Genomic DNA, 56,538 nt, shown 5'->3' with positions numbered 1-56,538 from the left:
GGCGAGCTCGCCCCGGTCGCGGGCACCCCGTTCGACTTCACCGCGCCGCACCGGATCGGCGAGCGGATCGACGACCCGGCGCTGGGCAACGGCTACGACCACTGCTACGTGCTGCGGAGCGGCGAAGGCGGCGAAGGCGGCGGCGCCGGTGCTGTCATCGAGGTCAGCGAGCCGACCGGCGGGCTGGTCATGACGGTCACCACCACCGAGCCCGGCGTGCAGTTCTACACCGGCAACATGCTGGACGGCGTCGCCACCGCCTACGACAAGTACGCGGGGCTGTGCCTGGAGACCCAGCACTTCCCCGACTCGCCCAACCGGCCGGACTTCCCCTCGGTGGTGCTGCGCCCGGGGGAGGAGTACACCTCCTCCACCGTCTACCGGTTCTCCTGACCCTGCCGAAGGGCCGGTGTCCCGGCCGTCACGGCCCTCCGGCCCGGCCGTGGGCCGAAGGGCCTCGTCAGGCCTTGGCGGCCGCGCTCTCGCCGCTGAGGGCCGCGACGGCGCCCATGCCCAGGTAGACGACGCCGCTGGTGACGTCGAGGCGGCGGCGGGCGCGGGCCGAACGGCGCAGGCGGCCTGCCATGGCCGAGGCGAGCAGGGCGTAGGCGCCGTCGCTGACCAGGCCGAGCAGGGTCCAGACCAGGCCGAGCAGCACGATCTGCGGGGCGATCGGCCCGGCGGCCGGATCGGTGAACTGCGGCAGGAAGGCCAGGAAGAAGATCGCGGTCTTCGGGTTGAGCACGTTGACCACGAAGCCCTCCCAGAACAGCCGGGACCTTCCGGCGACCGGGGCCTCGGCGGTCTCGTCCGCGTCCGGCCGCGCGGTCAGCCTGCGCACGCCCAGCCAGATCAGGTAGGCCGCGCCCAGGTACTTGACGATCGTGAACCCGGTCGCCGAGGTGGCGAGCAGGGCACCGATGCCGAACGCGGCGGCGGCCACGTGGACCAGCGAGCCGAGGTGGATGCCCAGCACCGACACCAGACCGGCCGAGCGGCCCTGGGTGACGCTGCGGGTCACGATGTAGACGACCGCGGGCCCCGGGACGAGCAGCAGGGCGAGGGTGGCGGCGACGAAGAGCGCGAGGGCTGTCGGATCCGGCATACCCGGATCGTAGGGTCGCCGCCTCTCCCGGCGCCTCGCATTTTCCGCCCGGGGCGGGCGGGTCGCTAGGGGCGCGTCACCGAGGTCAGCGCGGTCAGCAGGGCCGTGGTGGCCGGAGGGTCGGGGGGCTCGCCGTAGGTGGCCGCGTAGACGTGGCGGGTCGAGCCGGGCAGCTCGATCGCGGTGACGTCCGGGTTCCGGTGGGCCCGCAGGGCCAGACCGGGCAGGGCGGTCACCCCGACCCCGGCGGCGACCAGGGCCTGCACGGCGACGCCGTCGTCGGTCGTGAAGGCGATCTCCGGTTCGAAGCCCGCCCTGTCGCACAGCTCCAGCAGGTGCGTACGGCACCGGTCGCACCCCCCGATCCAGCGGGAGTCCCGGTAGGAGGCGAGACCGTCGGCGGCCCCGGGGACCGGAGCGCTCGCGGCCTCCGGGACGGGGTGCTCCCTGCGGCCGAGGGCGTCCGCCGCGTCCGGGAGGCCCGCCATGCCCGGGACGTCCGCCATGTTCGGGACGTCCGCCACGCCCCGGGCCTTCTCCGGATCCGGGATGACCAGGTAGCTGGGGTCGTCCAGCAGGTGGAGCAGGCGGATCCCGTCGGCCTCGGGGGCGGTGCCGTCGTAACGGAAGATCACGGCCACGTCCACGTACCCCGCCCGGAGCATGCGCAGCGCGTCCGGGGGCTCGGTCTCGGTCAGCCGGAGCTCCAGGCCGGGGTGCTCACCGGCGAGGGCGGCGGCGGCCCTCGGCACGAACGTCCCCAGCGCCGAGGGGAAGGCGGCCAGCCTGACCCGTCCGGCGCGCAGGCCCACGTGGGCCGAGAGCTCGGCGGACGCGGAGTCGAGGCGGCCGATGATCTCGACGGCGCGCTCGGCCAGCAGGCGGCCCGCCTCGGTCAGCCTGATGCCCCGCCCGGCCCGCTGGATCAGCTTGGCGCCGGTCTCGGCCTCCAGCTTGGCCAGGTGGTGGCTGACCGAGGGTTGCGAGTAGTGCAGTTCCCTGGCCGCGGCGGTCACCGACCCGTGCCGGGACACGGCCGCGAGAACACGGAGACGCACGATATCAAGCATGTATTAACTTTATCGATGAATCGGGGGGTAAATGCGCATTAGACGTTATGGGTCGTCCGGAGCATCCTGGATCCATGACGACGTTGACGCTCACCCGCCCGGGCCTGGCCGAGTTGGTCGAGGGAGTCCGGGAGCTCACCGCCTCCTCCGCCGGACCCCGGGCCACCGCCTTCGCCGTGGCCGGTCTGCTGCGTGAACGGCTCCCGTCCCCGGAGATCCTCACCGAGACCGAGCGCCTCGGCGACCCCGACCACTACGCCGCGCACACCCTGCACACCGAGGAGACCTTCTCGGTCGTGGCCGTGGTCTGGCGGCCCGGTCAGAAGACGGTGATCCACGACCACATCGCCTGGTGCGTGTTCGGGGTCCTGCAGGGGGTCGAGTACGAGACCCTCTACCGCGACCACGGCGACCACCTGACCGAGATCGGCCGCGCGGCCAACCTGACCGGGGAGGTCAGCGGCTTCGCCCCTCCCGGGGACATCCACCGGGTGCACAACACGGGCGACGAGACCGCGATCTCGCTGCACATCTACGGCGCCGACCTGAGCGCCGCCCCCACCAGCGTCCGCCGGACCTACGACCTGCCCGTCCGCTGAGGGACGTGTCCCCGTCCCCCGCGAGGCCGCACGGTCCCCTCTGAAGGGCCGTCCGCCGGTGGCGTGCGAGACGCGACGCCCCCGGCGGACGGGTCCGACGGCCGTCAGGCGGTCGCGGAGCCGTACTCGTGCAGGAAGAGCGCCTCGGCGGTGGCGGTGCGGCGGAACTCCTCGATGTCGACCCGCTCGTTCGGGGCGTGGATCGCCGCGTCGTCGTCCTCGGCGCCGAAGAGCAGGACCGTGGCGGCCGGGAACTGCCGGACGAGGGTGGAGACGAGCGGAATCGAGCCGCCGGCGCCGATGTCGCGCGGGGGGCGGCCGAAGGCGCGTTCCATGGCCCGGTTCAGCGCGGAGCGGGCGGCCCCACCGGTGTCGGCGAGGTAGCCCGAGCCCATGTTGTACTCGCCGATCTCGACCTGGACGCCCCAGGGGGCGACCTGCCGCAGGAAGTCGACCACGGCCTCGACGGTCGTCTTGGGGTCGCCCGCGGGGGGCACCCGCACGGTCACCCTGGCCCTGGCGACGGCCTGGACCGCGTTGATGGCGCCGGAGACCGACGGCACGTCCAGGCCGGTGACCGTGATCGCGTACGAGGCCCACAGCCGGTCGGCCAGCGAACCCGAGCCGACCAGCGAGACGCCGTCCAGCACGCCCGCGGTGGCCCGGAAGTCCTCCTCCGACGGGCCTGCGCCGAGGAAGCTGCCGCGCGGCAGGCCCGGCACCCGGATGTCGCCGTGGTCGTCGTGCAGGGCGGCCAGCATCCGGATCAGCGCGGCCAGCGCGTCCGGGGCGGCGCCGCCGAACGAGCCGCTGTGCAGCGACTCCCGCAGGGTGCGCACCTCGATCGTGAAGGCGCCCATGCCGCGCAGCGAGGTCGTCACCGACGGGTCGCCCACCCTGGGGTTGCCGGTGTCGGCGACCACGATCGCGTCGGCGCGGAACAGCTCGGGGTTCTGCTCGACGAAGGACTCCAGCCGCTCGCCCGCGTACTCCTCCTGGCCCTCGATGACGACCCGGACGCCGACCGGGAAGCGGCCCTGGAAGGCGCGGAGCGCCGCGACGTGCGAGAGGACCCCGGACTTGTCGTCGGCCGCGCCGCGGCCGTAGATCGCGCCGTCGATCTCGGTCGGCTCGAAGGGCGAGGTGCGCCAGAGCGCCGGGTCGCCGGCGGGCTGCACGTCGTAGTGCGCGTACAGCAGCACGGTCGGCGCGCCGGGCGGGGCCGGGGCCTCGGCGTAGACGGCCGGGAAGCTGCCCTCGACGGGGATCTGCCGGACGTGCGGCAGTCCGGCGCTGCGCAGCAGCTCCTCGGTCAGCGCGGCGGCCGCGTGGACCGGCTCCTCCGGATGACCGGGGAAGGCGACCGAAGGGATGGCGACGAGCCGCTTGAGGTCCGCGATCGCCTGAGGCATGCCGGCGGTGACGGCGTTCTCGATCTCGTCAGGAGTCACGACGTTCCCTCGAATCTCTATATCTGGTGCGTCCCATTGCACCACAACGGCCGGGACGGCCGTGTCCGCGCACGATTCCAGCACACCCCGGTTCCGCCCGGTGGAACCGGGGCCGGGCGGACCCGGCGCGCCCCGCCGTACCATCGCGGATTTCGTCGTTGTTACATGACGGTTTTGCGGATTCCGGGGTTCTCGCACTCCAATGCCACGCTTTCACTTGGCAAGAACCTTTCTGGAGTGCAGACTGTGGGAAGCCCGGCCCGACAAGGAAAGATCGCCATGACGCACCCTGAGAACACCGACGTGGCCTCCCTCATGAAGGCCGCCCAGGACAACCTGTGGATGCACTTCACCCGGCACGGCGCGTACGAGGGCGCCGAGGTGCCGATGATCGTCCGGGGTGAGGGCTCCTCCATCTACGACGTGCGCGGCAAGCGCTACCTCGACGGGCTCGCCGGCCTGTTCGTGGTCCAGGCCGGGCACGGCCGCAGCGAGCTGGCCGAGGCCGCCGCCAAGCAGGCCCAGGAGCTGGCGTTCTTCCCGCTGTGGTCCTACGCCCACCCCAAGGCCGTCGAGCTGGCGCAGCGCCTGGCCGCGGAGACCCCCGGCGACCTCAACCGGGTCTTCTTCACCACCGGCGGCGGCGAGGCCGTCGAGAGCGCCTGGAAGCTCGCCAAGCAGTACTTCAAGATGACCGGCAGGCCGCTCAAGCACAAGGTCATCAGCCGTCAGGTGGCCTACCACGGCACCCCGCAGGGCGCCCTGTCGATCACCGGCATCCCGGCCTTCAAGCAGATGTTCGAGCCGCTGGTCCCGGGGTCGGTCCGGGTGCCCAACACCAACCACTACCGGGCCGACGAGATCACCGGCGTGCCCGGCATGACGCCCGAGCAGTACGGTTTCTGGGCCGCCGAGCGCGTCGCCCGCGCCATCGAGATGGAGGGCCCCGACACCGTGGCCGCCGTCTTCGTCGAGCCGGTGCAGAACGCCGGCGGGTGCTTCCCGCCGCCTCCCGGCTACTTCAAGCGGCTGCGGGAGATCTGCGACGAGTACGACGTGCTGCTCGTCTCGGACGAGGTCATCTGCGCCTTCGGCCGGCTCGGCACCATGTTCGGCGGGCAGAAGTTCGACTACGTCCCCGACATCATCACCTGCGCCAAGGGCATGACCAGCGGCTACTCGCCGATCGGCGCCATGATCGTCTCCGACCGGCTGTTCGAGCCGTTCAAGAGCGGCAGCGAGATGTTCGCCCACGGCTACACCTTCGGCGGGCACCCGGTCTCCTCGGCCGTCGCGCTGGCCAACCTCGACCTGTTCGAGCGCGAGGACCTGCTCGGCCACGTCACCCGCAACGAGCCGGTCTTCCGCTCCACCCTGGAGCGCCTGCTCGACCTGCCGATCGTCGGCGACGTGCGCGGCTCGGGCTACTTCTGGGGCGTCGAGCTGGTCAAGGACAAGGCCACCAAGGAGACCTTCACCGCCGAGGAGTCCGAGCGCCTCATCCGGGGCTTCCTGTCCGGTGCCCTCTACGAGGCGGGGCTGTACTGCCGCGCCGACGACCGCGGCGACCCGGTCGTCCAGCTCGCGCCGCCGCTGATCTGCGGCCCGGCGGAGTTCGACGAGATCGAGTCCATCCTCCGCTCGGTGCTGACGGAGGCGTGGAGCCGTCTGTGAACGCGGGGCCGGTGCCCCCGGCCGGGGCCGTCGGGTCACCGCCGACGCCCCGGGAGTCCCACCGTACCGAAGCCAGGAAAGGGAAGATCAATGAAGATCGGCGTCCCCACCGAGGTCAAGAACCACGAGTACCGCGTCGCGGCCACCCCGGCAGGGGTGCACGAGCTCGTCCGCCACGGTCACGAGGTCTACGTCCAGCGTGACGCGGGCCTCGGCTCGCACCTGCCCGACGAGGAGTACCTCGGCGCCGGGGCCAAGATCCTCGACTCCGCCGACGAGGTGTGGGGTCAGGCCGAGATGATCCTCAAGGTGAAGGAGCCCATCGCGGAGGAGTACCACCGCATGCGCCCCGGCCAGGTGCTCTTCACCTACCTGCACCTCGCCGCCGGTCGCGAGTGCACCGCCGCCCTGCTGGAGCGGCAGGTCACCGCCATCGCGTACGAGACCGTCCAGGTCGGCAACACCCTGCCGCTGCTCGCGCCGATGTCGGAGGTCGCGGGCCGGCTGGCCCCGCAGGTGGGGGCGTACAACCTGATGCGCTTCAACGGCGGGCGCGGGGTGCTGCCCGGCGGCGTGCCCGGGGTGGCCCCCGCCAAGGTGGTCGTCATCGGGGGCGGCGTGTCCGGGCTCAACGCCGCCCAGATCGCGGTGGGCATGGGCGCGGACGTCACCGTCCTGGACCTCAACGTGGACCGCCTGCGCTTCATCGACGCGATCTACCAGGGCCGGATGAAGACCCTCGTCTCGACCTCGTACGCGATCGAGAGGGAGGTCCTGGAGGCCGACCTGGTCATCGGCGCGGTGCTGATCCCCGGCGCCAAGGCCCCGACGCTGGTCTCCAACGAGCTGGTCTCCCGGATGAAGAAGGGCTCGGTGCTCGTCGACATCGCGATCGACCAGGGCGGCTGCTTCGAGGACTCCCGGCCGACCACGCACGCCGAGCCGACCTACCGGGTGCACGACTCGATCTTCTACTGCGTGGCCAACATGCCCGGATCGGTGGCCCACACCTCCACCTACGCGCTGACCAACGCCACGCTGCCCTACGCGGTCAAGCTGGCCGACCTCGGCTGGAGGGCCGCGCTCCAGCGGGACGCCTCCCTCGCGCCGGGCCTCAACACGCACGCTGGCCGGCTCACCAACGAGCAGGTCGGCCTCTCCCTCGGCCTGCCGCACGTGCCGGTCTCCGAGGCCCTCGCCGCCTGACCTCCCCGCCCGGCCGTACGACCCGCTGCCCTACGGCCCAGATCGTCCCGTCCCCGCGTGATCGACCCTGTCCCGTGATCGGCCCCACGGCCCGGTCACGTGGGCAGGGCCGTGCGCAGCGCGCGGGCGGTGACCAGGACGTGCTCGATCTCCACCGGGGTCGGCCAGGGCGCCCCGCCGGGACGCAGCAGCGTGGCCCGTACGGACGCCAGGTGCTCGACGGCACCCCGCGGCAGCCCGCTCCGCTCGGTCAGCCAGGTCGTGACGTCGGTGTGGTCGCGCAGCGGCCGGGTGACGAGATCCCAGGTGCCGAGCACCTCGGTCAGGTCGGAGACCCTCAGCGGGGTGCCGCCCCGCCGGGCGACGGCGGCCGCGGCCAGCTCGGCCCTGGCGACCAGCTCGGGCTCGGTGGCCCGGTCCCACAGCGGGGACGGCGGATCGCGCAGCCAGCGCTCGGCCTCGCGGGCGAAACCCGCGGCCGACAGCAGCGCGGCCAGCTCCACCGCGGCCCGATGGTGACCGGCCTGTGCCGCCTGGCGGAACCAGTGCTGCCCGCCCTGAAGATCGCTGTGCTCGGCGATGAGGAGCAGACCGAAATTGAAGGCCGCCTCGGGGTCTCCACCCGCCGCGGCCCGGCTGAACCAGTGGCTGGCCCCCTGCGCGTCGCTCATCTCCACGCACACGAACCCGGCCGTCCGCTGGTCGTCGATCCGGCCGGTGCAGGCCGCGCGCTCGAACCAGGCGCGGGCGGTGCGCAGGTCCCCCAGGGAGAGCGCGATGCCGCCGAGCTGGGACGCGGCGCCGGGGTGCTCGTTCCTGGCGGCCAGCCGGAAGAACGCCTCCGCCCCCTCCGGGTCCCGGTTGGCCTGCAGGAACAGCCCCAGATGGTAGGCCGCGTCGGCGTGGCCGCCCCGGGCCGCCAGCTCCCACCAGCGCAGCGTCTCGTCCTCCTCCCCGGAGGCGTAGGCGAGGAACCCCAGGTCGTGGGCGGAGGCGAGGTCGCCGTCCATCGCCGCCCTGCGGTGCCACTCCCCGGCGGTCTCGGCCTCCCTGCAGTCCTCGCAGAGCAGCGCGAGCCGCCTGGCGGCCCCCCGCGAGCCCGCCCTGGCCGCGGTCTCGAACCAGCGGCGGGCGGCCGGGACGTCGCCGTGCTGGTCGAGCAGGAGCGTGGCCAGGTTCACCGCGGCCTCGACGTCACCGGCCTTCGCCGCCAGCTCGTACCACCTGGCGGCGTCCCCGGGGCTGCCGTGCTTCTCGTGCCAGACGCCCAGGTTGTAGGCACTGTCGAGGTTGCCCGCGGCGGCGGCGCGCTCCCACCAGTGCCGGGCCGCCGACCGGTCGCCCCGCTGCGCGAAGTGGCGGCCGAGCAGGTGGGCGGCCTGCACGTCACCGCCGTGCGCGGCGAGCAGCAGCCCGGTCTCGCCGTCGGCGTCGTCCTCGTGCGCGGGCATGCGGGGAGTGGGCACCAGCCCCGCGGTCGTCTCCGGGTCGTCGGGCCCCCATTCCATGTCACCCTCCTCGCTGACGGCACGTGGCCGACAGATCACAGGGTGACACGTAACCGATCGGTGACGGAAGGTAATCATGCACATCGAGCCCGCGCCGTTCCCGATTCCGGACCCGCGGCCGTCCGTCCGCTCCCGGACGGGCGGCCGGCCGCTCTCGATCGAGCGGCCGGCCGCCCTCGGGCAAGCGGACGGGCCGGGCGGACGGGCGGGCGACCTGACGGCCGGGATATCGGTCAGGCGCCGCTTCGGAGCACCGACACGCGCTCCAGGTACTCGTCGCCGCTCATCTCGCCGCGGGCGTACCGCTCGGCGACGATCTGCTCGGCCGCCGCGGTCGGGCTCTGCGGGGGAGCCGCCGGGGGCGTGCGGTGCGCGGCCCACGGCCCCCGGCCCGCACGACGGGCCCGGAACGCCAGCGTCGCCACCACGATCCAGAACACGATCCAGAAGGCCGGGAACACCGGCCACCACGGTCCGGGCCCGCCGTGCGGGACCATTGACGGGACCATCGAGAGGACGTCCATGTCCTCACCTCCTTCGACACGTCAAGCCTCCCGCCGGGGGCCCCGCCGCGAATCGCCCCGCCGGCCCATCCCGCCCTACCCCGGACGGTGTACGGCGCGGCCGGGAGGCCGGGGAACCGGGGGCCGGGGGGCGTCAGGCCCAGCCGGGGCGGACCAGGCCGGACTCGTAGGCGATGACGACGAGCTGGGCGCGGTCGCGGGCGTGGAGCTTCATCATGGCCCGGCTCACATGGGTCTTGGCGGTGGCGGGGCTCATGAACAGCGTGTCGGCGATCTCGTCGTTGGTCATGCCGGTGCCGACCAGGGCGAGGACCTCGCGCTCCCGCTCGGTGAGCGGGCCGAGCTCGCGGGTGCGCCGGGGCTCCTTGGCGCGGCTGGCGTACTCGGCGATCAGGCGCCGGGTCACCCCGGGGGAGAGCAGGGCGTCGCCCGCGGCCACCACCCGCACGGCCTGGATGAGCTCGGCCGGTTCGGTGTCCTTGACCAGGAAACCGCTGGCGCCGTTGCGCAGGGCCTCGAAGACGTACTCGTCCAGCTCGAAGGTGGTCAAAATGATGATCTTCGGGCCGGGGGGCATCTCGCGGGTGGCGGTCAGCCCGTCCATGCCGGGCATCCGGATGTCCATCAGGATCACGTCGGGTCGGGTCTCGGCGGCCAGCCGCAGGGCCTGGGCGCCGTCCCCGGCCTCGCCCACCACGGTCATGCCGGGCTGGGCGTCCAGCAGGGCGCGGAACCCGGCCCTGACGAGCGCCTGGTCGTCGGCGAGAACGATCTTGATCATTCGGGTGTCTCCGGGATCGGGAGCCGGGCCTCGACGCGGAAGCCCCGGCCGTGGCGGGTGGCGGTCAGCGTTCCCCCGAGGGCGGAGGCCCGCTCCCGCATGCCCGGAAGGCCGTTCCCGCCCCCCAGGCCCTCCGTGTGGACCTCGCCGCCCTCGCCGCCCGAGTCGGTGACCCGGACCGTCAGCGTGCGCGGCCCGTAGTCGAGCACGAGCCTGACCGACGCCCCCGGGGCGTGCCGGGTGACGTTGGTCAGGGCCTCCTGCGCGATGCGGTACCCGGCCCGGTCGACCTCGGCGGGCAGCGGCCTGACCTCGCCGGTGACCTCCCGCTCCACCGGCAGCCCGGTGCGGCCGACGAGGTCGTCGAGCAGGCCGAGCCCGGCGGTGGGGGAGCGCGGAGCGTCGTCGCGGAGCACGCTGAGCACCGAGCGCATCTCGGTCAGCACGTCCTTGGACGCCTGCTTGATCGTGGTGAGCGCGGTCCGCGCCTGCTCGGGATGCTCGTCGATGAGGTGCAGGGCGGTGGAGGCCTGCACGTGGATGAGGGAGATGTTGTGCGCGAGCACGTCGTGCAGCTCCTGGGCCATGGTCAGCCGCTCCTCGCTGGCCTGCCGGCGCGACTCCTCCTCCTCGGTCCGGGCGCGCTCGGCCCGCCGCTCCCTGCGGGTCCGGGAGAACTCCGCGACCACCAGCACCAGGCCCATCAGCGCGGCCACCGTGAGGAGGTGGAACCAGTCGCGGGTGGGGACCGGGGCGAACCAGACCGTGTAGACCACGACGAAGCCGTAGGCCGCGGCCCAGACCGGCCAGGCCACCCGCCGGTGACCGGCGGCCACGGCGTGGTGGAACGCGATCACCGGGCTGAGGAAGACCGGGCCGTAGGAATAGCCCAGGGCCATGAAGAGCGCGGTCGAGTCCACCGCGACGAGCATGCCGAAAACCGGGTGGCGGCGTACCACGAGGGCGAGGGGGCCGGTCAGCAGCAGTGCCCAGCCCAGCGGGTCGAGCGGGGTGCGGAGCAGGTCCGGGGCGTGGATCTGCCAGCGCTGCGCGGCGAGCGTGCCCACGACCTGGAAGAACCCCGCGACGAGGGGCAGCAGCAGGTCCGCCGGGCGGGGTTTGACGTGCACGTCCAGCACTGTACGGACGTTCCCCCGCGGACGCGTCCATCCGGTGGGGCAGAAGGTGGTACTTCGTCCGGGGTAGGGAAGGGGCTGACAAGGCTCGGAGACTGGGCCAAGCTGTCTGCGGGAGGTCATCAATGATCAATCGTCGTGTCGCCGTCCCCCTGGCGGGGATCCTCGCGGGAAGTTCCGTCCTGCTCGTCAACCCCGCGGCGGCGTCCTCGCAGGCGCTGTCGGCGCCACCCCAGGCGCCCCCGGGCACGCTCGCACCGGCGTCGCAGACGCCGCCGCAACCACCCCGGGCGGAGAAGAAACCCGTCGCCGAGGGGTACGGGGGCGCGGTCTCGACCGTCGACCTCGACGCGAGCAAGGCCGCGCTGGGGGTGCTGCGCCGGGGCGGCAACGCCATCGACGCCGCGGTCGCGGCCGCGGCCACGCTGGGCGTGACCGAGCCCTACTCGGCCGGGCTGGCCGGAGGCGGGTTCATCGTCTACTACGACGCGCGCCGCAAGAAGGTCCACACGATCGACGGCCGGGAGACCGCGCCCAGGGCGATGACCTCCACGTCCCTGGAGGGCATCCCGTTCGAGGAGGCCGTCACCAGCGGGCTGTCGGCCGGGATCCCCGGCAGCGTGGCCCAGTGGGAGCTGGCGCTGCGCAGGTTCGGCACGCTCTCGCTGCGCCAGGCCCTGCGGCCCGCGGTCGAGGTCGCCTCCAAGGGGTTCACGGTCGACAAGACCTTCCACGACCAGACCGCGGCCAACGCGGCCCGGTTCAAGGACTTCACCTCCACCGCCCGGCTCTACCTGCCCGGGGGTGCCCCGCCGCCGGTCGGCTCCACCTTCCGCAACCCCGAGCTGGCCGAGACCTACCGCACGCTTGGCAGGCGCGGGGGCGACTGGCTCTACCGCGGCCCCCTCGGCGCCGAGATCGTGGCCACCGTCAAGAAGCCGCCGGTCACGCCGGGCTCCACCCGCAACGTGCGTCCCGGGCTGATGGAGACGTCCGACCTGAGGGCCTACCGCGCGCTGGAGCGGCCGCCCACGAAGATGACGTACAAGGGCATGGACGTGTACGGCATGGAGCCGCCGTCCTCGGGGGGCACGACGGTCGGGGAGGCGCTGAACATCCTGGAGGCGCTGCCCGAGGTCGGCCAGCACGAGTACCTGGAGGCCTCCCGGCTGGCCTTCGCCGACCGCGGGAAGTACGTGGGCGACATCCCGGGCGTCCCGGTCGGGGAACTGCTCTCCGACGGGTTCGCCAAGGAGCGCGCCTGCCTGATCGGTGAGCGGGCCATGCCGCACCCGGCCGCCCCGGGCACCCCCGACGGGACGTACGGGCCGTGCCCGGTCACGCCGTCGGCCCAGACGACCGAGGCCGCTCCTGAGGGTCCCGAGACCACCCACCTGGTGGTCACCGACCGCTGGGGCAACGTGGTCGCCTACAACATCACCATCGAGTCGACCGGTGGCAACGGCATCGTCGTCCCCGGCCGGGGCTTCCTGCTCAACAACGAGATGACCGACTTCACCCTCGGCCCGGCACCGGGCGACCCGAACCTGCCCGGGCCGGGCAAGCGGCCCCGTTCCTCGATGGCGCCGACGATCGTGCTGTCCGACGGGAAGCCGCTGCTCGCGCTGGGCTCGCCCGGTGGTTCCACGATCATCACCACCGTGCTGCAGATCCTGGTCAACCGCTGGGACCTGGGCATGTCGCTGCCCGAGGCGCTGGCCGCCCCGCGTGCCACGCAGCGCAACACCGCGCAGACCCAGGCCGAGCAGGCCTACCTCGACCGCTACGGCGCCGAGCTGACCGGCCGGGGGCACAGCCTGGTGCTGAACCCCGAGATCGGCGCGGCCACGGCGGTCGAGTTCCTGTCGCGCGGCAGGCTCCAGGCGGTCGCCGAGCCGACCCGGCGCGGCGGCGGCAGCGCCCTGGTGGTCAGCGAGCGCAGGTAACCGAGGTCGTGCGGGCTCCCGGGCCGGGACACCCCCGCCCGGGAGCCCGTGCGCGTCACCGGGATCGGGGACGCGCGCCGCGGGTCAGGGGATGAGCTCGAAGGCCGCGGGCCTCGGCCTCCGGGTGCGCGCCCAGTACTCGAAGGTGAAGCCCGGCCAGACGGCCCTGTTGACGCCGTGCTCGTCGAGGTACCAGCTACGGCAGCCGCCCTGGCTCCAGACCAGCCGGTCCAGCCGCGCGCGCAGGCGGTCGTTGTAGGCGCGCTGCGCCTCGGGCCGGACGTCCAGCGCCCTGGCCTTGGTCCTCGACAGCAGGCGCAGGCAGTCCAGGACGTACCGGACCTGGGCCTCGATCATGAAGACGACCGAGTTGTGGCCCAGGCCGGTGTTGGGGCCGAGCAGGAAGAACAGGTTGGGGAAGCCCGTCGTGGTGATGCCGTGGTACGCCTCCACGCCGTCCTGCCAGGCGTCCTGGATCTTCCTGCCGTTCCTGCCGACGATCCGCTGCTCGCCCAGGGCGTCGGTGACCTTGAAGCCGGTGCCGTACACGATCACGTCGACCTCGGTCTCCCGGCCGGTGGCGTCGACGATCGAGTTCTCCCTGATCTCCCGCACCCCGTCGGTGATCACCTCGACGTTCTCCCTCGTCAGGGCCGGATAGTAGTCGTTGGAGATCAGGATGCGCTTGCAGCCGATCGTGTAGTCCGGGGTCAGCCGGGCGCGCAGCTCCGGGTCGGGCACCTGGGCGGCCAGGTGCCGCCGGGCCGAGGTCTCGTGGACCCTCATCAGGCGCGGGTCCACGGCGAAGCCCAGCGCCCGGGTCTCCAGCGCCCAGTAGATCGATGCGCGCAGCGCGCGGGCCGCGCCGGGCAGGGCGAGGAACCGCTTGGCCCGCGGCGAGAAGGGGAAGTCCGGCCTGGGCTGGATCCAGGGCGGCGTGCGCTGGAAGAGGTGCAGGCGGGAGACGCGCGGGGCGATCTGGGGAACGAACTGGACCGCCGAGGCCCCGGTGCCGACGACGGCGACCCGCCTGCCGGTCAGGTCCACCGAGTGGTCCCAGCCGGCCGAGTGGAAGGACGGGCCCAAGAAGGTCTCGCGGCCGGGGATCGCGGGCAGCGACGGCACGTGCAGCGCTCCCGTCGCCGAGACCACGGCGTTGGTGGTGAGGCTCTCGCCGTCCGAGAGGCTCACCCGCCAGTCACGCGCCGCGTCGTCGTACTCCAGCCCGACGACCTCCCGGCCGAATCTCAGGTGCGGTCCCAGGCCGTACCTGTCGGCGCATGCCCGCAGGTAGTCCTGGATCTCGGCCCCCGGGGAGAACATCCGCGACCAGCCGGGGTTGAGCTCGTAGGAGAAGGAGTACATGTGCGAGGGGACGTCGCAGGCGCAGCCGGGGTAGGTGTTGTCCCGCCAGGTCCCGCCGAGCTCGGCGGCCTTCTCCAGGATGACGAAGTCGTGGTACCCGGCCTCCTTGAGCTTGATCGCCATGCCCAGCCCGGCGAAACCGGAACCGATGATCGTGATCCCGGGACGCGTGTTCATACGGCCTCCTCGCCGGCCGTTCCCGGTGACGACCTCTCCGGCGTGCTCCTGCGGGGAACGCGAAAAGCGCCGAGGGCGGGGGCCATCGGCGCAAAAGGGGCCCGCGGGCCCCTGAACGTCCTCGTGAACGTCCTCCGGGGAGCGTCCGGGAGCCTCTCCGAGACCCCGGGGGTCGTGGAGGGGCCCTCGCGGTCCTCGGGAGGCCGCCGGAGGATCAGAGCATCAGGTACGCGACCACGGCGACGACGACCAGCACCGCGACCACCACGGCCGCCGTGATCGGCAGGGCGAGCGACCGCTTCTCGGGGGCGGCCTCCGGGTCCTTGCGCTGGGCGAACGCGCGGAACGCCTGGGTGTTGCCCGCGGGGTCAATCTGCTGAGGATCTGACATGGGGATGACTTTAGCGACACGGGACACCTCCCCAACACTGGTTTGTGGCACTTTCGTGAAAGCCCGTATCGAGTGCCGGATCTTGGGGAGCCCAGGCCGGAGGCGGAACGTACCGGTACCGGATCGGGGTGGGTGCTGGGGACGGGACCACCGACCGGGACGGATAGCGTGGTGTCATGCTCCGGATCCTGTTCTCCGCCCGAGTGGTGGCGCTCCACCTGCTCGCGATCGGAGCGCTCGTCACGTGCGGGCTGCTGGGCAGGTGGCAGCTGGGTGTCTTCGAGGACTCCGGCAGGCCCCGGTCGACGCTCGACCCGGCCCCGGTGGCGGTCGCCTCGCTCACCACGCCCGGACGGCACCTGACGGCCGACATGATCGGCCGCCGGGTGACCGCGGAGGGCACCTTCGACCCCTCCAGGCAGCTCCTGGTGGCCGGACGCGAAGGCGGCCTGTGGGTGCTCACCGCGCTCGACCTCGGCGACGGCACGGCCGTCCCGATCGTGCGCGGCAGGGTGGCCACGGCCCAGGACCCGGCGACGGCGGTGCCCGAGGGCAGGGTGACCGTCAGCGGGAGGCTGCAGCCGTCGGAGGACACCGACAGCGTGCAGCGCAGGCCCCGGCAACTGCCGCAGGGACAGGTGATGACGGTCTCGTCGGCCGAACTGATCAACCTGTGGCGGGGGGTGAAGCTGCGCAACGGGTTCGTGGTGGCCGCCTCCCAGTCGCCCGCCCCCGCGGTCGCCCTTCAGCCGGTGAGCATCTCCCCGCCGACCGAGCCCGGCGGGCTGACCTGGCGGAACCTCGCCTACGCCGCCCAGTGGTGGATCTTCGGGCTGTTCGCGGTCTTCATGTGGTGGCACTTCGTGCGCGACGCGCTCCGCGGCCGGGCGGAGGGGACCGGCGCGTCCGGGGACGAGGCCGGCCCGACGGCCCCGACGGGTGCCACGACCGCGACGATGGACGTCACCGGCACGCCCGCGGAGACCGGGACCGCGCTGCGGACCCGTGCCGCGCCGTGAACCGGAATCATCGGGACCGGACGACGTCGTGACCCCCGCCCTCACCGCCCCGTTCCCGCAGCACCCCGTTCCCGCACCGCCCCGTGAACCGCGAACTTCAAGACCGAGGTAACCGACCGTGGAATCCGCTCTCAAGCCCTTCCGTGTCCTGGCGTACATCGTCGGCGTGATGTTGCTCGTCCTGGTCACCTGCATCGTGCTCAGGTACGGCTTCGGCATCGAGGAGCCCTCGAAGATCGTCTCTCCGATCCACGGCTTCCTCTACATGCTCTATCTCGTGGCCACGATGAACCTGGGCATGAAGGCCCGGTGGACCTGGCCCTACATCCTCGGCGTGATGCTCGCGGGCACCGTGCCGCTGCTGTCGTTCGTGTTCGAGCGCAAGGTCACCCGCCGCGTGGAGGCGGAGCTCGCCACCCCCGCCGCCTGACCGGCCCCGGCCCGCCAGGACATGACCCGGCAGAGCCCCGGCCCGTCAGGACGCGGCCCGGTAGAGCCCCGGCCGGATAGAGCTCCGGCCCGGAGGGGACCGGCCCGGAGGGCACCGGGCCGGTCGGGCGGCGGGGATCCGAGGGCGGGCGCCGGCCCCGGCAGGGCCGACGCCCGGCCGGGCATGCCTCCGGCGCCGCCTCAGCGGCCGAGACCGCGGCGGCGGGAGCGCTTGAGCCGCGCGCGCTGGGACGGGTCGAGCATCAGGTAGCCGACGACCGGGGCGGCGACGACGCCCAGGAGGATCAGCATCGTCACGAAACTCGGCAGGAACAGCCACGACAGGAACACCACTGCTCCGGCGCCGATCGCGTACTTCTGGACGGGCGACATCCTCAACATCCTCCGAACGCGGGGCGGGCGCCCCGTCTGTAGTTCATTGTGCGTCGCCGGTTCAACGTATGGACCCGTCCCGGTGGTTCCGACCGAGATATATCGTGATCGCCGCCATCCCGCCGGGAACCGGATGTTCACCGCGCCCGTCAGAGGGGCACGATTCCCGCCGCGTCCACCGGAGCCCGGGAACGCCGGTGACACCGGCGATGCGGGCCGACGGGCACGACCGTGCCCACCGGGAACGGGCGCCCGTACGGACGGCGGCAGGGTGGAAGGGCGGGGTGTGAGCGGCGCTGAGCGGGAGCCGAGGCGGACCGAGCTCGGTGCGATCGGGCAGGCACTGGCGATCCTGGCGGACCGGTGGGTGCTGCTGATCCTGCAGCGGGCGTTCCTGCTGCGGATCAGGACCTTCGCCGGCTGGCGCGACGCGCTGGGCATCTCCGAGTCGGTGCTCGCCGCCCGCCTCAGGGAACTGGTCGGCCACGGCGTCTTCGAGCTGTCGGCCTACCGCGACGGCCGCACCCGCCACGAGTACCGGCTGACGGAGCGCGGGCTGCGGTTGTGGACGCTGCTGACGGCCATCCAGGTGTGGGAACGCGACTGGGTCGCCCCGGGAGGGCTCCCGCCGCTGCTGCACGAGCGGTGCGGCCGGGACGCCGAGCCCTATCTCGGCTGCGGAACCTGCCTGAGGCCGATGAGCGCCCGCGACACCCGGACCGAGAACGGCTCACCGGTCGCGACCGCCCTGACCGGCCCGCCCCGCCGCGGCGGCCCCGCGTCCCGCGCGGCCGCCTCGTCCGAGGCGATCGGATCTCCCCGGCTGCACCGCCGTACGGTCCGCCCCGGTGCCCCCGCCGACCCGATCGGCTACCGCCCGGCGTCCATGGAGATCCTCGGCGACCGCTGGAGCAGCGGGGTGCTGGTGGGGGCCTTCCTCGGCGTCCGCCGCTTCGTCGACTTCCAGTCCGGCCTGGGCATCGCGCCGTCGGTGCTCACCGACCGGCTGCGCCGTTTCGTCGACCTGGACGTCTTCGGTTCCCGGCCGGACGGCTCCTACCGCCTCACCGACAAGGGGCTGGCCTTCTTCTCGGTCTTCGCCTTCCTGGTCGACTGGGCCCAGCGCGAGCTTCCCGTCCCGGCGGGCTCGGCGTTCTCCATCACCCACACGTTCTGCGGTACGGCCTCCCGCCCGGTCCTGCTCTGCCGGGCCTGCGGAGGGCCGCTCGAACGCCGCGCGGTCCGCTTCGTGCTCCCCGCCGACGGCGCTCCCTGCGGTGGCGCTCCCCGCCGATGACGCTTCCCGGCGGGGGCACTCCACGGCGGGGGCACTCCACGTCGGCGGCGCTTCCCAAAGGCGGGGCTTCCCGGAGGCGGCGCTCCCCGGTGACGGCGGGGCTCCGCCGATGCCGACGGGGTCATCTCGCCCGGGCGAGCTTTTCCAGGACCCACCGGGTGGCCGTCGAGACGCCCTCGCGCGTGCTGTTGCCGGCGTCCTCGGCCGAACCGCGCTCGTACTGGACGCTGACCACGAGGTTGGCCGCGCGGAAGACCGTCGAGCTGTAGTAGGTGAGCGTGTTGGTGCCCTCGACGGTGTAGGCCTCGGATCCCGTTCCGGCCACCGGGGTGGCGGGCCTGGTCACCGTGAGCGGCAGGCCCGCGGCCGTCCTGGTCCGCGCCTGCTCCTGCGTGAGGAAACGCGCGTAGACCTCCCGGGCTCTCTCGTCGGAGGGCAGGCGGGCGGCGAAGATCCGCAGGGTGTAGCGCAGGTTGCTCGGCTGCCTGGTGTCGGTGTTCCACCGGCACTCGCGGTCCCCCGACTTCCTGGCGGTGGTCTCCAGCTCCAGCGTGGCCGCCTGGTCGGCGGACAGCAGCGTGCAGGGGTCGGGCTCGCGGGTGAACGTCGTGGGCAACGTGACGGGTGCGGTGGTGGCCGGTGCCGGCTCGGCGGGACGGGGCCGGAGCCAGACGACGAGGCCACCGCCGACCAGCAGGACGGCCAGGGCGACGACGGCTGCGAGGAGCGTCCTGCGCGACCCCGCGCCGATCCCGCCCACCCGGCCGGGGCCGGACCGGGCCGGACCGGGAGCCGCTCCCGGGGCGATCCTCTCCAGCGTCAGCCGTACCGAGGTGGCGTCGGGGCGGTGGCCCGAGTCGGACGTCAGCAGCTCCTCCACCAGCGGGACCAGCGGGCCCGAACCCGTGGAGCCCACGGGGCCGGTGGCCGGCGCGGCCAGGGGCGTCCCGTCCCCGATCACGGGCACCGGGCGTTCACCGGTCCCGGGCGTCCGCCCCTCGACGGCGGTGAACAGGGTGGCGCCGAGGTCGTGGAACTCGTCACCGGTTGCGAGGGCGACCACACCGGTCAGCACCACCCGCCCGCTCCGGGTGAGCAGCACGGTGTCGGGGGTGGCGGCCAGGTGGACCCCCTGCTCGCGGGCGGCGGTCAGCGCGTCCAGCACCCGGAGCCCGACCTCGGCCGCCCGCTCGTCGGAGAGCGGGCCGTCGGCCCTGACGGTCTGCAGCAGCGAGCGTCCCTCGACCGCCTCCATGACCAGCCAGAGCCGGTCATGGCCCGGGATCACGTCGTGCAGGGCGGTGACGCCCGGGTGCCGCAGACCCGCCGCGGCGCGGATCTGCGCGAGCAGCCCCTCCCGGTACGGCCCCGGTGGCGGCAGCCGCACCTCCGCGATCGTCACGTCGCGGCGGAGCAGCTCGTCACGCGAGCGCCAGGTCGTGCCCGTGTGGTCGCGGCGTTCCAGCAGGCGGTAACGTCCGGCCAGCAGGGTGGGGTCGGTCATCCGGTCCCCCCGGTGCCGGTACCGCTACGGGTGTCCGGGCCGGGCCGGGCACGGCCGGTGACGGCGCCGGGCCCGGTCAGGGCGGTACGGGCGGCCAGGGCGGTCAGGGCGGGGCGGGCGGCTCGGGGCGTGCCGTTCTCAGTCACGGCTGTTCAGCTCCTCGGAGATCTGGCGCGCTATCCGCAGGGCCTGCCGCCGCAGCGGCGTACCGGCCCGTTTCCCGTCCTCGGAGAGGTCGACCTTGACGAGCAGGTTGCTCACCCGGAACCGGATGACGCAGGAGACCCGCTCCAGGCTGACGACGTCGTAGGTGAACGCCTCGGCCCCCATCCGGTCGATCTTCCTGAGCGGCCCGGTGGTGCCGAACGGGCCGCTGCCCTCGTCGGCGACGGTCCTGGCGCGCTCGGAGGCGAAGAACGCGTGGGCGGTCTCGGGGCCGCTCTTGCCGGGGACCGGGGTCTTGTGGCCGACCGCGACGCTCAGCCGGCGGTCGGGCGGGTCGTCCTCGGGGTCGTCCCAGACGCAGTAGGGTTCCTCGCCCCTCTGGGACTCCATCGGCGAGGACGACGCGCCGGGCACCACGGTCAGGGCCTGCGAGACGGACAGCAGCGAGCACGGTTCGGGAGCGGTGGCGAAGCGTCCGGCCTGCGCCGTCCGCGCCGCTCCGGACGGCTGCGGCACCGTGGACGCCCCGGGATCGTCCCCGGTCAGCAGGACCACCCCGGTCGCCACCACCGCCACCGCGCCCACCGCGGCTCCGGCGATCAGGCCGGTACGGCGCCGCCCGGCCGGGGCGGGGACCCGGTCCGCGGGGACCCCCGTCCCCTGCGGCGTCCCGGTCCCGTCCGCCACCCGCGGTTCCTGACGCGGCACGGTCGCCGGGGCGAGCGGGCCCGCGGGCAGCCCCTGGGCGACCCGCCGCAGCGCGGCGCGCAACCCGGCCTCTCCCGGCCGGTGCCGGGGATCCTTGGCCAGGACGGCCAGCAGGACGGGGGCCAGCTCCCCGGCACGGGAGGGGAAGGGCGTCTCCTGGGTGAGCACCGCCCCGAGGGTGGCGACCGGCGTGCCGCGCTGGAAGGGCCCCCGGCCCTCGACGGCCGCGTACAGGGTCGCGCCCAGGGACCACAGGTCGGCGGCGGGCCCGTCGCCCTGGCCGCGCAGCCGCTCGGGGGCGATGTAGCCGGGAGAGCCGACCAGCGCGTCCGGTGAGGTGAGCTGGACGTCGCCCTCGACGGTGGCGATGCCGAAGTCGGTCAGCAGCACCTCGCCGTCGTCGGAGAGCATGATGTTGGCCGGTTTCACGTCCCGGTGCATGATGCCCCGGCTGTGCGCGAGGGCCAGCGCGTCCAGGACGGCCAGGCCGATCGCGGCCACCCGGTGCGGCGGCAGCGGCCCGCCGGCCCGGATCGCCTGGTGCAGCGAACGCCCCCGGACCAGGTCCATCACGATCCACGGGCGGCCGTCCTGGGCGACGACGTCGTGGACGGCGACGATGGACGGGTGCCCCAGCCGGGCGGCGGCGCGGGCCTCGCGCATGGTGCGCTCGCGCGTCTCGGTGCGCTGCGCCTCGGGCAGCTTCGGGTCGAGCGTGACCTCCTTGATGGCCACCTCGCGGTGCAGCAGCTCGTCGCGGGCCCGCCACACCACGCCCATGCCGCCCGCGCCCAGCTTCTCCAGGGCCCGGTAGCGGCCGGCCAGCACGGGCAGCGGGCCGGCCGCCCGGCCGGCCGGTCCGTCAGTCATCGGTCTTCAGGGACTCGGTGAGCCACCGCGCCACCTTCAGCGCGCCTTGGCCGATGTGGCCGTCCGGATCCTCCTTGACGCCGCCCCGCTCGTAGTCGACCTCGGCGATCAGGTTGCTGACCCGGAAGATCACGGTCGTCTTGTAGGAGCCGCCGTACAGGTTGATGGAGTTGGACGTGCTCGCGGTGAACGCCTCCTCGCCGATGCCGCTCAGGTCCTTGGGCGGGGCGGGCTTCGGGGTGGCCAGCAGGCCCCTGTCGAGCATGTCCTTCTTCCTGCCGGCCAGGTACTCCCTGGCCCGCGCGACCTCCTTCTGCGCGATCAACCGGACCCGCAGGTCGTACTTCTCCACGTTGGGCTTGCGCCAGTCCTGCTGGTTGAGCCAGTCGCACGCGGAATGCTCGACCTCGGAGCTCCTGAAGCCGGGGACGACCTCGGCGGCCTGCTTCTCGTCGAGCAGGCTGCAGGCCCGGGGCGCCGTGGCGAATCGGCCCTTGGCGCCCGGAGGCTCCGAGGGGAACGCGTCGGCGACCGGGTTCGTGAGCACCGAGGTGAGCAGCACGCCGATGGCGACCGCCATGCCGAACAGCAGTGCCCCGGTCAGCGCCACCACGGGCTTGGGGACGAGCACCCCCGCCGTCCTCGTGGAGCGCTCGGTCGGCTCGTCCTCCGGCCCGCGGGGCGCACCGGCGGTGCCGCTCGCGCCGCTCACCTCGGCCCGGCCGTGCGCGGACCGGGGCGGCGGCCCCGGCGGGAAGGGCGTGCCGGGCTGCGACGGGTCCTGCCGTCCGGGCTCCGGCAGGCCGGGTCCCCGCAGCGCCTCGTGCGGCCCCGACCCCTGCGGCCGTTCCCGGTCCTGCGGGCCGGGCGGGCCCTGCTGGGGCGGTCCGGCGTGCGAGGGGCGCGGCGGTCCCTGGTGAGCGCCCGACGGCTCCCGCCAGGGACCCTGCGCCCCGGACGGCGATCCCTGCCAGGGGCCCTGCTGCGCCGTCCGGGCCGGGGAGCCCGGGGGCAGGGCGAGCCAGGCGGCGGGCGTGTCCGGGCCTCCGGGAGGGTCGTGCCGGGCGGTGGACGCGTCCGGCGGTCCGGGCGGGTCCTGCCGGGACGCGAGCGGGTCGTGGACGGGTGACGAACCCGACGGGTGCCGGGATGCGGAGACGTCCTGGGAGGGGAACGGGGCCTGCCGGGGGTCCGGGACGTCCCGCAGGGTGAGGCCGGCCGTGATGTCGGAGATCTGGTCGTTCAGGGTCTTCCTGAAGGGCGCGGTCACGTCCCCCTCGGCGGGCTGGACGTCCCCGCGCTCCTCCCGCCCTGTCGGTCCGGTGGGTCCGGTGGGTCCGGTCGTCTCCGGGATCCCGGCGCCCGGGACGGTCCCCTGGGGGAAGGCCGCCGTCTGCGAAGAGGCTCCCGCCTGGGGGAAGGCGGGCGACGACCCGGAGGAGAAGGGGGCCGGCGTGGCGGAGGGACCGAGCGCGTCGACACCGAAGCGGGGGGGACGCGTCCGTACCGGAGGCCCCCGGGACGGGCGGGGGCACGTTCTGCGGGACCGGCGGGGGCACGTCCGCGGGGGAGGGCGACCCGGGACGGTACCGGGAGACGTCGACCAGCGCGGCGCGCAGGGTGGCCGGGTCCGGCCGCTGGGAGGGTTCCCCGGCGAGCAGGCGAAACAGGACCGGGGCGATCGGCCCGGCGTTGTCCAGGGAGGCTCCGGGCGACGGCGGACGGCCCTCGACCGCGGTGTACAGGGTCGCGCCGAGCGACCACAGGTCGGCGGCCGGGCTGGTCACGCCCTCGGGGGAGGTGAAGAGCGAGGACGGCAGGGAGGGGGTGGCGAGCGTGATCTGGTCGTGCGGGCCGAGCAGCACCGAACTCGGCCGCACGTCACCGTGGAGCATGCCCTGCATGTGCATGGACACGAGCCGGTCCAGCACGGCCAGGCCGACCACCGCGGTCTGCTGCGGGGACATCGGCCCGAACCGGGCGATCACCTGCTCCAGCGAGCTCTGCTCAAGCATCGGCGCGCCCTCGGCTCCGGCGACCCCCGGTCCCGGCGCGGGAGCCTGCCCACCGGCGTGCCTGCCCTGGGGTCGGGGGAGGTCTGGATGGTTCATTCGCCAGCTTTCTGCTTGTTCAACGCGTTCGCGATCCATGTCGCGGCGGTGTGGGCGCCGGCCTGGATCGCCGGTCCGTCCTTGCTGCCGTCGACCACGCTGTAGCCGACGTCGAGAACGAGGTTGTCCACGCGTACGACCACGTAGCTCTGCTCCAGTCTGCCGGTCTTCCGGTTCTCGTAGACGTCGTAGCCGAAGGACTCGTCCCCGACGGGCTTCACCGTCCTGGGCGCGGTGGAGCGGGACGAGCGCAGGCCGGCCTGGATCTCCGGCCAGCTCCAGGCGTTCTCGCCGCTGGGGATGACGCCGTTGCGCCGGTTCACGAACAGCTCGTGGGCCTGGCGGGGGCTCTTGCCCCACTGCTTGTCCCCGGACAGGCGCACCTCCAGCCCGGCCCCGCTGGTCGGCCACTGGCACCCCCCGTCGTTGGTGGGCTTGCCCTCCGCCGGAGCGGGCAGCAGCCGGCCTGCCATGGCCGCGGGGATGAGCGCGCAGACGTCCACCGGTGTGGCGAAGACGCCGGGACTCTCGCTGAGCACGGCCTTCTTCTCCTCGGCGGCCGTGGAGTCCGAGGCGAACAGGAACGTCACGCCGAAGGTGATCCCGACGACCGCCGCGACCGCCGCGACCTCGGCGGCGGCCCACAGCACCGCGCGCCTCCGGCTCCGCCCGTCCGGCGGTACGACGCCGCCGTGCGCGTAGGACGGCGCGGGCGCGGGACGGTCCGGGACGTGCGGCAGGGCGACGGCCGTGCGCCCGGAGGCCAGCTCGCCCAGGGAACGGGCGACCGCGTCGAAGGACGGCCGGGCCTCGGGCACCGGGTCGAGCATGAGCATCAGCAGCGGGCCCAGCGCGCCCGCCCGCTCGGGCGGCCTGGGCGGTTCGGTGAGCACCCGGCCGATCGCCGCGATCGGGCTCTCCGCCGGGTGCGGGGGCGTCCCCTCGACGGCGAAGTAGAGGGTGGCGCCGAGGGACCACAGGTCGGAGGCCGGGCCGCCGCGCTCGCCGCGGAGCCGTTCGGGCGCGATGTAGTTGGGCGAGCCGACCAGGTGGTCGGTACGGCTGGAGGTGCCCTCGCCCTCGACGACCGCGACGCCGAAGTCGGTGAGGACGGCCTTGCCCGTCCTGGTCAGGAAGACGTTGCCCGGCTTGACGTCACGATGGACCACCCCGGCGGCGTGGGCGGCGCCCAGCGCGCTGACGATGCCGACCCCGATCCTGGCCACCTGGTGGACGGGGAGCGGGCTGCGGTCGCGGACGGTCTGCTCCAGCGACGCGCCCGAGAGCAGCTCCATGACGAGCCAGGGACGGTCCTGCTCGATGACCACGTCGTGGACGGTCACGATCGAGGGATGCTTGAGCCGGGCGGCGAGGTTGGCCTCGCGGAGCGCCGCGGCACAGACCTCCTGCCGCCCGGCGGCGTCGAGGCCGGGCGGGATCCGTACCTCCTTCACCGCCACGTCGCGGCCGAGCGTCTCGTCGGCGGCGAGCCAGACCGTGCCCGCCCCGCCCTCGCCGAGGGGGTTGAGCAGCCGGTAGCGGCCTGCCAGCACTTGAGTGTCGATCCTGCTCACCCCGTTCGCCATCCCATCGCGGACAGCAACATAGTCACTTAGTGGCACATGAACCAACGAACTGGGACTTCGCCGTCGTATTCGTTTCCGGCCCCTGCCCTCATGGGACAGGGGAATCCTCGCAAAGACCCGGAAGAGGTGACGAGGCGGCCACCCGATCCCGCGACCGGAGCGGGGCGGCCCGGGGGCGGGGGCCGGTTCCCTCGGTCCGCGCGGGACGGCCCGGGGAGCGGGACGGCCTGGAGCGGGACGGCGTGGAGCGGGGCGGCCCGGGGAACGGGACGGCCTGGAGCGGGACGGCGTGGAGCGGGGCGGCCCGGGGAACGGGGAGGCCCGGGGAGCGGAAGGGGTCAGCCGCGATCCGCCGCCCACTTCTCGTGGGCGGTCCACAGGCGCCGCCACAGCGCGGCCCGTTCGGCCGGGGTGACGTCGGTCAGCGGGAGCGCGAAGACGTCGGCCAGCACCTCGAAGTAGTCGCGCTCGGTCTCCGCGGTGAGGCTGTGCTCCCGGTCGCCGGCACGGGTGAGGACGAGGCCGCGCAGGATGTCGGTGCCTCCGGCGTCGCGTCGCGCGACCGTGGCCACGCGGACGAACCCCGACTCCGGCGAGGTGGACAGGAACTCGTGCGTCCCGGCGAACTCCGGCATCCGCGCGGGTGCGGTACGGAAGTCCATGCCGGCGAAGGAACCGCGCGGGTCGTGGTCGAAGCGCCATCCGCCGGGCTCTGCCTCCGAGGGACGCAGGCCGTAGGTGAAGGGCCCCTGCCGGTAGGTGCCCGCGACGAGCGGCAGGGGAGCGTGCAGCCCGTCGCCCATTCCCAGGTCGACCAGCCACTCGCCACCGGGATTCTGCGGGTCGGGCAGACCGGACACCGTGAGCACCAGATGGTTGCCGGTCGCCCCCGCCGGGTCCTCGGGGCGCCCCTGGACCCCGCCGACGTGCCTGGTCACCCGGTAGCCCAGTTCCCGGAGCACCTCGGAGAAGGCGCCGTTCAGGTGGTAGCAGTAACCGCCCCTGCCCCGGATGATCCGGGCCGCCGACTCCGCGGGATCCACCGTGGTGGAGCGTCCGAGCCAGATCTCCAGGCATTCGTACGGCACGCGTTCGGCGTGGGCCCGGTGGAGCAGGTGCAGCGACTCCACGCTCGGGGGGCCGTCCACCCGGGCACCGATCCTGCGGAGGTATGCGGGTACATCGATCACCCTGACACGGTAGCCCGGCCGCGGGCGGGTCCCCGTCACGGTCAGAAGACGGGGGTCCCGTCGCGGTCAGAAGAAGGGGGTCCCGTCACGGTCAGAAGACGGCGATGTCCCCGAGCGAGTTCCGCAGCACGCAGCTGTTGCTGAAGGTCTGGGAGGACACGTAGAACCGGCCGTCCCAGATGCCGCCCGCCGATATCGTGACCGGGTCGTAGATCAGGGGGCAGAACGCCTTCGTCGACGGCTTGATCTTTCCCACGTCGCCGTTCACGCGGATCAGGGCCGTACACGCGTTCTGTGTCTTCGGGTGCGTTCCTCCCCTGATCGGCGTGCACTGCAGCACCACGACCCGGGTGGTCGGCGAGATGGTCGCCCCCTGGTTGATGGCGAGCACGACCGCCCGGCCCAGGATGAGGCCGGTGGACCCGCCCCGCCGCTCCACCGGATCCGACGGGCCCGCCGGACGCGAAGGCCCGGACGAGTCCGGCACCCGCGCCGTGATCGGCGCCTCCGGCGACGGCCCGCCGCCCGGATCGGCGCTCGCGGGCGACACCCCGAAGGTGGCCATCCAGCCGGTGAGGGCTGCAAGGCAGACGATATGCCTCATGAATGGCCTCATCGCTATCATCCCCAGATCACATGATGTTCGGTGTTCCCAGCCTGACCTGCCGTGATCCCGTCACCAAGCGACGGTTTTCAGGCACGGGTCAAGATTTTCACCGGTCGGTAAAATCCGTCACGATCGGCGCGCAGGGTGTTCGCGTACGGGCGGCGCCGACGGCCTGCTCGTGCGCCAAACCTTCACAATTCACCACAGGTCTTCTGCACCGCTCCGGTCTACGCTGCCGAGCATGGCAACCCCTCAGCAACGACGCGTCCTCGTGGTCGAGGACGACGAGACGATCGCGCGGGCCGTACGCCACCGGCTGGCCGCCGAGGGCTTCGACGTGCAGATCGCCGGGGACGGGGAGGCGGCGCTGATCGCCTACGCGAGGATAGGGCCCGACGTGGTGGTGCTGGACCGCCTGCTGCCCGGTCTCGACGGCCTGGAGGTGTGCCGGCGGATGCAGGCGGCCAGGCCGGTGCCGGTGCTCATGCTCACCGCGCTGGGGGAGGAGACCGACCTGCTGGTGGGGCTCGGGGTCGGGGCCGACGACTACATGGCCAAACCGTTCAGCATGCGCGAGCTGGTCGCCCGGGTGCACGCCCTGCTGCGCAGGGTCGAACGGGCCTCACAGCTCGCCGTGGACGACACGGTCATCCGCGTCGCCGACGTCGAGATCGACACCGCCGAGCGCCGGGTCTACGTGAGGGGCACCGAGGCCCAGCTGACCAGGACCGAGTTCGACCTGCTCTGCCGCATGGCCGAACGCCCCGGGCAGGTCTTCGAGAGGGAGCGCCTGCTGACCGACATCTGGGGCTTCTCCGAGGCCGCGGCCACCCGCACGGTCGACAGCCACGTCCGGGCCCTGCGCCGCAAGCTGGGGCCCGGCGTCGTCCGTACCGTCCACGGTGTCGGCTACGCCCTCGTCAAGCCGTGACCGCGCGGTACGGGCCTCACGCCGTGACCGCGCGGTACGGGCCGGGCCGCGGGTGAGCGCCCGCGCGCTCCGGCGGCGTCCCGAGCGCGGCCGACGGGGGCCGGAGCGCGGCCGACGGGGGCCGGAGCGCGGGTGGCGGGGCCCCGGGCACGGCCGGTGTCGTGGGCCGGTGCCCGCGAGCGGGCGAGAACCGATCGTCCCCGTCGTCACTCCAACCCATGTACACCCATTCACTTCGACATCGGGATGCGCCGACCAGTGAGACCCCTCGACTTCCTCGGCCGGATCAAGGCGAAACTCGGCATGGTGATCCTGCTGGCCGTGGTGGCGGCGTTCGTCGTCAACGAGGTCGGCATCAACGCCGGGTACTCGCGCGACGTGCGCGTCGCGGTGGCCGCGGTGTTCGCGCTGATCATGGTGCAGCTGCTCGCCCGGGGAATGACCAAGCCGCTGCGCGAGATGGCCGCCGCCGCGCAGACCATCGCCAAGGGCCGGTACGGCCTGCGCGTCACCGCCACCTCCCGTGACGAGGTGGGCGAGCTGGCCCGCGCCTTCAACGCGATGGCCGCCGACCTGGGCGAGGTGGACCGGCAGCGCCGGGAGCTGGTGGCCAACGTCAGCCACGAGCTCCGCACGCCGATCACCGCGCTCCGGGCCGTACTGGAGAACGTGGTGGACGGGGTCTCCGATCCCGATCCCGTCACCCTGGGCACGGCGCTCGCGCAGACCGAGCGGCTCGGCCGGCTGGTCGCCCAGCTGCTGGACCTGTCGCGGCTGGAGTCCGGTGCCCGCCTGATCGAGCGCGAGGACGTCGAGCTGCGTCCGCTGTGCGAGCAGGCCCTGCGCGAGGCCGTACTGGCCAGGGAGGGCGTCACGGCCCGCTGCGAGGTCCCCGAGGGACTGAGCCTGCGCGCCGACCCCGACCTGCTCGCGCAGGTCCTCGCGAACCTGCTGGACAACGCGGTACGGCACAGCCCCGCCGGCGGGGTGGTGGTCCTGGCGGCGGCGGCCTCCGGGGACGGTGTCCGGCTGAGGGTGAGCGACCAGGGCCCCGGCATCGCGGCCGAGGACCGGACGCGGGCGTTCGAGCGCTTCTCGCGGCTGGACGCCGGACGGGCCGCCGACGACGGCGGAGCCGGGCTGGGCCTGGCCATCACCAAGGAGATCGTCGAGCTGCACGGCGGCTCCATTCACGTCGAGGACGGTGTCGGCTGCCACGTGGTGACCGACCTCCCGGAAAGGATCGAGATGACCTCCCCGTCTTCCCCGGCCCAGGGCTCGCCCGCTCACGGCCCCGTCGGCCCCGGGGTCTCGGCCCGGCTGCCCTCCCCCGCGGAGCCCGCGGAGCCCGCGGAGCTCGGGGAGCCTCCGGCTCAGGAGGCTGCGGAGCGGAACTTCCCCGCGCCGGAGCCGGCCGCCCCGGAGCCGTCCGTTTTGGAATCGTCCGCTTCGGAGTCGTCCGTCATGGAGTCGCCCGCTTCGGAGTCGTTCGCCTCGGAGGCGGCCGTCGCGGGGACGGGGAAGGGGAGGCCGGGGCAGGTGGCCGGGAGCGCAGGTTCCCCCGCGCCCGCCCTTCCGGGCCGGGGTCCCGCGGACGGCACGCCCCCGGGCGGACCCGCGGAGCCGGACGGTCCACCCGGATCGTCCGGGTCGCCCGGTCCATCCGGAACGTCCGGAACGGTCGGCTCCGCCGGATCCGGTGGTCCGGACGGACCGGGTACGAACGGTGACCCGGGCCCGTCGGGCCTGCCGGGCTCATCGGGTTCGTCGGGCGGCTTGGGTTCCGGTTTCGACTCCGGTGAGCCGGGTGGCTCGGACGGTCCGGGTGGTCCGGGTGGTCCGAGTGGCTCGGCCGGGTCCGGCGGCTCGGGCGGATCCGACGAAGGGGACGAAAAGGCTCGACCGACGGCGTCCCCGCCGTCGTCCCTGCCCTCGAGAACCCCGCCGTACCCCCCGCAGCCTGTCCTGGTCCGGAGCGGGGACGCGCGTCCGCCGCAGGTCGTGGTGCGGAACTGGGCGGGGGCGTTCCTCGGGGTCTTCCTCGGCGGTGTCGCGGGAGGGCTCTGCGCCATGGTCGTCGGTATCGCCATGTCGGGGATCGACTCGATGCTCGGGATGATGGCCGCCGCCGTCCTGTTCGTGGGCGGCGGGTTCGTCGGTACGGTCCTCGGCGCCACCACCTCCTTCAGCGACCCCCTCGCCGTCCATGAGCGGCTTCCGGACCGGTTTCAGGTCCAGGGGGCCGTGGCGGTGCCCTCCGGGGCGAGGCAGGTCCCGGCCGGGCAGGGCATGACGGGCCCCGCGAGCGGGAGCACGGGCGCCGCGGGAACGGGCGCCGTGGGCACGGCGGGAGTCACGACCCTGGGGACCACGAGCTCCGGGACCGCGAGCCCCGGGACCACGATGCCCGGGACCGCGTACCCGAGGGGCACGAGCGCGGCGGGCGCGAACCCGGGGGCCGCGGGTGTGACGGCCCCCGCCCGGCCGCAGGCGGGGGCTCCGGGCGGGCGCGGGACGGGAGGCTACGAGGCGCCGCCCATCCTGCCCCGGCCGGATCTGCCGGACACGCCCCGCTGGGTGCTCCCGGCGTCGGCCGCGGTCGGCCTGCTCGCCGCGGTCGCGGTGCCGTACAGCAGGGCCGGGCTGGGGCTCGTGCTGGTGGCCGTCGCCATGGGGGCGGCGGTGTTCCCCGCGGTACGCCGGCGGATCACCCCCTGGTCGGTGGCGCTGGCGGCGATCGCCTACGGCCTGGTCGTCACGGTGCTGTTCAGGGACGCGGACTGGCTGGTCGGCGTGGTGTCCCTGGCCGGGTTCCTGACGGCCGCGCTGGCCCTGTCGGGAGCCGGGCGCGGCTGGTTGGGGGTGCTCAGGGGCGGCGCGTCGGTGATCCTGGGACTGCTGCCGGTGCCGTGGTTCCTCGGTCCCCGGCTGAGGGCGCTCGCGGCCCGCGGGCGGGTGATGCCCCTGCTGGTCGGGGGCGGGCTGACCGTCGTGCTGCTGGTGGTGTTCGGGGCGCTGTTCGCCTCGGCGGACGCGGTCTTCGCCGAGGCCGTCGAGCGGGTGCTCAGCGTGCAGGACTGGGCGGAGTCCATGCCGCTGCGGATCGTGCTGTTCGTGGTCTTCGCGGCCACGGTGGCCTCGGCGGTGCTGGTCGGCCTGCGGCCCGTGACCGAGCCGCGCACGCCGGGTTTCAGGGTCGCGGCCGGCCGCATCCTGTGGGTGCTCCCGCTGACCGCGCTCAACCTGCTGTTCGCCACGTTCGTGGGGATGCAGCTGACCGTGCTGTTCGGCAGCACCCGATGGGTGGTCTCCGCCACCGGCCTGACCTACGCCGAGTACGCGCGCTCGGGGTTCTTCCAGCTCGTCGTGGTGAGCGTGTTCGTGCTGGCGATCGTGGCGGTCGCCTCGGGGGCGCTGGAGCTGAAGGGCTTCGACCGGTGGCTGATGGCCGGTCTGCTCGGGCTGCTGTGCGTGCTGACCCTGGTCGTCCTGGTCTCCGCGCTGCACCGCATGGGCCTGTACGCCGACGCCTACGGCCTCTCCCGGCTGCGGGCCTCGGTGGCCGCGACGGTGTGGTGGCTGGGCGGGGTCTTCGCCCTGGTCCTCGCCGCGGGGGCGGCCCGGCTCGTCGGGCGCGGGCAGGCGTACTGGCTGCCCAGGACCCTCGTGGTGATGACCAGCGTCTCGCTGCTCGCGTTCGCGCTGTGGAACCCCGACCTGCGGGTCGCGGAGACCCAGATCGCCGTACGCGGCCCGGCCGGGGTGGACCTGGAGTACCTGGGCGACCTCGGGGCGGAGGCGGTGCCCGCGCTGGACCGGCTGCCCGAACCGGCCCGCAGCTGCGTGCTGCGGGACGTCGTGGCCGCCAACGACCTGGCCGGGCCCGACCCCTGGAACGGCTGGAACCTGGCGCGGGGGCAGGCGAGGGAGCTGCTGGCGCGCAGACCGGTGCTCGAAGGCGCCGTGTGCCCGCAGGCCCTCTCCCGGTCGGAGATCCCCTCCCAGGACTGACCGCCGCGCGGACGCGGCCCCGTTCGGGAGAACACGGCCCGTTCGAAAGGACGCGGCCCGTTCGACGGGATACGGCCCTTTAAAGGAGGCGCGGCCCGTTCGGTTCGAGGAGACGCGGCCCGCTCGAAAGGACGCGGCCCCCGCCCGTGAGGCGAGGGCCGCGTCCGCGCGAGTGCGCGTGCGCGTCAGGGGACCCAGTGGTTGCCGGTCACGGTGATCATGACCTGGAGCTGGATGCTGGTCGAGTAGTAGTCGCTCGCGGTGAACGGGGTGTCGACCATCTTGGTCCACAGCACGTCCAGCCATGCCTGGCTGCCCGGGTCGGTCATCGCCGCCACCGCGAACGGGGCGAAGTAGGCCGGCTCGCTGCCGCCGGAGATCTGGGTGCCGTTGAGCGCGTATCCGATCGCGATGTTGTCCGGGTTCCCGCCGGTCTTGCCCTTGATCCAGGTGTTCAGCTTGCGCGCGGCGGCCAGCGACCTGGGGTCACCGCTGGTCACCGCGTCGTTGCCGATCCGCCACGGATCGCGGCAGGCGTTCCACCAGTACCGGCCGTCGTTGGCGTCCTCCAGCACCTGCCCGGGGGCGGGTCTGGGGTTGGTGTCGGTGTCGACCACGAAGTCGGCCAGCAGGCCGGTGTTCGGGGCGTGGGAGGCCTGCTGGGAGGCGATCAGGTTCTGGTGGTTGACGCGGACGGTGTCCCAGGTCGTGTCGCCGGTGGCCTTCCGGAACGCCCGGAAGTGGTCGATCATCCAGTCCGACGAGCGGCTGATCCAGTAGTACTGGTCGCCCGCGCTGCTCCAGTCGCCCAGCTTCATCAGCTTGGTGGTCGGGTTGACCTCACCGGCCTTGATGGCGTTGATGTGGTCGATCGCGAGCTTCCTGTAGTTGTACGTGCCCGAGCTGCCCCACTGCCGGTCGGCCAGGAGCAGGCCGTAGGCGACGTCCAGGTCGCCGTCGGTGGCCGAGTCGCCGCCGTTGACGCTCTGGCAGGCGGTGTTCTGCTCGGCGGCGAGCAGGCCGGGGGTGATCGACGACGGGTGGGCCAGCACGTACTTCACCAGGCCGTCGAAGATCTTCTTCGCGTCGGGGTCGGCGCCGGCCATCGTGGCGGTGATCACCATGCCGTAGCCCTGCGCCTCGGCCACGTAGGGGTGGTCGGCGTCGGGGGAGATGATCTGGTACCAGCCGTTGCCGCAGTTCTGCTTGACGAAGGCGGCCTTCCAGGCCCGGTAGTAGTCGATCACCTTCTGGTCGAGCGCGGCCACCGGGCCGCTCGGACGCAGCGTCCCGGCCGCGTACGGGATGGTGCGGGAGCCGAACGGCACGGCCGGGCCGCCGGGCGGCGGGGTGACCGTCGGCGTCGGGGTGGCGCCGCCCCGGGTGCCGTAGACCTCCATCTCGTACAGCGAGTAGCCGTAGGGGGTCCCGCGGGACAGGCCGTACATCCGCACGTAGCGGCCGGTGCCCGAGAGCGTCAGGTCGTCGGTGCCGCCGTTGCCGGTCGTGGTCGCGTACACCTGCGTCCAGGCCGAGCCGTCGGAGGAGACCTCGATCCGGTACGCGGTGGCGTAGGCGGCCTCCCAGAGCAGCCTGACCCTGGAGACGGTGGCGGAGGCGCCCAGGTCGACGCGGAGCCACTCGGGGTCGTGGCCCTCGGCGGAGGCCCAGCGGGTGCCGGTGGAGCCGTCGAAGGCGGCGGCCGGGAGCAGCGTGCCGTCCTCGTTCGAGGACGAGGTGGCCGGGCGTCCCTGGGAGAGCAGGGAGTCGGCGGCGAGGCCGGGCGGGGCCGCCAGGACGAACACCGAAGCGATCAGTGCCGAGGCCAGGGCCAGGATGAGGACGGTCGAGGGGTGTCGGAGACGCGGTCTCGCATGCACAGGGGGTGCCCTCTCTTCGATCATCTAGTTAGGAAAGGTTCCTAACTAGTGAAAGATGCCACCATTCCTACCATCCCTCGTCAAGCGCTGAAAGATCCGCATTCCCGGATGAGACGGGTGCGACCGGCCCCGCGGACGGGCACGGACGGGCGCGACCAGGCCCGCGGGCAGGGAGGGGCCGTCCGGGAGACCGGCGGGTAACGGGGGCGTTCCGCTGTGCCGGGCACCCCGCGGATGATTGAATCCGGGCATGTCGTTCGACGTGTTGATCAGCGGTGGTCTGGTGCTGGACGGCACCGGGGCCCCGGCCCACCGGGCCGACGTCGGCGTCACCGGGGACCGCATCACCGCCGTGGGCCGCCTGGACGGCGCCGAGGCCGCGACCACGGTCGACGCCGCCGGACGCCACGTGATGCCCGGCCTGGTCGACTGCCACGTCCACGGCGACGCCCTCGTCCTCGACCCGGACGTGCAGCTCGCCGCGCTCCGGCAGGGGGTGACCACGTTCGTGCTCGGCCAGGACGGGCTCTCCTACGCGCCGTGCACCACCCCGGAGACCTTCGCCTACGTCACCCGGTACTTCGCCGCGATCAACGGTTCCCACCCGCTGGCCGACGGGCCGCTCGGCGTGGCGGAGCTGCTCGCGGGCTACGACCGGGCCACCGCGCTGAACACCGCCTACCTGCTGCCGCACGGCACGATCCGGCACGACGTGATGGGCGCGGCCGAGCGGGCCGCCACGGCCGGGGAGCTGACCGCCATGCTGGCCCGCGTCGAGCGCGGCCTGTCCGAGGGGGCCGTCGGGCTGTCCACCGGCCTGGAGTACGCCCCGGGCCGCTACGCCGACGCCGCCGAGATCGCCGCCCTGTGCGCCCCGCTGGATCATCTGCCGTACGTGACGCACATGCGCGGGTACGGCGCGGCGGCCCCGGAGGGGATGGCCGAGGTGGCCGACATCGCCCGGCGCTCGGGCGCGGCCGTGCACGTCTCGCACTACCACGGCCCGGCCGCCACGCTGCTGCCGCTGGTCGACGAGGCCCGGCTGCGCGGGCTGGACGTCACCTTCGACACCTACCCCTACCTGCGCGGCAGCACGATCCTGGCGATGGTCGCGCTGCCCGGGTGGGTCCCCGCCGCCGACACCGCCCGCGCGCTGGAGATGCTCCAGACCCGGCCGATCGAGTGGGACGAGACGCTCTGGCCCAGGATCACCTTCTCGCACGTGCCCGGCGCCGAGTGGGCCGAGGGGCTGACCCTGTCCGAGGCCGCCTCCGGGGCCGGGGTGGAGCCGGGGGAGTTCTGCCGCAGGATCCTGATCGACACCCGGCTGGAGGCCGGGTGCGTGGTGGCCCGTCCCGACGAGGGCGCGGGCGGCGAGGAGTCGGTCCGCGCGATCCTGCGCCACCCGGCCCACACCGGCGGCTCCGACGGCATCTACGTGGGCGGCCACCCGCACCCCCGCGCGTACGGGGCGTTCGCCCGGATGCTCGGCCACCACGTGCGCGAGACCGGTGACTGGACCCTGGAGCAGGCGGCCGTCCACCTCGCCTCGCACCCGGCCCGCCGCTTCGGCCTCGAGGGCCGCGGGCTCGTCCGTCCCGGCCAGGTCGCCGACCTGGTCGTCCTGGACGCCGGAGCGGTCGCCGACCTGGCCACCTACGCGGCCCCGCGCACCCTGGCGGCGGGGGTCGGCAACGTCCTCGTCTCCGGGGTGCCGGTCCTGGCCGGAGGGGTGCTCACCGGAGCGACCCCGGGCAGGGCGCTGCGTCCCTGAGACGCGCCCGCGGCGTCGCCCGGCCGCCGACGGGACGTGCGTGAGACTCGTCCCCGAAGGGGGCGCCGTGAGGATAGGGTCCTCAGGGCGAACGAGGGGGACGTGATCTCCCATGCCCGGACATCGGCGGCCGATCGGCCACCGGGATCCCGGGGCGAGCACAGGGAGGGGCGGGGACGTGAAGGGGATCGTGGACCCCGGCGGGGCCGTGGGGACGTCGCTGTTCGGCGGGGCGTTCACCTTCCCCGTGATGGTGGCCCGGCGGAGCGCGCTGGAGCACAACATCGCCACCCTCGCCACCTTCACCCGCGAGTACGGGATGATCTTCGCCCCGCACGCCAAGACCACCATGTCGCCCGAGCTGATCGAGGCGCAGCTGGAGGCGGGCGCGTGGGGCATGACGGTCGCCACCCCCAGCCAGGCGCTCACCCTGCGCGAGTTCGGCGTCCCCAGGATCGTGCTGGCCAACCAGGTCTTCGACCCGGCCGGTCTCAACGCCCTGGCCGCACAGCTCACCGCGGACGAGACGTTCGAGTTCCTGTGCTTCGTCGACTCGGCCGCCGGGGTCGAGACGCTCTCCCGGCACGCGGGGACCAGGCCGTTCCGGGTGCTGGCCGAGCTGGGTCACCCGGGCGGGCGGGGCGGCAGCCGCACCCTGGAGCACCTGCTGGAGGTCGCCTCGGCGGCACAGGCGGCCGACGGGGTGGAGCTCGCGGGCGTCGCCGGGTACGAGGGCTCGCTGGGCTCGGCCGGGGAGGTCCGGGCCTACCTGCACCGGCTGCTGGAGGCGCTGGAGCATCTGCGGGTCCGCGACCCGATTCTGTCGGTGGGCGGCAGCCAGTGGTTCGACGTGATCGGCCGCGAGCTCGTCACCTGCCCGGCCAGGGTCATGCTGCGCAGCGGCGCCTACGTCTCCCACGACGACGGCTACTACCGCGAGCGCACCCCGTACACCCGGATGGACGGGGAGCTGCGCGCGGCCCTGGAGATCTGGGCGCACGTGCTGAGCGTTCCCGAGCCCGGCCTGGCCGTGGTCGGGTTCGGCAAGCGGGACGCGCCCTTCGACGAGGGCCTGCCGATCCCGCGCGGGGCCGTCGCGGACGCGACCGTGCTCAAGGTCCAGGACCAGCACGCGGTCCTGCGGCTCGCGCCGGGCTCGCCGGTCAGGCCGGGCGACCTGGTGTCGTTCGGCATCTCCCACCCGTGCACCGCCTTCGACAAGTGGCGGGTCATGCCCGTGGTCGACGACGACCACGTCGTCGTCGGCCTGCTGAACACCTTTTTCTGATGCCCGATGTCCTTCTTCCCATCGTTGAGGAGTGTTGTGAGATGAGCGCCAAGCAGGAACTGCGGACCGACGAGGGAGCCGCGCCGGTGGGGGCCTATTCGCAGGGCCTGGTGGTCGGCGACTTCGTCTACACCTCGGGCATGGGACCGCTGAGCCCCGAGACCGGCGAGGTCGTCGGCACCGACGTGGCGGAGCAGACCCACCAGGTGATGCGGAACCTCGGCGCCATCCTGGCCGCGCACGGGCTCGGCTTCGACGACGTGGTGAAGGCGACCGTGCACCTGCAGCACCTCAAGCGTGACTTCGCCGCCTACAACGAGGCGTACAAGTCCTACTTCACCCGTCCCTACCCGGTGCGCACGACCGTCGGCTCGGACCTGATGGACATCCTCGTCGAGATCGACTTCGTCGCCCACCGGCCGCGCTAGGGTTCGATCGGTTCCAGGGAGGGCGACGGCTTGGACAGCTCGCTATACGTCTACGTCGAGGACGTACGCGGGGAGGGCACGGAGGCGGTCCTCGACCGGATCACCGGGTACGGGGTGCGGGGGGTGACCGTGGCCGCGGCCTACCACCGCGCCCGCGACGTCACCCCGCACGGCCGCGCCCGGGTGACGGTCCGCAGGGACGGCGCGCACTTCGTACCGCCGGCCGACCTGTTCGACGAGCTGCGGCTGGTCCCGCCGCTCCAGGAGGGGGCCGCCGACGAGCCGCTGGCCGCGCTCCGCGAGGCCACCGCCGAGCGCGGGCTGGCGCTGCACGGCTGGACCGTCTTCCTGCAGAACACCACGCTCGGCCTGGCCGAGCCCGACGTGACCGTGCGCAACTGCTTCGGCGACCGCGGCTCGCCCGCGGACCTGTGCCCCTCCCACCCGGACGTGCGCCTGTACGCGGTGGCGCTGGGACGCGCCGTGGCCAGGCAGGGCGTCGACAGCGTGGTGGCCGAGGCGCTGCACTTCGGCACCTTCGGCCACGGCTACCACCACGAGCGCAGCTTCGTCCCGCTCGGGCCGATGGACGCGTTCCTGCTCGGCCTGTGCTTCTGCGGTTTCTGCATGCGCCGCGCCGCCGACCTGGGCGTCAACGCCGAGGTGGCGCGGGAGGAGTGCTCCAGGATCGTGGGCGCGGTACTCGACGGCGCCCCGCCCGCGCAGGGCGAGGTGACCCGCGCGGCGCTGACCGCGTACGCGGGCCCCGAGGTGGTCGCCTACGCGCGGGCCCGCTCCGAGACGGTGACCTCGCTGGTCTCCGACGTCTCCACCGCCGTCACCGCGGAGGGCTCGCGGCTGGTCTTCCTGGACGCCACCGGCGCGGTCAAGGGCTACAGCGACGGCCTGCCCTCCTCCGGGCTGGCGGCGCACGACTCCTGGCAGCTCGGCGTCGACCTGGTCGCCCTGGGCGACCTGGTGCCCTCGCTCGGCGTGCTCGCCTACGCCCGCGACGCGGGCAGGGTGGCCGAGGACGTGGTCGCCTACCGCCGCTCGACCGGCAAGGACAGAGAACTGCGGGCCGTGCTGCGTCCCGGCCTCCCCGACACCGACTCGGCCGAGCGGCTCGCCGCCAAGGTCCGCGCCGTGCGGGCGGCGGGCGCCGACGCGGTCGACTTCTACGCGTACGGGCTGATGCCCTACCCGATCCTGGACCGCATCCCGGGCGCGCTGTCCGCCTGACCGGGCCCGCCCTTCGGGGAGTCGTCGTCCTGTGACGGGCGGCCCTGTCCTGTGACGGGCGGCCCTTCGGGCGCCCTCGGAGGGCTCGCCTTCAGCGGGTGGCCGAGCCGTCCAGGACGGCGCTCACGACCTGGGCGGGGAAACCCTCGTCGAGGGGCAGGCCCCGGAAGATCGCGCGCAACCAGACCGCCCCGGCGAGCAGATCCATGATCAGCATGGGGTCGGCGGTGGCGGGCAGCTCGCCGCGCCGCCGCGCGCGCTCGAAGACCGCGGCCTCCCGCGCGAACCGGTCGGCGAAGAACCGCCGGGACGCCTCGGCCAGCTCGGGGTGGTGGACGGCGGCGCCGAGGGCGGCCACCGCGACGTCGGAGGCCGGGGGACGGGTCAGAAGTGCCACCATCCCCTCGACCAGGGCTTCGAGGTCCCCCCTGAGGCCACCGGTGTCGGGCGGCTCCAGGACGAGCAGGTCGGCCTCGACCAGCGCGGCGGCCAGCAGTGCCGCCTTGGACGGCCACCACCGGTAGATCGTCGTCTTGTTGACCCCGGACCGCTCGGCCACCCCCTCGACCGTCAGGCCCTCGTACCCCCTGGCGGCGAGGAGTTCGAGGGTCGCCCGGAAGATCTGCCGTTCGCTGCGCGGTGCCATGTACCCACCATAGCAACGCAACGGTGCGTTGTGTTCTAATCGAGGTGCCCGGAGCCCCGGAGTCCTGGAGCCCCCGGAGCTCCGGAGCTCCGGAGCCCTAGAGACCCAAAGCCCCGAAGCCCCGGAGACCCTGGAGGTCCGTCATGTCCCCTGTGCTCCCCATCGTCCTCGTGCACGGCATCCGGGTGAGCGCGACCATGTGGGACCCGGTCCTCTCCCGCCTGGACCGCCCCGCGACGGCGCCCGACCTGCCCGGCCACGGCACCCGCAGGGGTGAGCCGTTCACGATGGACGCGGCCGTCTCGGCGGTCGCCGACGCCGTGGACGCGGTGGGCGGTCGCGCCCTGGTGGCCGGTCTCTCGCTCGGCGGATACGTCGGCATCGCCGCCGCCGGACGTCTCCCGGAACGGGTGGCCGGGCTGATCGCCATGGGGTGCACGGCCCGGAACCCGGCCATGGCCCGTCTCTACCGGTTGGCCGCCTCGCTCGCCGCCCGCGACCCGGCCCTGGCCGACCGGCTCGGGGCGTTCGCGCTCCGCCGTCTCCTGCCCGGTCCCGCCGGGGAGGCGGCGGTGGCGGGAGGGCTCTCCAGCGAGGTGCTGCCCCAGGTCGTCGACGCGGTCACCGGCCACGACCAGCTGGCGGCGCTGGCCTCGTACCCGGGGCGGGTGTGGCTGGTCAACGGCGCCAGGGATCCGTTCCGGTCACAGGAGCGCGACTTCCTCCGCGCCTGCCGCGACGGGCGGCTGATCCTGATCCCCCGGCGGGGACACCTCGGCGTCCTGGCCGCCCCCGGCCCGCTGGCCCGCCTGCTGGGCGACCTGTGCGACCAGGTCGACCGGTGTGACCAGGCCGATCGGTGCGGGCGGGACCCGCACGTCCTGACCGGGCCGCCCCGTCAGGTGGAGCGGCCCGACAGCGCGGTCGCGACCCCCAGCCCCAGGTAGACGACCCCGCTGAGGTTGCCGAGCACACCCGACCTGGTTCTCAGCCGCCTGCCGAGGGCGTCCGCGCTCAGGGCGTAGATCAGGTCGGAGAGCAACCCCAGCAGCAGCAGGGTCCCGCCCAGGACGGCGATCTGCACCGGCACCGCGCCCGCCTCGGGGTCCACGAACTGCGGAAGGAAGGCCAGGAAGAAGAGGATCACCTTGGGGTTGAGCACGTTGACGACGACGCCCTCGAGGAAGACCGACCGCAGCGGCTGCGGCACGGCCTGTCCGGCCGTGAGCTCCTGCCTGCTCGTCAGCGCCCGGACGCCCAGGTAGACCAGGTAGGCCACACCGGCCCACTTGATCACGTTGAACAGGGTGGCGGACTGCGCGATCACGTACGACAGGCCGGCCGCCGCGGCCGCGATGTGCACCAGCGTGCCCACCTCCACGCCGAACGCGCTGGCCACGCCCGCGGCCCGGCCCTGCGAGACCGCGCGGGTGATGATGTAGATGTGGTTCGGGCCCGGTATCAGCACCAGGGCGAGGGACGCCAGCGCGAAGATCAGTAATGTGGACGGGGAGATCATGCCTCGACCCTAGGACCGCGCGGCCCGCCACGGTCAGGACCAATGCGCGGTCGCTTCAGCGGACCAATCGGCCCGGCCCGCCCTCCGGCAGCGGTCCGGCCGTGGCCTTGCGGGTCCCGGTGGTGGTCCCGATGCCCGGGGCGCCGGTGCCGGCCGATGTCCCCACGCCCGCCGGGATCCGGCGACGCCACCGGTGAGGGTCGGTGAGTGTCGGAGCAGCATGCGATACTCGCCGACGTGGGGTGGCGGAGCGGGCGGAGCGCGCTGATCGGGAGATCGAGGGAGCTCGATCGGCTGACCGCGGTGCTCGACGACGCCGCAGCAGGGCAGGCCGGGGTCGCCCTGCTGGGCGGCGACGCGGGCATCGGCAAGACCAGGATGATCGCTGAGCTGGCGGAGCGGGCGGCCTCCGCCGGATTCGCCGTGCTCATCGGGCAGTGCGCCGAGCTCGGCGACGTCCTGCCGTACCTTCCGCTGGCCGACGCCCTGCGCTCGGCGCGCGGGGAGCTCCGCGCGGCGCTGGACGCGCGGCCGGTCCTGGGCAGGCTGCTGCCCGGAGGCACCGACCCGGGCATGGAGAGCACCTCCGGCCTGACCCAGCAGCAGCTCTTCGGCTCGGTGCTCGGTTTCCTGTCCGCGCAGCCCGTGCTGCTGGTCCTGGAGGACCTGCACTGGGCCGACCAGTCCACCCGCGACCTGCTGGTCTTCCTCAGCCGGATGCTGCAGACCGAGCGCGTCTGCCTCGTCGGCACCTACCGCACCGACGACCTGCACCGGCGTCACCCGCTGCGCCGGGTCCTCGCCGAGCTCAACCGCCTGCCCTCGGTGACGTCGGTGGAGCTGGGGCCCCTCGACCGGCACGAGATGACCGACTACCTCGCCGCGCTGGGCGGCACCGATCCTCGCGTGATGGGCGAGGTCGTCGACCGGGCCGAGGGCAACCCGTTCTACGCGGAGGAGCTGCTGGAGGCCGCCTCCGAAGGCTCCTCGATGACCGACGGCCTGGCCGGCCTGCTGCTCTCCCGGACCGAACTGCTCTCCGACCCCGCCCAGCAGGTGCTCCGCGGCGCGGCCGTCGCGGGCCGCCGGGCCGACCACGACCTGCTCCAGCGGGCCTCCGGCCTGGACGACCTGGCCTTCGAGGAGGCCATGCGGGAGATCGTCTCGCGCGGCCTGCTCCAGCCCGACGGGGACTACGGCTACGCCTTCCGGCACGCGCTCCTGCAGGAGGCCGTCTACAACGACCTGCTGCCCGGCGAGCGGACCAGGATGCACGGGGAGTTCGCCCGGCTGCTGACGGCCCGGGGAGGTTCCGCGGCCGAGCTGGCCCACCACTACCTGGCCGGGCACGACCTGCCCGAGGCGCTGGCCGCGTCCGTGGAGGCCGGGCGCAGGGCCGAGCGGCTGGGTGCTCCCGCCGAGGCGCACCGCCACTTCGACCGGGCGCTCGGCCTGTGGGACCGGGTGCCGGACGCCGAGGACAGGGCCGGGATCGACCACGCGAGCCTGGCGGTCCGCAGCGCCACCACCGCGGCCGACAGCGGGGACAACCACCGGGCGATCTCCCAGCTGCGACGGCTCCCGCCCTCCGCCGAGATCAACGAGCGGCTGTCGTACATCCTCACCGACCTCGACGACGAGCAGGGCGCGATCGCCGCCGCGCACGCCGCCGTCGAGGCGGCCCCCGACGGGCCGCTGCTCGCCCGCGCGCTCGCCACCTATGCCCGCTCACTTCAGTGGAGCGAGCGGCACGACGAGGTCGAGGCCATGGCCGCCCGCGCCCTGGAGACGGCCCGCGCGAGCGATGCCGCCGACGCCGAGACCAGCGCGCTGATCACGCTCGCCGCGCTGGCCGCCCTCGCCGACGACATCCCCCGGGCCAAGGAACTGCTCGCCTGCGCCACCGCCGAGAGCTCCGGCAACCTCGCCGTCGACCTGCGGGCCATCTTCACCCAGGCCAGGGTCCAGTACGAGAACGGCGACCTCGCCGAGGCCGCGGTCAGCGCCGACCGGGGGCTGCGGCTGGCCTACGACAGCGGGCTCAAGTGGAGCACCTTCGGCACCGACCTGCGCTTCCTGCGCCTGCTCGTCCACTACGTCGCCGGGGAGTGGGAGGCGGCGGAGAAGGTGGCCTCGGGGTTCGCCGTCCGCGTCGGCACCCCGGCCGAGGCGCTCCTGTCGTCCTTCGCGCTCTTCGTCGAGGTCGCCAGGGGCCTGCCCGTCGTCGAGGAGCGCCTGTCGTGGCTGGAGCCCTTCTGCCCGGGTGACCCCCTGGTGAACGCCATGACCCGCGGCCTGGCCGCCGAGCACGCCCTGTGGCAGGGTGAGGCCGAGGCCGCCCTCGAACACGCCCGCGCGGCGATCGAGGGCCTTCCCGTCAACGACCCCGCCGCGATCCGCCTCAGCAGCACCGCCCTGTGGGCCCTGGCCGACCTGGGACGTCCCGGCGAGGCCGACGCCTTCCTGGAACGGGCCAGGACGCCCGCGGCCATCGGCCCCGGGTCCGTCCGCCGGGGGCCGCTCGGGCCCGAAGGGCTGGCCTGGCTGGCCAGGGCCGAGGCCGAGTGGCACCGCGCGCACGGCCGCCTCGACGTCGCGGCGTGGCGCGCGGTGGTCGAGGCGTTCGACTTCGGGTTCGTCTACGAGGTCGCGCGCTCACGCCATCGGCTGGCCGAGGCGCTGCTCGCCGCGGGGGACCGCGCCGAGGCGCAGCAGGAGTGGAGGCTCGCGGTCGAGGCCGCCGCGTCCCTGCGCGCGGAACCGCTCGGCGCGGCCCTGGCCGAGCTGGGCCGCAGGGCGCGCTTCTCCTCCGCGCCGTCGTCCACGGCCACCGAGGAGCCTGTCCCGGCCTCCGCACGGCAGGCCTCCGCGCGATCGGCCGCTGCGCGATCGGCCCCCGGGAGGGCGGCCCTCGGGAGGGCGGCGCCGCTCACCGCCCGCGAGCGGGAGGTCCTCGCCCTGGTGGCCGAGGGCCTGCCCAACCGCGAGATCGGCGAGAGGCTGTTCATCGCGCAGAAGACGGTCAGCGTGCACGTCTCCAACATCCTGTCGAAGCTGGGCGTCGCCTCCCGCACCCAGGCCGCGGCCGTGGCCCATCGGGACGACCTTCTCTGACGGGGGAGGACGCGGGGGTCCGCCGACATGTCACGACATGTCGGTAGGTGCACCGCCGTGCGGCCCGGAGGTATCCCGGCGTCGGCGTGCGTCCGGTGGCGTTCCGGTGTGGCGCGGGCGGTCAGGAGCCGTTCCGGCCGCTGCGCGCGGTCAGGGCCAGCTCCCGTACGACCTGGATCAGCTCGGCCGGGTCGAAGGGTTTCGTGAGGTAGGCGTCGACCCCGATGCCGAGGCCCCGCCGCTTGTCGTCCTCCTGTGCCCGCGCGGTGATCAGGACCACCTTGATGTGGCCGGTCCCCTCGCCGCTCCGCAGCCTGGTGGCGGTCATCCAGCCGTCCAGCCTGGGCATCATGACGTCCAGCGTGATGACGTCGGGCATCACGTCCAGCACCCGGTCCAGGCAGTCCTGCCCGTCGGAGGCCGTGTCGACCTGGAACCCCTCCAGGGTCAGGTTGACCGCGATGAGCTGCCGGATGACGTCGTCGTCGTCCACTACCAATACCCTGCCCAGAACCTCTCCCACGGGCGTGAGGCTAACCGCTCCGCCGCGTCCCCGCGCGGGTTTCCGCGGATGTCCACGTACCCGTATCGCGGGAGGCAGGAGTCGGGGGGCAGGCGGCGGGAGGCGGGGGTCCGCCTCGTCCGTCCGGTCCTCCCGTTCGGGCTTTCCCGTCCGCCCGTCCCGGGTGCGGCGTGCCTGCACCGCCCGGCGGGCCCGCGGTCGAACGGGTGGCGCGACCTCTCCGGCCTACGCGCGGTTCCCGGGTCCTCCGGCCGGTCCGTTCCCGCCGACGCCCCCGGCCTTCTCGGTGTCTTCGGTGTCCTCGGTGGTTCTCGTGTTCTCGGCCGGTCCGGTGCTCCCGGTCCCCCCGGTGCGTTCGGCCGCACCTGCCTCCTCGGTGAGCTTCGCCAGCATGACGAATCCGGGGCGGTCCACCGAGATCGCGGTCGCGGACAGGACGACGACCCCGGTCCCGGCCGCCCGGTCGATTCCGAGCCACGTACGGAACCCTCCCGTGCCGCCGTTGTGCCAGGTGACGAAACGTCCCTTCGTTTCAAGGGTGACCCATGCCGCGCCGATGCGTACCGCCCGCCCGGCGAACGTCGTCACGGGATCGAGGGCGGTGATGCCGGGAGCGCTGCCGTCCAGCAGGGCGGAGGTCAGCGTGGCCATGTCCCCGATCGACGCCCGGATCCCGCCCGCGGGCCCCAGTGCCTCTCCCGTCCAGGGCTGCTGTTCCCGGCCCGACCTGGACTTGCCTATGATCGCACCGGGTCGCAGCTCGTCCGGGGCCGAGGGGACGTAGAACACGCCGAGCCCGAGCGGCCCGGCGATCCGCTCGTTCACGAGCTCCCGGTAGGTCGTACCGGCCGCGCGCGCGATCGCGTGACCGAGCAACTCGAACCCGAGGTTGGAGTACCGGGGGCGCGGTCTCCCGACCTGTACCTCCCGGGCCTGGGCGAGGAGCTCGTCGAGGCCCTCGCCGTAGGGGTTCGTACCGTGCCTCCACAGGGAGAAGGTCCGCCGCCACGGCTCGGCGGACGCGGGCAGCCTCGGCAGGCCCGACCGGTGCGTGCTGAGCGACGCCAGCGTCACGTCCCCCGCGGGAACGTCCCCGAGGGGCAGGAAGTCACCGAGGGTCGATTCCGGGCCGATCTCCCCGCGGTCGAGCGCGTCGGCGTAGAGCAGGCCGGTCACCCCCTTGGAGATGGAGCCGATCTCGAAGTCCGCGCCGAGGGGAGCGCCCAGGCTCGTCACCCTCGTGCCGCCGGGGGAGACGGCCGCGGCGGCCACCACCCGGTGACGCTCACCGACCGCGTCACGGAGCCTCGCCGCGAGCTCCTTGTCGCCGTACGGGCCCGTCATGACCCGGCACCGTGCGAGCGGTGAGCGGCGCTCCGGTGAGCGGTGTGACCGGTGCCCCGGCGAGTGGCGTCCGCCCGCTCGGGGTCCTCCCTGAGCCGCGCCGTCGTCACCGGTTCACCTCGGAAGGCGATGGTCGTCATATCTGGCGTGGGTGTCATCCGCCGCGCACCGTTCATATGTCAACCCTAGTTGACGTAGCGATCCATGAGCAACCACGGTCACCGGTCCGAGGACGAACATCCCGGTCGGAGGCCCGTTCTGGTTATCCACAGAACCGCATTCGGCTTCTTGGGGATCAGCGCCTCCCGCGCATCCTGGGGCCTCGATCCTTCATCGAGCCCAGGAGGCCGTGCGTGATCACGAAATTCGCCACCGTCACCATCCTCTCGGCCGCCCTGGCAGGGGGCCCGCAGATCCCCGCGCCACATCTCCCCGCAGCCGTCTGCGACATCTGGGTCAGCCTGTTCCTCCCGTTCCTCCGGGCCGCCCCGCCGGGGGCCGTCCACCGGCTGCCAGAGGAGACACGCGCGACGCTCGCCCTGGCCTGTGGATCCACCTCACCCGCTATTTCCGCTCTGTCCGCTTCTCCGGCCGTGAACGGCGTCCGATCGGCGGTCCTCCCGGCTCGGGGAGGTGAGTGGCCGTCGGTCGCCACCCACCCGGAAGGCGGGTGGCCGGGGGAGTCCTCGCCCGAGGGCCGGTGGCCGGGGCGGCATACGGATGCGGACAGACGGCCCTTCGGGTTCACGGCCCCGGACGGAGGGCCGTCTGATCCCGCGACCTCGGGCGGAGGGTCGTCCGAGCCCACGATCCTGGACGGAGCGTCGTCCGAGCTCATGGCCCCGGACGGGCGGCCTGCGAAGCCCGCGACCACGGACGGAGAGGTGTCCGAGTCCTTGAGCGCGGGCCGGTGGCCGGAGGAGTCCACGACCGCGAGCGGGTGGCCCGCGAAGCCTCCGGTCTCCGGCGGACGGCCGACGACCTCGATCACTCCCGGCACGACATCCGCTTCCGGCAGGCCGTCTGCTCCCGGTAGGCCGGCTGCTTTCGGCAGGCCGTCCGGGCCCCTCCGGGGTGGGCAGGAGACGCTCCCCGGCACACCTGGGGCGACGTCCGGCGGGCCGGTGTCCTCGCGGAAGGGGAAGGCGTCCACCGACCGGCGGCAGGCGTCTCCGAAAGGAAGGCGGCCGTCGTCACGAGAACGCGCTCTTCCCTCACGAGGCGAGATCGCGGCCGCCGCGGCGCTCCGCCAGCTCGGCAGGCCGTACGTCTGGGGAGGCGGTTCGAGCACGGGCCCGACCGGCGGGGGCTTCGACTGCTCGGGCCTCGCCCTGCACGCCTGGTCCAAGGCGGGGGTCACGCTCGTCCACTACACCGGCACCCAGTTCAGGCAGGGCCGCAGGATCCCCTTCTCCCGGCTCCGCCCGGGAGACCTCGTCTTCTTCGGCAAGAACGTCAAGAAGGATCCCACCCACGTGGGCGTCTACCTGAAGGACGGGATCATGGTCCACGCCCCCAAGACCGGCGACGTCGTCAGAACCGTCGACTTCGCCGCCTCGCCCTACTACCGCTCCCTCTACCGAGGCGCCGTCCGCCCTTCTGTGAGCTGACCGCCGTTCCTTCCGGGCTCACCTCACCGCTCGTCCGTGAAGCGACCGTTCCTCGTTCCCGCCGGTCGTCCCCGAAGCGGCCGTGGCCCACACCGCCACCGCTCGCCCCGGAGCGATCACGGCCTGCTCCACCACACGCTCCAGAGCCGACCGGTCGCCCTCGCCGGACCGCTTCGACCCCTCCGGCAGCGGCCCGCCACCCCGCGGTTCCGTCGATCCACTGCTCCAAGGCGGTCCCGAGTCCCCTTGGTGATCACCGGTTCCCTATCTGAGTGTCGGTTCCCCCCAGGATGCTGGTAATGTAATCACGCGTTGGCCCCCTTAGCTCAGGGGATAGAGCACCGGCCTCCGGAGCCGGGAGCGCAAGTTCGAATCTTGCAGGGGGCACCAACCGAAGGCCAGGTCAGAGACTCTCTGACCTGGCCTTTCGCTTGTCCCGGTGATGCTCCGGTGCCGCACTGGCAGGTCCCGCCGATCACCGTCGTGGAACGGCTCGCGGCGGCGACCGAGGCAGTCCTATCGGGAAGCGTCGTAGACGGCGACCGACCAGGGCTGGGGGCGTGTACCGATCCGGGCGGCGAGCGCGTCCGCGGTATTCGTGTGGAGCTTGTACCTCCCGTCACACGACGCCTTGCGACAGCCGTACTCGTCGGGGGGCGAGATGATCGGTGCGTCCGGGGGGAAGACCCAGAACGTGACCGTGTGGGTGCGGCTCGTCCAGCCGGGCTCGTGGCTCTTGTCGTCGAAACGGCTGCGCGTGCCGTCGGGACCGCAGATACCGCGCGCCTCGCTCAAGACGTGTTTCCGGGGTTCGGAGGCCAGGACGAAAGAGCCCGGCGCGGAGCAGCGCAGCACGATCGCTGTCCTGGTGCTGGTGGGGCGGAACCTCAGCGTGACCTTCGTCGCCGTGCTCCGCGCCGTCTTCGAGCGAAGAAGCGGGAGCCCTTCGTACGTGGCCGGTGGCTTGACGGACGGCGCGGGCAGGACGGACGTGGGCGGCGTGGACGGAGACGGGGCGATGGGAGACGGAGCCGTCAGGCCGCCGGTCATGGTGACCACGGCGAAGGCCACGACGGCCGTCACCGCGGCGCAGGCCAGTGCCCAGGTCCAGCCGGGACGTCGCCTGGAGCCGCGATGACCGGTCGGCCGCCGTTCCTCGGCGGCCAGCCGGTCACGCGCGCGGGCCACCACCTGGGACGAGGGAGGCGGTACGTCCGGAACGGCCCGCCCCAGCAGGCTGATCTCATCCATCGTGGGCCTCCTTCAGGGGGTTCGCGTCGCCCAGGGCCTTGCGCAGCTGCCTGCGCGCCCGGTTCAGCCGGGACGCGACGGTCCCGTACGGGATGCCGAGGGCGGCGGCCACCTCCGCGTGGCTGAGGCCGCCGAGAGCGAGGAGGAGGACCACGTCGCGGTCACGCTTGGCGAGACCGGCCAGCGCTCCCGCGAGCCTGCCCGTCACCTGCCGCGCGGCCAGCCTGGTCGTCACCGGGCCTTCGGGTCCCTCCTGGTCGTCGGCCGCCTCGGTACGGCTGAGCGTCTTCCATCGGCGTACCTCGTTCCGGCGGTGCCCGGCCAGGAGGTTGGTGGCGATCCCGTACAGCCATGGGCGGATCCCGCCTCGGGCGGGGTCGAAGCGGTCGCGGTCGCGGAAGGCGATGAGGAAGGTGTCGGCCGCGAGGTCGTCGGCGGTCTGGGCGTCCAGCCGCCGGGCGATGTAGCGATGGATCTCGGCGAAATGAGCGTCGAAGACCCGGCCGAAATCCTCGTGCGGCGACCACTCGCCGATCCCGGCCTGCGGCCCGGGATCAGGATGAGCGATCATGTGTGTTCCTTTGCTCGGGAAGGATGACACACCTTGTTGGCCACGGGCGCGGAACGCTTTCACGCGGGACGCCGGGTCATGAGGGCTCATGCCGGCCCAGGACCAGGCCTCAAGCCCAAGATCCCAGGCCCGGACATGGATCCATGTCCGGGCCCAGGTTTCAGGCCCAAGATCTCAGGCCCGGGCCCGGGTACGGATCCATGTCCGGGCCCAGGTTTCAGGCCCGAGATCGCGAAGTGTCGCCGGAGGTCTGGCCGATCGTCAGGCGGACGAGCTCGCCCGGCTCCGGTCCGGCCTGGGCTGCCAGGTCGCCACCCGGCCTCCAGAACCCCGAGCACCCGGCCGTGTGCTCGAAGCCGCCACCGGTCGGTCCCGCGAAGCTCGCCACCGCCACCCAGACACGGTGATCGGTGGCGATCCGCCGCGCTCTCTCCTGCTGGACCGCCACCTCCGCCGCCTGGTGGACCACCCCGGCCACATAGACGTCGATCCCCAGCGCGGTGGTGTCTTCGGCATGCTGCGCGATCATCAGGTCCCGGCAGATCGCCAGTCCCAGCCGCAGGCCGTTCACCTCGATCACCTCGTACCGCTCCCCGCAGGCGAACCGTTCCTCGCTGGAGTGCACGTTGACCTTGCGATAGGCCACCCCGGCCCCGTCGCCGTCCACCGCCAGCATCGCGATGTACTCACGCCCCTCTTCCACGATCGGTGCCCCGACCAGGGCCAGCGCCCCCGTCTCCGCGCAGGCCTCCACGATCGGCCTCAGCCTCGGGTCCTCCACGGTGATCGCCGGAGCGTCCAGGTGGTACCCCGTAAGTGACAGTTCCGGAAATATCACCACCCTGGCCTCTGCTCTTCGCACCGTCTCCGCGTGCCGTACCGCGTTCTTCTCCACGTCGTACGGCACACAGTCCGGTTGAGCCACCGCGAGCACGAGCACAAGGACCTCCGAAGAAGGGATCACCACGGGCGACCCGGATGGCGGTCATCCTTTCATCGGGGCCGGGACCATCGGAGGCCGGGGACCGTCGAGGACGGGGACGTCCTGTCGAGGACCGGGGCGTCCTTCAGGACGAGACGGTCACCTCAGGACCAGGTCACCTCAGGACCAGGTACCGCAGGTGAGTGGCGTGGCGGGACTCGATCACCTCGGTGCGCTCCAGCCGGATCTGACGGCCGAGGTGCTCGAACAGCCGCGTGCCGCCGTCCAGGATCACCGGGGCGACGTGCAGGAACAGCTCGTCGACCAGCCCGGCCGCCAGCGCCTGCCGGATGATGCCGGCGCCGCCCATGATGTGCACCGGCCTGTCCCCGGCGGCCTCGATCGCCTGCTCGACGGCGCGCTCGACGCCCCCGGTGACGAACGTGAACGTGGTCTCGCCCTTCACGACCACGTCGTGCGGCCGGTGGGTGACCACGAACACCGGCAACCGGTAGAACCCGTTCTCGGACTCCCAGCCTCCGGTCTCGTCGTACACCTTCCGGCTGGTGACGACCGATCCGGCGAGCTCGCGGTCCTCGCCGATGGCGAGGTCCATGCTCCGGTCCTCGCCGACCCAGGCGTGGAGGACGTCGCCGCCCTCGCCCAGGCCGGGGTGGCGGTCGAGGTTCGGGCCGGTGACGAAACCGTCCAGTGACATCGAGATGTTCGCCTCCACCGTGGCCATGGCGACTCTCCTTCGGATCGGCGGGACGCGGCCGTCGCATCCGCGGCCGTGCTCCGGTACGTACGTTCTCGGGTCCGTTCAGGCGTCGATCGGCGTCACCCGTTCTCTGCGCCTGCCCGTCGTGAAACGGGACTCACCCCGTCCCGGCGGCCACTCCCCGTACCGCCCAGGCCCTGGCGGAGAGGTGGACGGAGCCGTCCGGCCGGACGGGCAGGCGGGTGCGCAGGAGATCGCGCAGGGCGTGGCGGTGCTCGTCGTCCAGGGACGCGACATATCCGGGGGCCGCTCCCTGGCCGCCGAGGAACGGCGTCCAGTAGTCGTCGAAGCCGGTGAACACCGTGGGCACCTCGATCGCCCGTACCGTCACCTCGCGCAGACCGGCGTCCGTCCACAGGCGGGCGAGAGGATCGGGACGGCAGAGGGGGAAACGCCGCATCTCGTCGGAGGCGGCCGTGTCCGGGCGGAGGGCGACGGCGGCGTCCCAGAAGTACCGCATCATGCCCATGCCCTCGGCGTAGTCCCAGACGTAGGCGGCGACCACACCGCCCGGCGCGGTGACCCGGGCGAACTCGGCCGCGCTGCGCTGCGGGTCGGGCGTGAAGTTGAGCGCCAGGCCGCTCACCACGGCGTCGAGACGACGGCCGGGCAGTGGCAGTGATCCGGCGTCGCCGGCGCAGAAGGCCGACCGGACGTCGACGATCCGGGTGCGGGCGTGGGACAGGAACCCCTCGGAGGTGTCCACGCCCAGGACCCGCACGGGATCCGTCATGGCCAGGACCGTCTCGGTGAGCGCCCCGGTACCGCAGCCCACGTCGGCCCATCGCCGGCCGGGGGGCACGTCCAGCCACCGGAGGAACTCCTCGGCGACGGGACGGCTCCACCGGCCGACATAGGCCTCGTACGCGTCACCGACCACCCATGTGTCACGCCTCATACGAGGAGACGATACGACGGTTCGGCGACGGGGACGGGTCAGGGATCAGACCGCCTGGCAGGAGCCTCCGTTGAGGGCGAAGTAGGTGGGTTCGGTGGTGTTGCCGGTGTGGGTGGCCTGGAAGCCGATGGTGACGGAGCCGCCCGGCGCGAGGGTGCCGTTCCAGCCCGCGTTGGTGGCGACGACCTGCGAACCGGTCGCCGCGTACGACGCGTTCCAGCCGTTGGTGAAGGTCTGGCCGGAGGGCAGGGTGAACGCCAGCCGCCAGCCGTTGATCGCCGAGCCGCCGGTGTTGGTGATCGTGACGCTGGTGGTGAACCCGCTGTTCCAGGAGTTCATCACGTACGCCACCCGGCACGAGCCTCCGGGGCTCGGCGTGGGCGTCGGGGTCGGGGTCGGCGTCGGGGTGGGCGTGGGGGTGGGTGTCGGGGTCGGGGTGGGAGTCGGGGTGGGGGTCGGGGTGACGCCGCCGTAGACGGTGGCCTCCCTGGCCGTGGCCTTGATGCCGTTGGCGCCGTTGAAGATCCGCTGACCCCAGGTGGTGAGCCGGGCGGGGTCGAAGTCGAGCGCCATGTCCAGGATGGGATCGGTGTTGCCGCTCCAGGACCAGGCGAGGTAGCCCAGGCCCCGCGACACCGCCTCCGACAGCAGCGTCTCGTGGTTCACCTCACCGGCGTTGAACCGCCAGCCGAACTCGCCGATCACCAGCGGCCACCCGTTGGCCTTGAACCGGTCGAGATAGTCGGTGATCGACGTGGCGGTGTTGAACACGGCGTACATGTGGATGGACAGCACGGTGTTGCGCAGGGTGTCGGCGTCCAGGACCGTCTGGGCGTTGTCCCGCATGACGTACTGCCAGTCCTGGCCCCAGTTCGGCGCGTCGACCATCAGCAGGTGCTGGAAGCCGTTGGCGCGCATCTTCTTGATGGCGGCGGTGGTCGCGCCGGTCCACTGGGCGGCGTTGGTGTTGCCGATCGGCTCGTTGCCGATGTTGATGACGACGTGGTTCTCCTGGCCGACCAGCGCGCTCTTCTGGCTGATCCAGTAGTCGACGGCCTCGTCGAGCGAGGCGGCCGCACCCTCCTCGCCGTACCCGGTGGTGTCGTGCACCTCCAGGACGCAGATCAGCCGGTTCTGCTTGCACAGTGAGATCACGTCGGCGACGTCGTTGGACGGGCCCCACCGCTTGCCGGTGCCCAGCACCACGCGCACGGTGTTGGCGCCCAGCGCCTTGACGTCGGCGAACGACGAGGTCCGGCCCGTGTACCAGACGTGCGGGTGGTTGACCCCGCGCATGATGAACTTCTGGCCGTTCGCCTCGACGATGTCCGTGCCGCTGACGTGGAGCCCCACGGCCGCGTGCGCGGGCTGAAGGCCCGTGAGCATGACGGCACACAGGGCTACGGCCATGGCGACGAGTGCCGCGCCGGCCGTGGAAAGCCGCCGTATGGATCCCATCGAATCTCCTCGCTGGTTCTTCGCAACGGCCGGCGACGCGTCGACGACCGAGGGCCTGGTGGAAAGCCCCCCAGAATGTAGGCAGCGCCACCGGCGCTGTACAGCCGCCGCCGTACCGCCCTTCCACGCCCCGTACGCCCCGTCCCTCTCCTCGGCCGTCACGGCGGTGCTGAGCTGGCCGGAACCCTCCACGACACGACGGGGAAGATCCGTCAGGGACCCGTCAGGCCCTGAAAATTCCACGCCGTACGGGTGTCACGACGCGTCCGCGACGTCGGACGGGGACGGTCCTTCGCCGAGCGGCCGGCGCACCGGGACGTGCGCCACGTCCGATGACCCCGGCGACGGCCCGGCGTACCCGGTCCGCAGGACCGGAACGTCCCGGGACGCGTCCGTGACCGGCGAAGGGGCCGGACGCGTCCACGGTGCCGGGGTGTGACATGTTGAGGACAGTTGAGGACAGGGAGCACCGATAGGAGGCACACGTGACGCACGTCCTGCGGGAGATCGCGAGCCAGCCCGAGTGCTGGCGGCAGGCGCTGGAGCTCGGCGCGGCGAACCCGGCGGGCCTGCCGGAGACGGGCGAGCGCGTCGCCGTGATCGGGTGCGGGACCTCGTTGTACATGGCGCAGGCGTACGCGACCCTGCGTGAGCGGTCGGGCCAGGGGGAGACCGACGCCTTCCCCGCCTCGGAGCTGCCGGCGCGGCGCTACGACCGGCTGGTGGCCATCACCCGCTCCGGCACCACCACGGAGGTGCTGCACGCCCTCGGCGCCGCGGGCGACGTCCCCACGATCGCCCTCACCGCCGACCCCGCGACCCCGGTCTCGGCGGCGGCGAGAACGGTGATCGCGCTGGAGTTCGCCGACGAGCGCTCCGTGGTGCAGACCCGGTTCGCCACCTGCGTTCTCGCCCTGCTCCGCGCGCACCTCGGGCAGGCGCCCAACGACCTGGTCGCGCAGGCCGAGACCGCTCTCACCACGCCGCTGCCCGAGGGTGCGCTCACCCGGCGGCGATTCACCTTCCTGGGCCGCGGATGGACCGGCGGCCTGGCGCGGGAGGCCGCCCTGAAGCTCAGGGAGGCCGCCCTGGCCTGGTCGGAGGCGTACCCGGCGCTGGAGTACCGGCACGGGCCGATCAGCCTCGCCGACGAGGAGAGCCTGGTGTGGTTCTTCGGCGGTCAGGAGGAGCTGCTGGACGACGTGGCCCGCACCGGAGCCCTGACCACGGTCACCGCGCTCGACCCGCTGGCCGACCTGGTCCGGGCCCAGCGGCTCGCCGTCGAGCTCGCCCGATCCCGCGGCCTGGACCCGGACAGCCCGCGCAACCTCACCCGCTCGGTGATCCTGCCCTGACGCCGTGACGCCGTGACGCCGTGACGCCGTGACGCCGTGACGCCGTGACGCCGTGACGCCGTGACGCCGTGACGCCGTGACGCCGTGACGCCGTGACGTCGTGACGTCGTGACGTCGTGACGCTGTGGCGCCCTCGCCGCGCGGGCCGGACGTCCACCGGCACGCGTTCACCGGCACACGTCCACCGGTAGGCACCCGCAGGGATCGGGGCCGCCAAGGCCGGTGGTGCCGGTGCCCGTCGTCACAGATGCTTGACGATGCCGCCGTCGACCAGGAACTCGGCACCGTTGACGTTGTTGGGGGAGGCCGCGAAGGCGACCAGCCGGGCCACCTCCTCCGGCGTGCTGATCCGGCCCGTGCTGGCGCCGAGCGAGTCGGTCATCCGCTCCACGAAGTCCTCGTGGGTCAGGCCCTGCTCGCGCGCCATCCGGCCGATGAACCCCTCCGGGTCGGTCCAGACCCCGGTGAGGATCGGCCCGGGGGAGATCGTGATGGCGCGCACCCCCCGGTCGCCGAACTGCTCCGCGGTCACCTTGGTCAGTGCGTTCAGGGCCGCCTTCGCGACGTTGTAATGAGCCGGTCCCGCACTGACCACCCGGGCACCGCTGGACGAGACGTTGACCACCACGCCCTGGCGCTCGATCAGGTGGGGGAGCGCGGCGCGGGTGACCCGGAGCGCGCTGTAGAAGTGCAGGTCGAAGGTCTGCCTCCAGGCGCTGTCGGGGAGCTCGCGCAGGTCGAGCAGGGCTCCCTGGACCAGATCGTCGGTGTCCCCGATACCGACGTTGTTGACCAGGAGGTCGATCCCGCCGAGCTCCGCCGCGGCACGCTCGACGAGCTCGCCGCCGCCCTCGGCGGTGGTGAGGTCGACGGCCACGTGCGCCGCCCCGGTCTCCTTGAGCTCGGGGGTGGCGCGCCGGGAGGCGGCGACCACCCGCATCCCCTCGGCCACCAGCGTGCGGACGATGGCCAGGCCCGTCCCCTTGCTGCCTCCGGTGACGACGGCGCTCTTGCCGGCGAGTCCCAGGTCCATGAGTGTCTCCTTCTGCGGATTCTTCGGTGAGCGGTGTGCCTCGGTGGGTGGTGTGCTTCGGGCCGCCGGTCGCGGTGACGGCCGTGTCCGGGAGGGACACGGCCGGCCCGGCGCGTCCGGATCCACCGGGGTCCGGGTGTGACGGCCTCTCCGACGGAAGCGGACCGATTGGTCCGGGACCGACTGGTCCGTATTATTGGCAGTGATCAGGCCGGGTGTCAACGTCACCGGGACATGACACGGACCGCTCGGTCCGCTATCTTTGGCCGGGGAGGTGCGGCATGGCTAGGAGACCCGATCCGGGCGCGCGCGAGCGCATCCTGGAGGTCGCCTCACGCCTGTTCGTCGAGCACGGCGTGCACGCGGTGGGGCTGCAGCAGATCATCGACGAGTGCGGTTGCGGGAAGAACCTTCTCTACCGGGAGTTCCGCAACAAGGACGATCTGGTCGTGGCCTTCCTCGAACGCTGCCGGGCCGACTGGGCGGGGATCGTCGACCGGGCCGTCCGCTCGGTCCCCGGACCGGCGGAGCAGATCGTCGCCATCGTGGGCGCCGTCGCCGAGCAGGCGACGGCCGACGGCTTCCGCGGCTGCCCGCTGCGCAACGTGTACGTGGAATTCCCCGACCCGGACCACCCCGCGCACCGGGCCATCGTCGCCCACTACACCGGCAGGCGGGCGGCTCTGCGCGAGCTCGCCCACCGCGCGCGGGCGTCCGACCCCGACGCGCTGGCCGGCCGGATCTGCCTCATCATCGACGGCATCAACACCAGCGCCCCGGTGCTCCGCGACAAGGCCGCCGTCGACGCCGCGGTCCTGTTCGCCGAGGAGACGGTGTCCTCGGCGACCTCGGCGACCTCGGCGACCTCGGCGACCTCGGCGACCTCGGTAACCTCGGTGACCTCGGTGACGCAGGCCCATGACGACCCGGTCGGTGCGACCGGCCGGTGAACGTGACGACGGACGTGACGACGGACATGACGACGGACATGACGACCCGGTGAGTGCGACCGTCCGCTGTACGTGACGGCCCGATGGGCGTGACGGCCCGGTCGGCGGTACGGTGCCGGCGGCCGTACCGCGCGATCGGGGTGTCGCGGGACCGGCTCACCCCGGCCCAAGGGCGACGTACGCCCGTGCGGGGCCGT

48 protein-coding genes and 1 tRNA gene (1 of these 49 cut by a window edge) are annotated in these 56,538 nt (G+C 73.2%); 20 read left to right on the top strand and 29 right to left on the bottom strand.

Annotated features, from left to right (window positions below; all coding sequences use genetic code 11):
• Positions 1-393, top strand: the 3' end of a protein-coding gene (locus tag ABD832_RS04980; protein ID WP_344889013.1) for an aldose epimerase family protein. It extends 594 nt beyond the left edge of the window; the window shows 393 of its 987 coding nt (coding positions 595-987); its start codon lies off the left edge, out of view; it ends in the stop codon at positions 391-393.
• 67 nt (positions 394-460) lie between these two features.
• Here the strand turns inward: ABD832_RS04980 and ABD832_RS04975 are convergent, their stop codons facing one another.
• Positions 461-1,105, bottom strand: coding sequence for a LysE family translocator (locus ABD832_RS04975; protein WP_344889010.1), 645 nt, complete (start codon positions 1,103-1,105; stop codon positions 461-463).
• Between the two features lie 65 nt (positions 1,106-1,170).
• On the bottom strand, positions 1,171-2,175 hold the full coding sequence (locus ABD832_RS04970; protein ID WP_344889007.1) for a LysR family transcriptional regulator: 1,005 nt from the start codon (positions 2,173-2,175) through the stop codon (positions 1,171-1,173).
• Between the two features lie 74 nt (positions 2,176-2,249).
• On the opposite strand from ABD832_RS04970, the gene ABD832_RS04965 reads away from it, so the two are divergent.
• Positions 2,250-2,774, top strand: a complete 525-nt coding sequence (locus tag ABD832_RS04965) for a cysteine dioxygenase family protein (protein WP_344889004.1) — start codon at positions 2,250-2,252, stop codon at positions 2,772-2,774.
• Between the two features lie 104 nt (positions 2,775-2,878).
• Here the strand turns inward: ABD832_RS04965 and ABD832_RS04960 are convergent, their stop codons facing one another.
• A complete protein-coding gene (locus ABD832_RS04960; RefSeq protein ID WP_344889001.1) occupies positions 2,879-4,225 on the bottom strand; it encodes a M20/M25/M40 family metallo-hydrolase in 1,347 nt (448 codons plus the stop codon).
• Positions 4,226-4,504: 279 nt separating this feature from the next.
• Between ABD832_RS04960 and ABD832_RS04955 the strand changes: the two genes are divergently transcribed.
• Entirely contained in the window at positions 4,505-5,899 is a 1,395-nt protein-coding gene (locus tag ABD832_RS04955; RefSeq protein WP_344888998.1) for an aspartate aminotransferase family protein, read from the top strand.
• Positions 5,900-5,989: 90 nt separating this feature from the next.
• Positions 5,990-7,105, top strand: a complete 1,116-nt coding sequence (gene ald, locus ABD832_RS04950; RefSeq protein ID WP_344888996.1) for an alanine dehydrogenase — start codon at positions 5,990-5,992, stop codon at positions 7,103-7,105.
• 95 nt (positions 7,106-7,200) lie between these two features.
• Here ald and ABD832_RS04945 read toward each other — a convergent pair whose 3' ends face one another.
• From ABD832_RS04945 to ABD832_RS04930, 4 genes are all read right to left on the bottom strand, one after another.
• Positions 7,201-8,613, bottom strand: a complete 1,413-nt coding sequence (locus tag ABD832_RS04945) for a tetratricopeptide repeat protein (RefSeq protein ID WP_344888993.1) — start codon at positions 8,611-8,613, stop codon at positions 7,201-7,203.
• Positions 8,614-8,846: 233 nt separating this feature from the next.
• Positions 8,847-9,137, bottom strand: a complete 291-nt coding sequence (locus ABD832_RS04940; protein WP_344888990.1) for an SHOCT domain-containing protein — start codon at positions 9,135-9,137, stop codon at positions 8,847-8,849.
• 133 nt (positions 9,138-9,270) lie between these two features.
• Entirely contained in the window at positions 9,271-9,918 is a 648-nt protein-coding gene (locus ABD832_RS04935; RefSeq protein ID WP_344888987.1) for a response regulator transcription factor, read from the bottom strand.
• Positions 9,915-11,048, bottom strand: a complete 1,134-nt coding sequence (locus ABD832_RS04930) for a sensor histidine kinase (protein WP_344888984.1) — start codon at positions 11,046-11,048, stop codon at positions 9,915-9,917. The genes ABD832_RS04935 and ABD832_RS04930 overlap by 4 nt, the downstream gene beginning before the upstream one ends.
• Positions 11,049-11,179: 131 nt before the next feature.
• Here ABD832_RS04930 and ABD832_RS04925 point away from each other — a divergent pair, with 131 nt between their 5' ends.
• Positions 11,180-13,000, top strand: a complete 1,821-nt coding sequence (locus tag ABD832_RS04925; protein ID WP_344888981.1) for a gamma-glutamyltransferase family protein — start codon at positions 11,180-11,182, stop codon at positions 12,998-13,000.
• 84 nt (positions 13,001-13,084) lie between these two features.
• On the opposite strand, the gene ABD832_RS04920 is transcribed toward ABD832_RS04925, so the two are convergent.
• The gene (locus ABD832_RS04920) at positions 13,085-14,542 is read right to left on the bottom strand and encodes a flavin-containing monooxygenase (RefSeq protein ID WP_344888978.1); all 1,458 of its coding nucleotides are present in this window, start codon (positions 14,540-14,542) and stop codon (positions 13,085-13,087) included.
• Between the two features lie 214 nt (positions 14,543-14,756).
• The gene (locus tag ABD832_RS04915; RefSeq protein WP_344888975.1) at positions 14,757-14,933 is read right to left on the bottom strand and encodes a hypothetical protein; all 177 of its coding nucleotides are present in this window, start codon (positions 14,931-14,933) and stop codon (positions 14,757-14,759) included.
• Positions 14,934-15,109: 176 nt separating this feature from the next.
• Here ABD832_RS04915 and ABD832_RS04910 point away from each other — a divergent pair, with 176 nt between their 5' ends.
• The gene (locus ABD832_RS04910; protein ID WP_344888972.1) at positions 15,110-15,952 is read left to right on the top strand and encodes an SURF1 family protein; all 843 of its coding nucleotides are present in this window, start codon (positions 15,110-15,112) and stop codon (positions 15,950-15,952) included.
• A 118-nt stretch (positions 15,953-16,070) separates the two neighbouring features.
• Positions 16,071-16,382: a DUF3817 domain-containing protein gene (locus tag ABD832_RS04905; protein WP_344888969.1), complete on the top strand. Its 312-nt coding sequence runs from the start codon at positions 16,071-16,073 to the stop codon at positions 16,380-16,382.
• A 200-nt stretch (positions 16,383-16,582) separates the two neighbouring features.
• Here ABD832_RS04905 and ABD832_RS04900 read toward each other — a convergent pair whose 3' ends face one another.
• On the bottom strand, positions 16,583-16,774 hold the full coding sequence (locus ABD832_RS04900) for a hypothetical protein (RefSeq protein ID WP_344888966.1): 192 nt from the start codon (positions 16,772-16,774) through the stop codon (positions 16,583-16,585).
• A gap of 286 nt (positions 16,775-17,060) precedes the next feature.
• On the opposite strand from ABD832_RS04900, the gene ABD832_RS04895 reads away from it, so the two are divergent.
• On the top strand, positions 17,061-18,071 hold the full coding sequence (locus ABD832_RS04895; RefSeq protein WP_344888963.1) for a winged helix-turn-helix transcriptional regulator: 1,011 nt from the start codon (positions 17,061-17,063) through the stop codon (positions 18,069-18,071).
• A gap of 121 nt (positions 18,072-18,192) precedes the next feature.
• Here ABD832_RS04895 and ABD832_RS04890 read toward each other — a convergent pair whose 3' ends face one another.
• The 7 genes from ABD832_RS04890 to ABD832_RS04860 form a co-directional block, all read right to left on the bottom strand.
• Positions 18,193-19,575 carry a serine/threonine-protein kinase gene (locus ABD832_RS04890; protein ID WP_344888960.1) on the bottom strand — a complete coding sequence of 461 codons (1,383 nt, stop codon included), beginning with the start codon at positions 19,573-19,575 and terminating at the stop codon, positions 18,193-18,195.
• Positions 19,572-19,721 carry a hypothetical protein gene (locus tag ABD832_RS04885; protein WP_344888957.1) on the bottom strand — a complete coding sequence of 50 codons (150 nt, stop codon included), beginning with the start codon at positions 19,719-19,721 and terminating at the stop codon, positions 19,572-19,574. Before ABD832_RS04885 ends, ABD832_RS04890 begins: the two co-directional genes overlap by 4 nt.
• Entirely contained in the window at positions 19,714-21,318 is a 1,605-nt protein-coding gene (locus ABD832_RS04880; RefSeq protein ID WP_344888954.1) for a serine/threonine-protein kinase, read from the bottom strand. The genes ABD832_RS04885 and ABD832_RS04880 overlap by 8 nt, the downstream gene beginning before the upstream one ends.
• On the bottom strand, positions 21,311-22,588 hold the full coding sequence (locus tag ABD832_RS04875; RefSeq protein ID WP_344888951.1) for a hypothetical protein: 1,278 nt from the start codon (positions 22,586-22,588) through the stop codon (positions 21,311-21,313). The genes ABD832_RS04880 and ABD832_RS04875 overlap by 8 nt, the downstream gene beginning before the upstream one ends.
• Before the next feature lie 837 nt (positions 22,589-23,425).
• Positions 23,426-25,003, bottom strand: a complete 1,578-nt coding sequence (locus ABD832_RS04870) for a serine/threonine-protein kinase (protein ID WP_344888948.1) — start codon at positions 25,001-25,003, stop codon at positions 23,426-23,428.
• A 350-nt stretch (positions 25,004-25,353) separates the two neighbouring features.
• On the bottom strand, positions 25,354-26,205 hold the full coding sequence (locus ABD832_RS04865) for an arylamine N-acetyltransferase family protein (RefSeq protein ID WP_344888945.1): 852 nt from the start codon (positions 26,203-26,205) through the stop codon (positions 25,354-25,356).
• Positions 26,206-26,296: 91 nt separating this feature from the next.
• Entirely contained in the window at positions 26,297-26,809 is a 513-nt protein-coding gene (locus ABD832_RS04860) for an SSI family serine proteinase inhibitor (RefSeq protein WP_344888942.1), read from the bottom strand.
• 244 nt (positions 26,810-27,053) lie between these two features.
• Between ABD832_RS04860 and ABD832_RS04855 the strand changes: the two genes are divergently transcribed.
• Both ABD832_RS04855 and ABD832_RS04850 read left to right on the top strand, forming a co-directional pair.
• The gene (locus ABD832_RS04855; protein ID WP_344888939.1) at positions 27,054-27,743 is read left to right on the top strand and encodes a response regulator transcription factor; all 690 of its coding nucleotides are present in this window, start codon (positions 27,054-27,056) and stop codon (positions 27,741-27,743) included.
• Between the two features lie 258 nt (positions 27,744-28,001).
• Complete coding sequence (locus tag ABD832_RS04850; protein WP_344888936.1) at positions 28,002-31,754, top strand: DUF4153 domain-containing protein; 3,753 nt, start codon at positions 28,002-28,004, stop codon at positions 31,752-31,754.
• A gap of 185 nt (positions 31,755-31,939) precedes the next feature.
• Here ABD832_RS04850 and ABD832_RS04845 read toward each other — a convergent pair whose 3' ends face one another.
• Positions 31,940-33,634, bottom strand: coding sequence for a glycosyl hydrolase family 8 (locus ABD832_RS04845; protein WP_344888933.1), 1,695 nt, complete (start codon positions 33,632-33,634; stop codon positions 31,940-31,942).
• A gap of 250 nt (positions 33,635-33,884) precedes the next feature.
• Here ABD832_RS04845 and ABD832_RS04840 point away from each other — a divergent pair, with 250 nt between their 5' ends.
• From ABD832_RS04840 to ABD832_RS04825, 4 genes are all read left to right on the top strand, one after another.
• Positions 33,885-35,408, top strand: coding sequence for an N-acyl-D-amino-acid deacylase family protein (locus tag ABD832_RS04840; protein ID WP_344888930.1), 1,524 nt, complete (start codon positions 33,885-33,887; stop codon positions 35,406-35,408).
• A 178-nt stretch (positions 35,409-35,586) separates the two neighbouring features.
• Entirely contained in the window at positions 35,587-36,696 is a 1,110-nt protein-coding gene (locus ABD832_RS04835; RefSeq protein ID WP_344888927.1) for an alanine racemase, read from the top strand.
• Between the two features lie 41 nt (positions 36,697-36,737).
• Entirely contained in the window at positions 36,738-37,124 is a 387-nt protein-coding gene (locus tag ABD832_RS04830; protein ID WP_344888924.1) for a Rid family detoxifying hydrolase, read from the top strand.
• 30 nt (positions 37,125-37,154) lie between these two features.
• On the top strand, positions 37,155-38,366 hold the full coding sequence (locus ABD832_RS04825) for a hypothetical protein (protein WP_344888921.1): 1,212 nt from the start codon (positions 37,155-37,157) through the stop codon (positions 38,364-38,366).
• A gap of 91 nt (positions 38,367-38,457) precedes the next feature.
• On the opposite strand, the gene ABD832_RS04820 is transcribed toward ABD832_RS04825, so the two are convergent.
• The gene (locus tag ABD832_RS04820) at positions 38,458-39,012 is read right to left on the bottom strand and encodes a TetR/AcrR family transcriptional regulator (protein ID WP_344888918.1); all 555 of its coding nucleotides are present in this window, start codon (positions 39,010-39,012) and stop codon (positions 38,458-38,460) included.
• Positions 39,013-39,155: 143 nt separating this feature from the next.
• Between ABD832_RS04820 and ABD832_RS04815 the strand changes: the two genes are divergently transcribed.
• Positions 39,156-39,959, top strand: coding sequence for an alpha/beta fold hydrolase (locus ABD832_RS04815; RefSeq protein WP_344888915.1), 804 nt, complete (start codon positions 39,156-39,158; stop codon positions 39,957-39,959).
• Here the strand turns inward: ABD832_RS04815 and ABD832_RS04810 are convergent.
• Positions 39,911-40,531, bottom strand: coding sequence for a LysE family translocator (locus tag ABD832_RS04810; RefSeq protein WP_344888912.1), 621 nt, complete (start codon positions 40,529-40,531; stop codon positions 39,911-39,913). The two genes, ABD832_RS04815 and ABD832_RS04810, sit on opposite strands and share 49 nt — an antisense overlap.
• 207 nt (positions 40,532-40,738) lie before the next feature.
• On the opposite strand from ABD832_RS04810, the gene ABD832_RS04805 reads away from it, so the two are divergent.
• Positions 40,739-43,645 (top strand): helix-turn-helix transcriptional regulator, encoded by a 2,907-nt coding sequence (locus ABD832_RS04805; protein WP_344888909.1) that lies wholly within the window; start codon positions 40,739-40,741, stop codon positions 43,643-43,645.
• A gap of 121 nt (positions 43,646-43,766) precedes the next feature.
• Here ABD832_RS04805 and ABD832_RS04800 read toward each other — a convergent pair whose 3' ends face one another.
• Complete coding sequence (locus ABD832_RS04800; protein WP_344888907.1) at positions 43,767-44,168, bottom strand: response regulator transcription factor; 402 nt, start codon at positions 44,166-44,168, stop codon at positions 43,767-43,769.
• Between the two features lie 225 nt (positions 44,169-44,393).
• On the bottom strand, positions 44,394-45,512 hold the full coding sequence (locus ABD832_RS04795; RefSeq protein WP_344888905.1) for a serine hydrolase domain-containing protein: 1,119 nt from the start codon (positions 45,510-45,512) through the stop codon (positions 44,394-44,396).
• A gap of 1,124 nt (positions 45,513-46,636) precedes the next feature.
• Between ABD832_RS04795 and ABD832_RS04790 the strand changes: the two genes are divergently transcribed.
• Both ABD832_RS04790 and ABD832_RS04785 read left to right on the top strand, forming a co-directional pair.
• The gene (locus tag ABD832_RS04790; RefSeq protein WP_344888902.1) at positions 46,637-47,122 is read left to right on the top strand and encodes a C40 family peptidase; all 486 of its coding nucleotides are present in this window, start codon (positions 46,637-46,639) and stop codon (positions 47,120-47,122) included.
• Positions 47,123-47,437: 315 nt separating this feature from the next.
• Positions 47,438-47,512: transfer RNA gene (locus ABD832_RS04785), tRNA-Arg, on the top strand.
• A gap of 126 nt (positions 47,513-47,638) precedes the next feature.
• On the opposite strand, the gene ABD832_RS04780 is transcribed toward ABD832_RS04785, so the two are convergent.
• The 6 genes from ABD832_RS04780 to ABD832_RS04755 form a co-directional block, all read right to left on the bottom strand.
• Complete coding sequence (locus tag ABD832_RS04780; RefSeq protein WP_344888899.1) at positions 47,639-48,373, bottom strand: hypothetical protein; 735 nt, start codon at positions 48,371-48,373, stop codon at positions 47,639-47,641.
• Entirely contained in the window at positions 48,366-48,944 is a 579-nt protein-coding gene (locus ABD832_RS04775) for an RNA polymerase sigma factor (protein WP_344888896.1), read from the bottom strand. Before ABD832_RS04775 ends, ABD832_RS04780 begins: the two co-directional genes overlap by 8 nt.
• Before the next feature lie 217 nt (positions 48,945-49,161).
• Positions 49,162-49,884, bottom strand: a complete 723-nt coding sequence (locus tag ABD832_RS04770) for a carbon-nitrogen hydrolase family protein (RefSeq protein ID WP_344888893.1) — start codon at positions 49,882-49,884, stop codon at positions 49,162-49,164.
• 157 nt (positions 49,885-50,041) lie between these two features.
• Positions 50,042-50,611 carry a dihydrofolate reductase family protein gene (locus ABD832_RS04765; protein WP_344888890.1) on the bottom strand — a complete coding sequence of 190 codons (570 nt, stop codon included), beginning with the start codon at positions 50,609-50,611 and terminating at the stop codon, positions 50,042-50,044.
• Between the two features lie 133 nt (positions 50,612-50,744).
• Positions 50,745-51,545 carry a class I SAM-dependent methyltransferase gene (locus ABD832_RS04760; RefSeq protein WP_344888887.1) on the bottom strand — a complete coding sequence of 267 codons (801 nt, stop codon included), beginning with the start codon at positions 51,543-51,545 and terminating at the stop codon, positions 50,745-50,747.
• A 45-nt stretch (positions 51,546-51,590) separates the two neighbouring features.
• The gene (locus tag ABD832_RS04755; RefSeq protein ID WP_344888884.1) at positions 51,591-53,003 is read right to left on the bottom strand and encodes a cellulase family glycosylhydrolase; all 1,413 of its coding nucleotides are present in this window, start codon (positions 53,001-53,003) and stop codon (positions 51,591-51,593) included.
• Between the two features lie 485 nt (positions 53,004-53,488).
• On the opposite strand from ABD832_RS04755, the gene ABD832_RS04750 reads away from it, so the two are divergent.
• On the top strand, positions 53,489-54,358 hold the full coding sequence (locus ABD832_RS04750; protein WP_344888881.1) for an SIS domain-containing protein: 870 nt from the start codon (positions 53,489-53,491) through the stop codon (positions 54,356-54,358).
• A 241-nt stretch (positions 54,359-54,599) separates the two neighbouring features.
• Here ABD832_RS04750 and ABD832_RS04745 read toward each other — a convergent pair whose 3' ends face one another.
• Complete coding sequence (locus ABD832_RS04745) at positions 54,600-55,391, bottom strand: SDR family NAD(P)-dependent oxidoreductase (RefSeq protein WP_344888878.1); 792 nt, start codon at positions 55,389-55,391, stop codon at positions 54,600-54,602.
• A gap of 281 nt (positions 55,392-55,672) precedes the next feature.
• Here ABD832_RS04745 and ABD832_RS04740 point away from each other — a divergent pair, with 281 nt between their 5' ends.
• Entirely contained in the window at positions 55,673-56,341 is a 669-nt protein-coding gene (locus ABD832_RS04740; RefSeq protein WP_344888875.1) for a TetR/AcrR family transcriptional regulator, read from the top strand.
• The last annotated feature ends 197 nt before the right edge of the window (positions 56,342-56,538 follow it).

It is taken from the genome of Streptosporangium longisporum (genome assembly GCF_039534895.1).
Lineage (GTDB): Bacteria > Actinomycetota > Actinomycetes > Streptosporangiales > Streptosporangiaceae > Streptosporangium > Streptosporangium longisporum.
Note: the sequence above shows the minus strand (reverse complement) of the source record. Positions and strands in the feature narration are given on the sequence as shown.

Excerpts from the sequence above, each read along its gene's own strand:
- ABD832_RS04975 (WP_344889010.1), bottom strand. The coding sequence starts at position 1,105 with ATGCCGGATCCGACAGCCCTCGCGCTCTTCGTCGCCGCCACCCTCGCC.
- ABD832_RS04970 (WP_344889007.1), bottom strand. The coding sequence starts at position 2,175 with ATGCTTGATATCGTGCGTCTCCGTGTTCTCGCGGCCGTGTCCCGGCAC.
- ABD832_RS04965 (WP_344889004.1), top strand. The coding sequence starts at position 2,250 with ATGACGACGTTGACGCTCACCCGCCCGGGCCTGGCCGAGTTGGTCGAG.
- ABD832_RS04955 (WP_344888998.1), top strand. The coding sequence starts at position 4,505 with ATGACGCACCCTGAGAACACCGACGTGGCCTCCCTCATGAAGGCCGCC.
- ald (WP_344888996.1), top strand. The coding sequence starts at position 5,990 with ATGAAGATCGGCGTCCCCACCGAGGTCAAGAACCACGAGTACCGCGTC.
- ABD832_RS04945 (WP_344888993.1), bottom strand. The coding sequence starts at position 8,613 with ATGGAATGGGGGCCCGACGACCCGGAGACGACCGCGGGGCTGGTGCCC.
- ABD832_RS04940 (WP_344888990.1), bottom strand. The coding sequence starts at position 9,137 with ATGGACGTCCTCTCGATGGTCCCGTCAATGGTCCCGCACGGCGGGCCC.
- ABD832_RS04935 (WP_344888987.1), bottom strand. The coding sequence starts at position 9,918 with ATGATCAAGATCGTTCTCGCCGACGACCAGGCGCTCGTCAGGGCCGGG.
- ABD832_RS04925 (WP_344888981.1), top strand. The coding sequence starts at position 11,180 with ATGATCAATCGTCGTGTCGCCGTCCCCCTGGCGGGGATCCTCGCGGGA.
- ABD832_RS04920 (WP_344888978.1), bottom strand. The coding sequence starts at position 14,542 with ATGAACACGCGTCCCGGGATCACGATCATCGGTTCCGGTTTCGCCGGG.
- ABD832_RS04915 (WP_344888975.1), bottom strand. The coding sequence starts at position 14,933 with ATGTCAGATCCTCAGCAGATTGACCCCGCGGGCAACACCCAGGCGTTC.
- ABD832_RS04910 (WP_344888972.1), top strand. The coding sequence starts at position 15,110 with ATGCTCCGGATCCTGTTCTCCGCCCGAGTGGTGGCGCTCCACCTGCTC.
- ABD832_RS04900 (WP_344888966.1), bottom strand. The coding sequence starts at position 16,774 with ATGTCGCCCGTCCAGAAGTACGCGATCGGCGCCGGAGCAGTGGTGTTC.
- ABD832_RS04890 (WP_344888960.1), bottom strand. The coding sequence starts at position 19,575 with ATGACCGACCCCACCCTGCTGGCCGGACGTTACCGCCTGCTGGAACGC.
- ABD832_RS04880 (WP_344888954.1), bottom strand. The coding sequence starts at position 21,318 with ATGACTGACGGACCGGCCGGCCGGGCGGCCGGCCCGCTGCCCGTGCTG.
- ABD832_RS04860 (WP_344888942.1), bottom strand. The coding sequence starts at position 26,809 with ATGAGGCATATCGTCTGCCTTGCAGCCCTCACCGGCTGGATGGCCACC.
- ABD832_RS04855 (WP_344888939.1), top strand. The coding sequence starts at position 27,054 with ATGGCAACCCCTCAGCAACGACGCGTCCTCGTGGTCGAGGACGACGAG.
- ABD832_RS04840 (WP_344888930.1), top strand. The coding sequence starts at position 33,885 with ATGTCGTTCGACGTGTTGATCAGCGGTGGTCTGGTGCTGGACGGCACC.
- ABD832_RS04830 (WP_344888924.1), top strand. The coding sequence starts at position 36,738 with ATGAGCGCCAAGCAGGAACTGCGGACCGACGAGGGAGCCGCGCCGGTG.
- ABD832_RS04820 (WP_344888918.1), bottom strand. The coding sequence starts at position 39,012 with ATGGCACCGCGCAGCGAACGGCAGATCTTCCGGGCGACCCTCGAACTC.
- ABD832_RS04815 (WP_344888915.1), top strand. The coding sequence starts at position 39,156 with ATGTCCCCTGTGCTCCCCATCGTCCTCGTGCACGGCATCCGGGTGAGC.
- ABD832_RS04810 (WP_344888912.1), bottom strand. The coding sequence starts at position 40,531 with ATGATCTCCCCGTCCACATTACTGATCTTCGCGCTGGCGTCCCTCGCC.
- ABD832_RS04795 (WP_344888905.1), bottom strand. The coding sequence starts at position 45,512 with ATGACGGGCCCGTACGGCGACAAGGAGCTCGCGGCGAGGCTCCGTGAC.
- ABD832_RS04780 (WP_344888899.1), bottom strand. The coding sequence starts at position 48,373 with ATGGATGAGATCAGCCTGCTGGGGCGGGCCGTTCCGGACGTACCGCCT.
- ABD832_RS04775 (WP_344888896.1), bottom strand. The coding sequence starts at position 48,944 with ATGATCGCTCATCCTGATCCCGGGCCGCAGGCCGGGATCGGCGAGTGG.
- ABD832_RS04765 (WP_344888890.1), bottom strand. The coding sequence starts at position 50,611 with ATGGCCACGGTGGAGGCGAACATCTCGATGTCACTGGACGGTTTCGTC.
- ABD832_RS04760 (WP_344888887.1), bottom strand. The coding sequence starts at position 51,545 with ATGAGGCGTGACACATGGGTGGTCGGTGACGCGTACGAGGCCTATGTC.
- ABD832_RS04755 (WP_344888884.1), bottom strand. The coding sequence starts at position 53,003 with ATGGGATCCATACGGCGGCTTTCCACGGCCGGCGCGGCACTCGTCGCC.
- ABD832_RS04745 (WP_344888878.1), bottom strand. The coding sequence starts at position 55,391 with ATGGACCTGGGACTCGCCGGCAAGAGCGCCGTCGTCACCGGAGGCAGC.
- ABD832_RS04740 (WP_344888875.1), top strand. The coding sequence starts at position 55,673 with ATGGCTAGGAGACCCGATCCGGGCGCGCGCGAGCGCATCCTGGAGGTC.